Below are 57671 nucleotides of genomic sequence, written 5' to 3' on the forward strand. Positions count from 1 at the left end.
GCGGGACGGAAGGGTGGTGATTCGCAATGATAATTAAAAACCTACCCTTGTAACACTAGGGGGTGAGGGCATACCAATCTCCGTTCCCTCACCCCAACCCCTCTCCCACGGCGGCGGGCGAGGGGCATTCATCCTTCATGATCATCGGTTCCCCCTCACTCGCTGGGCGGGAGCGGGGGTCAGGGGGTGAGGGCGTGCTCCTGTTTAGCGCAACACAAAGACCTTCCCACCTGAGCCAGGCACTTCGATTGTGGCCATACCTTCAGGGGTTTCACGATCGTAGTTATAGACCCATTCGTGCCATAAACCACCAACCGGGAAATGCACATCAAGGTATTGCAGGGTGATGCCAAAATTCACCACAACAATCACATGTTCGCTGCCATCGTCGGCCCAGCGATAGTAGGCCAACAATTTGCGCTCAGCATCCATGGCGACAGGCCGGATATTATTGCCAACCAAGGCCTTCGATGAGGTACGTAATTGAATCATGCCACGATAGAAGGCGTGCAAATCAGTGCCCTCAGCTGTTTGCAATAACTCCCATTTCAGCATATTTTTGTCGATTGTACGTTCGGTATCCATGCCAAATTCTTGGCCATGATATAGCATGGGCACACCAGCAGCGGTAAATAGCACAATCGCGCCCAGTCGCGATTTCAAATAAGCGGTTTCGCGGCTGATATTTTCGTTGGTTTGGGCCTCGTAAACAATCCGCTGCTCATCGTGCGATTCAAGATAATTGATCGCTTGGGCATTATCGTTGTAGCCAGCATTGCGAAAATCGATAATCCCCAGCGTGGCCTCAACATTGCCATACTGATTGCCCTCGAAATCACCTTCGCGCAAGTTGGCAAACATTTGCGAATGAAACGAACGATGCCACGACGAATCCATATCAGTTTGATCAACCATGGTGGTGTAATCTTTGAGATTTTCGGCAATCAAATAGACATGCGGTTTGATTTGGCGAGCCTGCCAGCCCAAGAACGAAACCCCATTCTCGCCATCAAAGCCAATTCCCTCGGCGTGATCGTAGCGAAAGCCATCGATGTGCATATCGCTGAGCCAATAGGTTTGCACATCGCTGATTAATTGTTTGACTGCTTCATTCCAATGGTTCAAATCGGGGAAGCCCCACGGGTTGCCGTCGCTGCTAAAGAAAGGGCTTTGATCGTAGGGATACAAATAGTTAATCGGGCTAGAGTGATCGACATGATTAAACACTACATCCAAAATCACCCCAATGCCATGTTGGTGGGCCGTATCGATCAACTCGCGCAAATCGGCAGGCGTGCCATAGGTCGATTCGGGAGCAAAGAAATAGGCCGGATTATAGCCCCACGAACGATCGCCAGGAAACTCAAACAACGGCATTAATTCAAGCGCATTCACCCCTAAATCTTGAAGATAAGGAATTCGTTCAGTGACGGCTTTGAAGGTGCCAGCCTCGCTAAAATCGCCAACATGCAATTCATAAATCACCAATTCATTCAGCGGACGAATGCCAAAACCATCGTCGTGCCACTCGTAGGCTGGCTCGCCAACATGAATAATCGCCTGTGGCTGATCGCCACCAGCCCAACGCAATTCACGGGCATAGGGGTCGCCGATGATCGTCTCGCCGTCAATCACAAATTGATAAGCATATTCGCCAGCTGCTAAACCTTCTTTGATAATCCACCAAATCCCGCGATCCGAAATATTTAATGGATCAGCGGTTTGGTTCCAATCGTTAAACGAGCCAATTAAATGAACACTCTGCTTCCATGGTGCATAAAGGCCAAACGCCACCGCGCCATTGCCTAAATCGCGTGCACCCATCCAAACCCCATCGGGCAAACTAGCCACCGTTGGCGAAGCATCAGGATTGGCATCATTTTGCATATATGTGAACCTCATCGACTAACTAAATCACTAGCTACCACTCTAGATTAATAATTTCCAAACCCCACATAGCAGAGTCTATGCCACAAATGGAGGCTTTGGCAAACCAATTAAGCCCAATTTAGGCACCAAAGATCAGGTCACGACCTGATGTCAAGCCCTTTTGAGGTGATTAAACTAGCTATACGCCCGTCACAGCATCGATTTATAGGAGTGAGCCAATGATGTTGCACGCCAGCAACGAACCAGCCCTTGATGATGGGCTGCAACGTTATCTTAATGAAATTGCTGAAACTCCACTCCTGGCAGCAGAAGAGGAGCAAAAGCTAACCCAAATTGTCCATGTAGCGCGTCAAGCTCAGCCAACCCCAGCCTGTCGAATTGAACGTTGCCCAAGTTGTGCCCTATTTGAGCAATGTGTAACCAAACTCAAAGAGCCAGCCCACGAGCAACTGGTGCGGGCTAATTTACGCTTGGTCGTCAGCATCGCCAAGCGCTATCGTGGCTTTGGCCTGCCCTTCCAAGATTTAATTCAAGAGGGCAACATTGGCCTGATGAATGCGATCGAGCGCTTTGATGCCACCAAAGGCGTGCGCTTCTCAACCTATGCTACCTGGTGGATTCGCCAAGCGATCACACGTTCGCTGGCCAATCAAGGTCGCTTAATTCGCTTGCCAGTCCATCGCTGGGAGCTGTTGATTAAAGTGCGGCGGATCGAAACCAAATTACTGCAAGCGCTAGGCCGTGAACCAAGCGCCAACGAAATTAGCACTGCCTTGGGTGTCCCTGAAGAAAAAATTTGCGATTTACTGAGCATCGCCCAAGTGCCAATCTCGCTGGCAACCCCTAAAAATGAAGAAACTGATATGTTGCTCGGCGATAGCTTGCCCGACGAAGATTGGGAAGACGAACTCGAATGTCTGCTGACCAGCATTGATGCTCAATATACCCGTGCCATGCTCAACCAACTTTCTGAGCAAGAGCAAGAAGTGTTGACGCTGCGCTATGGCTTAAAAGATGGTAAAAGCCGTTCACTCTCGGAAGTTGGCGCAGTGGTGGGCCGCACGCGCCAGCGGATTCAACAAATCGAAGCGGGTGCATTGCAAGTCTTGCGCACGCAGTTATCGCAATAGCCGAGCTTGAACGATGCATAGCTATTTGATGGTCGCAGGATTACTCACGGTGCTCATGGCGTTAGCCCATAGCATTTTTGGTGAACAATTGATCTTGCGGCCATTAGCGCGTCAAATCCAAACTACGCCCAACCGCTTGCTGCAATCGCGGCTGCCAACCTTGCGGTTTACATGGCATATCACCAGCGTACTCGGCTTAGGCATGGCCTGGCTTTTTTTCGATTGTGCCCAACAATCCCAACTCAATCCGAGCCAAATTTTGCTGCTACGCACCAGTTCAATCACCTTCATTGTTTGCTTTGGCATTGCCCTGATTGGCTCGCGGGCCAAACATCCCTCGTGGCTCATCTTCTTAATCATTGCTGGGTTGACATGGCTCAGTACCATCGCCTAAAATCAGTTATACTATTCGCACAAATGAGCTGTTTATTAGGTGAGCGTTTATGTCAAAAATTCTGAGCGCTGAATTTCATCAACGGCATTCGTTGGTGGTTGCCCGCGAGCTTTTAGGATGTAGCCTTGTGCGCCGCTTAGCAACTGGCGAAGAATTACGCGGGCGGATCGTTGAAACCGAAGCCTATACCCCTGATGATCCTTCGTGCCATGCCCATCGCCGCAATACTCCTCGTGCTCGATCAATGTTTGCGCTTGGTGGCATTAGTTACGTCTACATTATCTATGGCATCTATCATTGTTTAAATGTAGTAACTCAAGGCCTTGGCGAAGGCGCAGCCGTACTAATTCGGGCAATTGAGCCGTTGAGCGGCAATGCAACCATGGCCCAGCTTGTCCAAAAAGATCCAGCTAACCCCATGCGAATTGCCAGCGGGCCAGGCATGGTTTGTCGGGCCTTAGCGGTTGATAAAAGCCTTGATGGCGTTGATCTGAGTTCCCAACAAGCTGGCTTATGGTTCGAGCAAGGCCCAAGTTTACCGGATCAAGCAATTTTGCAAACTCCCCGAATTGGGATTAATAGCGATCCGCATACTGTGGCAGCCCCATGGCGTTTAATCGTGGCTGATTCAAAAGCATTGAGTGGCACACGTCGCCAAAATCAAGGGCAAGCATATCAAGCACAGCCTGATTGGTTCCAAAAACAAGCTATCTAGCTATTTTAAAAGCCATTTGACACAAATCCACCTTTTATGTCATTATTACGCTGTTCGTGGTATAACAACCAACACACTACCATGACTCCCCAGAGCAGGATACGGTTAAGATTTTGGCAATAGCCTACCGTCGAGGGCTATTACCACCCTTTTAGCACGCTAGTGTTGGAGGATTCATGGCCGCACCAATCGTTCAAGCTGATTTTGAAGTAATGGATCAAGTTGCCCAGCGCCTTAGCAAAAATGCTGAGAGTGTTACGGCAATGCAAAATACGCTCAAACAAACTATTGAAGACTTACGCTCAACATGGTTGGGTGATGCTGCGGTTGCATTTCAAAAAGAAATGCAGGCTGATATTTTGCCTGCAGTGCAACGGCTGATCAACGCTTTCCAAACCGCCCAAAGTACAACCTTAGAAATTAAGAAAGTTTTACAAGAAGCCGAGCAAGAGGCCGCCAATCTATTTAAAGGCGATCCAACTGGTGGCTCAGCCAGCACCCAAAGCGCTAGTTCAAGCGCTGGTGGCGGTGGAGCCTCAAGTGCTGGTGGCGATACTGCGGCAGCCAGTGCTAGCCCAAGTAATGTTGGCGTAATGGCTGGTGGCACCAGCAGCGCTTCTGCCAGTGGCAGTGGCGGCGGCGGTGGTGGCGGTGGCGGTGCAGCCTCGGCTCAAGCAAGTGGCGGCGGCGGTGGTGGTGGTGGCGGAGCAGCCTCAGCTCAACCAACTGGCCAACAACCCAAGGCTACCAGTGGTGGCGGCGGTGGCGGTGGTGGTGGTGGCGGAACAGCCTCAGCCCAACCAACTGGTGGTAATGCAGCCGCTGCAGGTAATGCAAGCCTTGGTAAACTCTCTGAAAAATACGAAACTGGTGGCCGTGGCCCAGGCACGGTTTCATCAGGCAAAGGCGACCTTGGCGGCGCTTCATATGGCTCATACCAAATGACCAGCCAAACTGCCATCAAAAAAGATGGCAAAATTGTCTTTGTTAATGGCGGACGGGTCGCTGAATTTTTACGCAACCCTGCTGGTGCACAATATGCTGAAGAATTTAAGGGCTTGAAACCAGGGAGCGCTGAATTTACCGCCAAGTGGAAGCAAATTGCTGCTCGCGATCCACAAGGCTTTGCTGCTGCCCAACATCAGTATATTGAAAACACCCACTATCAGCCTCAAGTCAACAAGCTCAAGGCAGCTGGCTTTGATGTAAACAACTATTCGCCAGCAATGCGCGATGTTGTTTGGTCAACCTCAGTTCAACATGGCCCAGGCGCAAGCGTGATCACCAATGCGCTCCGTGGCAAAGATCTTAGCCAAATGAGCGAATCGCAAATTATCAATGCGATTTACACCGAACGTAGCAAAACCCTCGATAATGGGCGCTTGGCCTATTTCAAAAATACCAGCGATGCTGGGGTTATTCAAGGCTTGAAAAACCGCTTCGTCAACGAACGCAAAGATGCCTTGAACATGTCGGCAAATCACTAGATCCCGGTCTTTTTTTACAAACGCCCCGCACGATCAAACGATCGGCGGGGCGTTTGCTTGGTTAAGCTGGTTGCTTATGGAATGATATACCAAACATTATCAACTTTTTTCATTTTTGAGGTGCTGCTACCCGATGAGCCAAAGCCTTCGGTCGCCATATCGGTTTTTTGTTCTTGACCCAGCACCGACATGCTCATCGTACCACTGGCGATTTTGATTTCAGCATCATCGCCGCTTTCTGAAACTTTTTCAACTTTGAGGTTTTCGACCTTGACGTTTAATTCAGCGCCAAGCGAACCCAATTGTTGCAATGAAGTTAAGATTTCGGTTTTTTGGGCAGCTTGTTGCTCAGGCACGAAATATTTTGAAAGGGTATCGGCCCATTTTTCTTGGGTTGCAGCTTCGCTTAGCTTGGGATCATTGAAGGCAGCCGCAAAATCGCTGAAGAATTTTTCGGCCCGAACTTCGGGGGCTTCGGCGGCTGAACCACCACAAGCAGCCAAAACACCCATCACCATCAACAACATCAAGCCTGATGCCAAACGACGAACCAGTTTCATAATGCGTTTCCTCACAGACCCTATTGATAGGGTAAAATTTCCACAGTCGCAAGCATAGCAGTACTGTCAAGGGGTTAGTAAGCTGATTGGATTGGCTGGTGCATCAAGGGTCGCCACTACCAGCCCCGCATACGCTGACAACCCAAGGCTAGGGTAGCCAACCATTGCAGCAATTTGATCGCCATAAAATGCCGCAAATTGGATTGGCTGATGTGTCGATTGGTGATGTTCTGCGATAAGTTCGCGAATATAGTTGAGTTCTTCTGGGTCGTAGTTGGGCAAAGCTTGGCCTGCAAAGCGTGTAACTGCCCCTTCTTGCCGCAACATTTCGGACAAGTTTCGGGCCCCGTGGATCAAACAATAGGCAGCACGATAAAGCACAGCACGGACTGATTGTGCAATCAAGGCTGGAGTAGGGATGCTCTTGTCCAGCTATAGATGGGCAACCATGTATTTTTTGGATTGGGCATAAGATTAAAGCGATAAGCCCAATCGGTAAAATGCTGCTGCGTCCAACCGCCCATAAGATCGTCAACGACCACCAAGGTCATGCGTAACGCGAAATCCATCGGCGGAAAATCGGCCTGAATCTCGGCAAGGGTTTGTTGGGCAATAGCTTCAGCATCAAACGCCAACAGTGCCTCATAATGGGCTGGTACATGCTGCTTGCCCATTGGGTTAAGTGCTACAAAAGGCCAGTCGATGCCATCACGTTGGGCATTGAGCATGCTCGTGGTGTAGGCCTCGAAGCGGGCAGGCCCACGCGGAGGATCATACAATACCCGTTGGCGCAACAAACTTGGTACATATTCAACCTGCATTCAATCTCCTTAATTTGGTTATGCTTCAAGCCGCATGTTCAAGAAGTTGTTCAAGTTGGGTTGAAATTACTTAATAATTACTTAATGATTTTTATGCTGTGCTTAATTTCGCTAGTGCGTCTGATGGAATTCGTAAGGCTGTCGTAACCAAGCTAGTTGTACTTTTTTCAAGTGTGGCATACAATAGAGTGAGATCGCTACGCCATTATCGCGCTCCATGTACCACAGAAAGGATGCAGCGATGCCCCCAATTCAAAAAGCGTTTGTTATGGTTGTCGAAGATAACGCCGATAACATGTGGATTATTACCGAAATGCTGAATGATGACCCGCGCGTGCGTTATTGCAATGTGCGACCATCAGGCAAGCAACTTTTCGCATTTATGGCAAAAAATGACGTTCCACCAATTAATTTAGTCTTACTTGATTTAAATTTGCCTGGTGATGACGGATATAGCATTCTCGAAAAGATTCGGGTTCATCCAAAATTAAGCAATGCCATCGTGGTTGCAGTCAGTGCTGATAATACCGCTGAAGATGTTGCTAAAGTTCGCGCTTCGGGGTTCGATGGGTTTATTGGTAAACCTTTACGCCATGATCGGTTTCCAGAACAATTACAACGGGTAATGGATGGCGAGGCAGTCTGGGAGCCAGATTAGGCAACGGTAGGCCGAGGGACGCAAAATGGGTGCGCTCAGTGGGTTGAGTTCACCCATTAATTATTTAAGCAACCATGTGATGATCACGCGATCCAGCTAGTTGGAAGGCTAAACGTAGGGCATGTTGTAAATCGTTGGTGGTGCGGGTGCAGGCCAAATTCATGCCCAACGAGACCAAAATTTGGGCGACATCGGGCGAAATGCCACACAAGATAATTTGAGTTCCCAGCAAACGCGCCGATTGCGCCAACTGCAACAAACTATTGGCTGCCACATAATCCAGCGCGGCAATCCCCGTAATGTCAATAATACAGACTGTCGCATGATTTTGGCTGATCGTCATCAGCACATTGGCGGTGATTTGGCTGGCTCGTTCTTCGTCAACTGTACCAATTAAGGGCAGTAACATCACAGCATCGGCAATTTGCAATAACGGAGCCGAAAGCTCGCGAATGGTTTGCAATAGTTGTTCTTGTTGCTGATAAACATCGGTCAAGCGGGTTAGGGTTTGCTCAAGTTGGGCATTGGCTTGAGCTAAATCGCGCTGTTGCTGCTGATCGCGCAAGCGCCCAAGCGTAATCGCCAAGGCGCTGCCAATCCGGTTGGCAAAAATATTAAATAACGAGACTTCGACGGTGCTGAATGTTTGGCCCTTCAAACGCCCAGCATAGATCCAACCCAGCAACGTGCCTTCGTTCCAAATTGGCAGGCCAATTGCTGCTTGCATCGGGTACTGGCTTTGTAAGGGGTCGGCGGGCCATGGCAAGGGTTCGCCAGCCTGCCAAGCATGGCTATAATCGCCAAGTTGCTGGGGTTGCTCAAGCTCGATGCTTGGCAAAACACGCTTGAGCCGCACCCCACGACAGGCCTTTGCCACCAAGGTTAATGGTGATTCAAGCACATAGCAGACCGCAACTTCGCAGGCAAACAACCTGGTTACTTTATCCAGCGCAACATCCAAGGTTGCCTCAATCGTTGTGAGCGTTAAAGGCAGCGATGAAATTTCATAGAGGATGGCAAGTTCGATTTCACGATTGAGCATACAAGGTTCATCCGTTCAATGGTCAGGCCTGACCAATAGCGTACACAACAACGGTTTTGTTATGAAACAGCGCTCCGCCTGTTTCCGCAGCAGCAATTTCGCCAAAGCTAAACATACCGACAACTGGCACATCCAAGCCAGCAACTTCGCGAATGCGTTGCACTTCGGTGGCGGCTGCATCGCCCAACATTGCCAGACGCGAAACACAATCGAAAATAATTAATGCTGCTGGTGGCCCATTTAGCGCAGCCAAGGCCCGTTTCGTGGCCAGTTGAGCAGCGTTGAACAAGGTTTCATGCGAGCCATGCATAATATGCGCGACCACATTTTTGGGCACGCTGGCAATGCATTCGATCGAGCCATCAGGATGGGTGCGCAACGGGTCGCGAATCAAAAATTCGCCATTAATTTGGGGCAAGCCAATCGGATGATCGATCACAAAGCGCCCGAAATTTTCCACTGTCAAATCGGGGAAAAGCTCTTGATAGACTGCAAAGGCAGGCCGTCCATCAAGCTCGTAAATAATTGTGCCTTCGCTGCGTGTAACCACCAAACCTCTTGCAGCAGGCTCCCAGCCATGTTGTACCCCAATGCCCATCGGAGTTGGCGATTGCAATAGGCCGACTGCCGCACCATCGCTAATGACCTGATCGTTGACAAATTGATAGGTTTGTTTGAATTGGAAGCTATCGCCAGCGCCGCCACCAACCAGCGGGCATAACGGGCCAAAAGCAGCGGTGGCATGCTGCACAAAATCGGTCAAGGTGCCAGCCAAACCATCGACCAAGATCAAGGCAGCTTGTTGACTAGTGGGGTTATCTAAAACAGCCTCTAATTGATCAGCCAACTGATCGGCAACCTTGCCCGGATCGGCTTTGACCCCTGCGACAAGGCTCAAATCCAGCTTGAGATCATCGGAAGCCAGTGCGAGTAGCACCACACCATGGGTAAAAGTGCCGGCATTGCTAATAATGCCGCCAGCACAACAGCCGATTAATGGCGCTTGTTGGCTTGCTGCACGAATGCCTTGAACAACGGCGGCCTGATCATAGGCATCAGTGGTAAAGGCGATCAGACAGGTTGGCGAATGGGGGGCAAGCTGCGTACAGGCTTGCTGGGCGGCGGCGAAACCAGCATCATAGCTGTGCTCAATCTGCGATGCACCGGTAGCTGCGTGTGTCGTCATTGTGGAATACCTCACAACACAAAAGATGCAGTGACTGCTTTGTCGCAAGTGCGGATTAGCTAGGCCTAGGATACGATGGCAACTAGAATATAGGCAATAAACCGAAGGATTAACATGGGCTGGCTTAGCGGGTGAAAGTGGTTGAAAACGAGGCTCGGTAGTTGTTGAGATTGACTACCGAGCCTGGTTAAAATGGCAATTAACCCTCAAGCTCGTCGGCTAATTCGCGCACGGCTCGTTTGGCATAGAGCCAGACCGTACCAAGTTTGGGGGCAGCGATGGTTTTATCAAAGACCATGACCAGCAAAAATTGCCTGCCAACGTCAAAAATATAGAAATCGTAAATATCGCCTTCGTGCATATACAGGCCGCTGCCTGGGTCGTTATGCAATTGACGGGTATAATCGACCATTGTTGAGAAACTAGTGGCCAACAAAGGCAAAAATGGCGGCAAGGGTAACGAAGTATGGCCTTCTTCAACCAAGGGCACGCCCCAACGGTCGGTCAAAATCGTTGATTGCGCCCCAAGCTGAACGCCGAGATCCTTGAGTTTTGCTACCAAAGGAGCCAAAGTTTCGGCAGTGAGCACCAAAGAACCACCACTACGCAGTTTCGAGCCAAACGAATCATCAAAATTCGTGGTTGGCGCAGGTGGTGGCGCTTGTTGCGCAGGTGGCGGGGTTTGTTGGGCGGGCGCGGTTGGCCGCGCTGGCGCAGGTGCTTGGCGGTTTGGTTGTTGGGTCGCAGGCCGTGGACTAACCGGCGGTGGCGCGGAACGTGAAACCGGAGTTGGGCGGGCGCTGACTGGCGGCGGCGCGGTGCGCGTTCGCTGAGGTGGCGCAGTTGGCCGCGGGCTAACTGGCGGCGGCGCTTTGCTCACGCTGGCGGGCGCAGTCGAACGTGCTACAGGGGTTGGTGCTTTGGAAACTGGCGGTGGCCCACCCATTCGCGCTGGCGCAGGTGCTTTGGAAACGCTTGGCGGCGGGGCAAAGCGAGCAGGAGCTTCAGGCTGTGGTTCTGGCTCAGGTTCTGGTTCATAAACAGGCTCTGGCTCGACCGGACGCGGTGGCGGGACGGCTTGCAAGGCTTCATCTAAAGCATCAAGCACTAACACCGCAGTTAAATTACGGTCGATGAAGCGAAATACTCCACGTTGCGCCGCTTGTTCAGCAACCTCAGGATTGGCCGAACGTGCCACCAGAATCACCCGCGTGTCGGGCGCAAAATTTGGCACAAGATCAGCCAAATCCAGGCCGCTAAACCCGGGCAAATCATAATCGGCAATCAAGACATCGGGCGCAATTTGCTGCAACTCCCACAACGCCTCGTTGGAAGATTGCAACATAGAAAGCTCAATTTCGCCTGTGACAGCCGTACTCAGCGATTGAAGCACCGGATTATCACCAGCTACCACAAAGACCCTATAGCCCATACAAACTCCTACCTGTGAGGCTAAAGCCCCCGCTGTGGCAGTGCAACCGTAAACGTACTGCCGCGACCTTCTTCGCTTTGAACCCAAACATGACCATTATGCAATGCAACGAGTCCTTGCACAAGGGCTAAACCTACCCCAGTACCCCCATACTCTCGGGTGAGTGATTGGGCTACTTGGTAAAAACGCTCGAATATCCGTTGCAGATGGGACTCAGGAATGCCAATGCCTGAATCGCTGACGCTGACAAAGACCCATGGGCCAGGTTGCAGCGTGCCTTTGAAATAGGCATGTTCATAGGGCACTGATTGAACCGTCTCACACCATGCCCGTACCGTAATCATCCCCTCAGCAGGGGTGAATTTCATGGCATTCGAAAGCAAACTCATCAGCACCAAGGCAATTTTGGCCCGATCGGCATACAAGGTGCACAAGGCATCAGGTGGGGTTGCCAATGAAAGTGTTTGCGATTTCTTTTGGGCCAGCCCATGCATTTGATCGATCACTTCGTAGAGCAATTCATCGAGCACAATTGGCTCCAGCTGCAGCTCGGTTTGGCGGGTATCCAACCGCCGCAGATGGGTCATATCGTCGATAATTTCTTTCATGCGCTGAGCGCTCTCGACCAAGCGATCAAGATAGGTACGAATTGGCGGCTCGCTACGCTCTTGAATCACGATGCCATAGCCTAAAACCACGGCCAGCGGCGTGCGCAACTCATGCGACGTAATCGAAATAAATTCACTCTTTAGCCGATCAAGCTCTTGCAAGCGGCTATTGGCTTCTTGCACACGGGTGAAGAGTTGGGCATTATTCAGAGCTGCTGCCGCTTGATTGAGCAACAGCATCATGCCTTCGATCTGAGCACTGGGCAAGGCCTCAGTATAATCAAACAAGGCACTGCCGATCATCGCTCCACCAACTCGCAGCGGAAAGGTGATCACGTTGTGGTCAGCCTCGGCTAGCTTGAGCGTGGTTTGAATTGGCTGTTGCTGTTGATAGGTTTCTTGCAAAAGCTGCCAGCCAGCCTCATTTAATTGAGGATGGCTCGCCTGTCCCATCAACAAACGCGGCGATTCATCGGGTTGTTGCAACAGAAAATAGCCAAATTGACAGCCAATTTCGCTATTGGTGACCCGTACAATCTCGCCACACAATTCGCTGAGCGACAATGTGCGATTAAAGGCGCTGCTTAATTCAAGTTGATGCACAATCGCTTCAAGCTTGACCTTTTGCAACACCATTGCCCGTTGATGCAGCACTTGAGCTACTGTCAAGCGCATTTCTTCAATTTCGAAAGGCTTGCTAAGATAACTGGTTACGCCCTGTTGAACGGCCTCGCGCAAGGTTTCCAAGGTGGTTTGGCCAGTCATGATGATGACCGCCAAGCCTGGATTCAACGCCCGCGCCTGCCGAGCCAACTCAAGTCCACTCATCTCAGGCATTTTAATATCAGTCAACAACAAATCAAACGCTTGATGGCGCAAATGATCAAGCGCGACTAAACCCGATGTGGTGTCAACAACCTGATAGCCAACATTGCGAAGTGCTTTCGAGCAATAGCGGCAAATCGACGTATCATCATCAACAACAAGGATAGCCGGAGCGCGGCTATACTCAGAGGCTTCGTTGGGTTGGCGTTCGGTCATGGCCAACTACACTCCTCGATCAACCTAGATTGGTAGGATCAGGGTGATAGGGGTTCAAGAGCTGCTGCCGGTAGCAGCGTTTGCTTCCCATCACTAAGGGTTATTTCAACGACATGCGAACGAACACCAGAGGGCAAGAGTTGTGGCAATGCCGGAAAACTGCGCACAGTGCCAACTGTGCCACGATGTGGGCCGGCCACAATTCGCGCTGGGCTACCAACTGCTAAGCTGGCTTTTACCACAGCAGCTTGCTCGATGTTGCGTACCCGTGAGAGTGGAATCACCACCCGAGGGCGGCGTTGAGGGCTACGAAGTTGGGTAACGCCTTCGATCAAGGCTTCTTGTTGATCATACGAAGCTAAAACTTTGAATAGCGCTTCGTTCATGGGCTGCACCCCAAAGCCTTCGGTGATCATCAGAGTCAAACCAGGATCACGGTTGTAGGGCGGGGCTGGCAAGCGCCATGTATTATAGCCTGTGCGCCAAGCATCAAAGCCATCATCGCCAAGGAAATCGCGCAGTTCATGTTCTTCGATTCCGCCGACGATCACACCGCGCACTTGTTCATCAATCGCTCGCCGGAGCGCCGCTGCGGTGATGCTGGCTCCGCCAATCAAAATCGCGTAGGCTGAACGAGCATCGATCGAGCTAATATCAACTTGTTCCTTGGGATCAGTCACCAGCAAGCGCAGCACGCCAAACCGCTCGCCACCAAGGCCAAAAATGCCCTGAACATATGATGCAGGCGTTTCAATAATGACTGTGCGCGAATCTGGCACTTCCATCACGATCCCACGAACTTGCGCTTTAAGTTCGATTGGCAACGCATTGGGTGTTAATGTCACATAGCCCGTGCTACGATCGATTGTTGTTATTGTACCAGCAACTGGAGCCACCACCGTCGAGCCAGCAATTAACCCCGCCCGCGCCAAAACTTCGCCCTTGGCGACTTTATTGCCCTCTTCTTTTTTCATTTTCGAATAAACTTGGGTTGGCAAAACTCCCAGATCACGGGCAATATTAATAATTTGGGGATCAAGTGGGTATTGCGCCCGCAACACGATATCATCTGGCTCCACCCGACTACCAACGCGCACCAGCACTTCTCCTTCAACTGGTAGTTGGCGTTCGATGCGTGCAACCGTATGCATGACGACCGGGGCAGCACCATCAGGGTAGTAGTGCGTCATTGGTTGGGTCTCCTACAGGCAGTGGCAACAGGCTGCATTATAGCATAGCCCGGCCCTCTCGACATAGTGGTTTTTTGGTGCTTGGCAGAGCCTAATTCAGTGCATTCCCTCGCCCACGCTGCGGGCGAGGGGCTTTCATTTGGGTAGTTCATTCATAGCGGGTTGAACTGTAGGTATGCTAGCGATCACTAAATCAAAATTTAGGGGGTGCAGGGGGATTAAAGCCCCTTACATTAAGCATCGTTGGGTGGGATATGCCGTCGATTGGCATTCCCTCACCCCCTAACCCCCTCTCCCGCACACGAAGCGAGGGAGAACCCATTCATCATGAACGGTGGAACGCCCCTCGCCCGCCGCAGTGGGAGAGGGGTTGGGGGTGAGGGATCGAAGATTACTTAAAACCTACCAACCTAAAGACGCAGTTTAGCGATTATTCAGTTCGACGCTACAACGCAGTAATTCTGCCACGCTCCAAGCTTGCCATGGGCAGCCGCGCGGGGTGATCGGCGCATCGCCATCGAAAATTTCGCTCACCGAGCCAATTCCAGCATCGCGCAGGTGATCGGCGAATGGTTGCAGATAACTACGCGCCTGCTCAACCCCATAGACTTTGCTGATCGCACTGATAAATGGCCCAATCAACCAGCCCCACGTGATGCCTTGATGATACGAGGCATCGCGGGTTTTCAAATCGCCACCATAGCGACCAAGGTATTGTGGGTCGTGGGGGGCTAACGAGCGCAAACCATATGAGGTTAAGAGATGGCGGGCGCAGCTATCAACCACAGCTTTGGCGGTGGCATCATCAAGCGGCGAGTGTGCCACCGAAACTGCAAATAGTTGGTTGGGTCGCAACACCGGATCATCGCCGTGCGGGCCGTCGATTACGTCGTAGAGGTAGCCATGCTCAGCCGACCAAAAGCGGCGATAAGCAGTCGCCACTCGTTCAGCAGCACAGCGAAAGCGCTCAACATCCTGATCATTGCCCAATAAAGTGGCAAATTCGCCCAAAGTTCGTAGGGCACTATACCACAAGGCATTAATTTCAACCGCTTTGCCCTCGCGGGGTGTGACCACCCAATCCTCAAACTTGGCATCCATCCAGGTTAATTGAATATGGGGTTCGCCAGCAGTCAAGAGATAATCATCGGCAACTTTGATTGAGTAGCGGGTACCACGTTCATGCCAATCAATAATTTCGACCAATTTTGGGTATAAATCGGCAACCAATTGAATATCGCCAGTTGCTTGATAAACCGTGCGCAGCGCTTGAAAAAACCATAGGGTCGCATCGACAGTGTTGTATTCTGGCTCAGCGCCAACATCAGGGAAGCGGTTGGGCAACATGCCTTGGCTTAAAAAATGGCTCCATGTGCGCAACACATCAGCCGCCAACGTAGCCCGCCCAGTTGCCATCAACAAACCAGGCAAGGAAATCATGGTGTCGCGGCCCCAATCGCTAAACCATGGATAGCCAGCAATCACGCTCCAGCCTTGCCATGTGCTGCCATCGGGCAATTGTACCGCCCGCCGCACCATAAATTGATCGGCGGCATACACCAGTTGCTTGATAAAATCGGGAGCTTTGTGCAAAAGCCGAGCCTGCTCGAGCAATTGGGCTTGGCGTGCTTGTTCACGCGCCAGCGCTGCTAAGCCATCAGTGCTTGGTTCAGTTTCAGTTGAAAATACCAAGGTCAGGCTTTGACCAGGCTGTAAGCTTGCGCTAAATCGGCCTGCTTGTAACAATCGTGCGGTATCAGGGTAGCCACGCTCTAATTCTTCACGATAATAAATATCTTCAACCCATGTTGCTGACTCGGTTTGCCATGTCGCGTGGTCGCTGAGCATACGCAACTGCGTACCAGCAGGCGTGGTCATCAATACGCCATTGGTCAAGGCGGCAAAATTGGGCTGCCAATCGGTTTCAACGGTTGTATCGTGATGATCGCGCTCGCTCAATAAGGGGCGTAATTCAAGCTTAATCGGGTCGTTGCCACGCTCATGAGTCAGCAGCAGATAGGTGGTATTAGCTCCATCTTCCATCCAAATCCGTTGGCTGAGCACTGCCTCGGCCAAGGCATACCGCGCAGTTGGAATCGCGCCATCCAATTGCCATGTTTCAAGGTTGCAATGGCCCGCACTTAAACGGCCATCGCTATATTCAAAGCTACTCAGCTCATAGGTTTCTGAGCCATATTCAGCGCTGGCTTGCAAGCCACCAACCAACAAGGTACGACCAAGCGGCGGCTCTAAGGCAGCAATCAACAAGCCATGATATTTGCGAATTGGAGCATTGGCCAAGAGCGAACCCATTGCATATGCCCCAGCCCCATTGGTTACAATCCATTCGCGGCGTAATGCAGCAGCGGGATGCCCAAGAATTTCACGTCCAAACATAGTGTTATGTCCTGCTAAAATGGTCGGCTATGCCTGCGATTATAGCAGAGCCGCCGCTTGAATTTGAATTTGCTCAGGCCGATAGCTCAAACGAGCTTGTGCGCCATAGCTGATCGTCGAAATCCATGGTAGCAATAATTCCACCATGCTCGGCGATTGAAAATGCTGAATTTTGGTCGCAGGATGGGGATAGTAAATATAGCCAGCATAGGCTTGATCTTGCCACAACAATTGACAACTGATAAACGAAAAATCCTCAGGCGGGTGCAATTCAGTCCAACATACTGCTGGAAAGTGATAATCGGCTTGGAGCAAACGCCACTGCGCAGGCTGAATATCGAAATTAATCGTTGCCAAATGCAAGCCGGTTAAATCCAAGCCTAATGCTGCAAAATAGGGCTGTTGCATGGCGATTGTGCCCGCAGGATAGGGCGATGCATTCGATTGCCCTGAAGCCACACCATGGCCACGAATAACGGTTCCATCAACCCAGATTTGGCGCATAAACCCACCGATCGCTGAATGTTGGGCTCAGTTTAAACCAAAACCTAAAAAATCCAAACAGCACCATGAATTCATGGTGCTGTGAAAAATCAAACCGCTTAATCGCACTTATTGGGGTGGAGCAGCGTTCATATCCATATAAAAGAATTCCCAAATATGGCCATCGAAGTCTTGAATGCTGCGACTATACATAGCACCCATTTCAATTGGCTCAGCAAAACTGGTAGCACCAAGCGACAGTGCTTTATCAAACATGTGGTCAACAGCCTCGCGGCTTTCCATCGTTAATGAAACCAGCACCTCAGTTGCACTACGGGCATCGCTAATCGCCGCAGCTTTAGGAATAAATTCTTTGAATTTGGGATGGGTCAGCAACATCACATAAATTGTATCGCTAATCACAATGCTGGCAGCAGTTTCATCGCTAAATTGCAGATTTTGTTGATAGCCCAAGGCTTTGAAAAATTCAATTGATTTGGGGAGATCTTGCACTGCCAGATTAATAAAAACTTGAGTATTCACGTAGCAACTCCTTACCTACAAACACAATTCACTGTACTCAATCCGTTGATGCTGTTTCATCGGCAAAAGCTAAACCCTTGGCTGCCAACGCTTCGCGCAACTGACGAATGCCCTTTGGCCCCATACCATGCAGTTTGCCAAGCTCGCGGGCGCTGACTTGGGTCAATTGCCCCAAACTGTGATAGCCAGCATTGTGCAAGGCTCGCAGTGCTGGTTGGCTTAGTTTGGGAGGAAAATCCTCAGTTGATTGTTCAGCTGCGTTCATCAGTCAAGTGCCTTTGTCAGTAAAACAAATGTTCTAATACTAAGCAGTATAGCTGTTATACTTCAAAAAGTCAAGTAGTAATTTTATAAATACAAGTTTTTGAATTTAGCAATTTGGCACGCAAATTAAACCGTGGTTAAATGCTCTCAGGGTTAAATAATCAATGCGAACAGCTTCTTCCACATTGACGAATAATCTATCTATTGCTAAGATACACCCCATCAATAGAGAGCATTGATGGAACCCTGAGAGTCAGCACATACAACAATCATAACACCTGTTCTAAATCATCCAATGGATAGAAATATAAACTAATAAGTCTATGTATTTAATGATTTAGCGGTATTAATTGTGGTATTTACGCATGAGAGAGTGAGTTATGAAGGTATATTCTCTTAACATTAAGTTTTTTATCTATTAATAGCAATTACAACAATTATATTTATTCGCAACAAAAATGCCTTGCTTTATCCAGGATTAGTTGTAGAAGACAGCTATTTCTTTAGTCGTATGCTTAATAATCACAATATTAAGCAAATTGGGTTTACATACTCAGGATATCGATCGATTATCCCCAATTCAATTATTTATCTATCACTTTTTGCACCATTTCTACCTTTATCCCCATATATAATGATAATTTTTTGTTTCTTGAATAGCATTGCTGCCTATAGCATTTTTGCTTTACGTCGTTTTCGCTATTTCATAGATAATGATAATATTCGCTATTTAATATGCTTAACTATCACATTAGTACCATTTGGTGATTATATTTTGCAAACGAATACTGTTTATTCAATATGGAATAGCCTCTTTATCCTAATTTTACTTATTAGTGTTCCTGTAAGTTCGTCAAAATTAGTCACAATTTTTCAAACAATCATATCATTATTGATGATCGCATCCCATGGTATGTCCTTCATAATTATACCATTCTGTGCTTATTTTCTATTTACTCGTCCAAAGCTACTTGATAAAATATATAATGGCATATTACTACTTGGCGTTCTATCATATATCATTACAAGTGTTCATCCAATTAAATCGCAAATGAATTTATCGCCTAAAAGTTTTATTTTCAGCCTTCAATTATTATTCGAAAGAGTATTTTTTGAGGGGTTTTTTGGAAATATTTTACGAATTGATTTAGTTAAGCATTATCCTTATATTCCTATATCAATTGGGATAATCATTGGTCTAACTTTAACAGGATTAATCTATCGCTGGCGAGGCTATCTTCCTAAACCTATAGTAGAACAATTTATAGTAATCGGATTTCTTATTATTGGATTAACAATTATCCCAACTATTACGCGTAATTTAATTTCCCAAAAAGAACTAATTATGCTTGAACCATGGTCATCAAATCGCTATTTCTATATCCAACATATGTTATTTATTATATTAATCTTAGAGTTATTTTACTTTCGCTTAATGAAATCGTCATTTACAACCCAAAATCATTCAAATCACACGGTTATCGTCAAGATTACAATAAGTATATGCGTATTTTGGATCATATTTCTCAATATTAATCATCAAAAAATCTTTTTTGGAACTCCAATCTATAATGGTCGTGAGGTCATTTACTTTCTCAGCTCACTTGATAAACATATGCACAATCCAGAGAAGGCTCCGCAGCCGATTAAATTAGAGCGAGGCGTATGGTCAATTGTTTATACAGGTTACTCTGCCCTACCAAATTAACACCCGCTTAGGCTTGCTCATCGTTGCTCTGATCGCTAAAATTGGGCAGATCGCGGCGCGGCTTATGTTCATCGAGGGCATCCCACACATTTGGGATGCGGCGGCGACGCTCGCTGCGGGCTTGTTGCTGCTCATCGCCGGGAGTGCTTTGCAGGGCATCCCAAATTGGGCGACGCAGGCTGCTGGTATGTTTGGGGCGTAAATTGACTTTATAGCGGCGTGGCTCGCCCTCAAGAATCAAGACATGCTGCTGTTCAAGCAACTGGGCGATCGCCTGCTCCATTTCGGCAACGCTCAATTGCTCCGCATCGGGTAAATCAGCTAGTGCCTCAATTAATTTGGCTTCATCAACCTCGCGCTGGCGCAAAATCGCCCGAATCACGGTGCGCTCGGCCAACGATAAATGCTCAAAATCTAAGGAACTAAGGCCGCCACTTGGTTCGGCTGAACTATCCATAAACCAACTCCACAGCTAAAATTGTGCCTTGAGCAACTTAATCGGGGTGCTAAGAAATGCCCGAACATAGCGTTGAGTGGTAACGAGGGCTTCAAAATGGGGCCAATGCCCAGCGTTGGGAATAATCCGCAAATCGGCATCGGGCAATTCGGCGACGACGCTGCTGGCATCGCGCAAGGGCACTGTGTTATCTTCCATGCCCCATAAATAGAGCGAAGGATGGCTAATTTTTTGCAATTGCCCACGCAAATCGTTTTCGCGCATGGCACGGTAGCATTCAGCGCGAATTTGGCCTTGACCTGGCCGCCGCACATCGGCCTTGATACGTTCATGGGCTTCGCTACTAATGGCGCTGCGCTCGGCATACGAGGCTGGTTTCATCACGCGGTCGGTAATTCGCCAGATACGCGTTTCAATCAGCGAAGTTACTCGATCGGCAAAAGGCACGCGCTCCAACACTACCAACGGCCCAAGAAACATATTGATAAACATCGATAAACGCCCGCTGATCGTTGGGCAAATTAAGACCATGCGCTCGATTAGCTCAGGGTGACGCAAACTCATGGTCAAGCTAATCATGCCACCCATCGAATGGCCAATCAACACTGCCGGTTGATCGGTGACTTGGCGCAAAAGGTCGGCCAACAGATCGGTATAGGCCACAATGCTGACCGGATCATCACCCTTAGGCGATTGGCCGTAGCCTGGCAAATCGACCGCCAAACAGCGATAGCGCGACAAAATGGGAAACAACGGCGACATGGCAAACCATGAGCTTGACCAGCCATGAATTAACAAGGCTACTTGTTTATCGCTTGCACCCTCTTCCCACACATGAATCGATTGATCGTTGACGGTATAGATTGGCATAGCTGGAGCCTCCGCTGGTGGTTAGCTGGTTTGGTCAGGCGGGCGGCGATCACGGCGTTGACGGGCTTCACGGGCTTTTTCTTGCAAATTACGAAAGAATTCGCTATCAACAATTTCATCGACTTGCTGTTTGCGTTTGCCTTCATCAACGATAATTTGCAATTCAGCCACTTGCTGGCGCAATTTATGTTCACGTTCACGGACTTTATCGACCATCATAGCAAAAACGCTGGCGAGGGTGGCAACTTCATCACGCAAACGGCTGGTGCTTTCGGGCACTTCTGAGCTATAGTCGCCATTACTAATTTGCTTGGCAACAGCGGTCAAGCCAATAATTGGCTTGGTTAGACGATGGGCAATCAGATAAATTGCAATCGCCAAGAGCACCGTCACAATCAAAAAGCCTGGAATCAAGGTTTGGCTAATCCGATTGCGCACAGCGGTAACTTCGGCCACGCACATATCAACCCCAACTGCGCCAACCGTTTCGCCTTTGGCATTGTAAATTGGCGCAGCCCCAGCAATCCACTCACCCCATTGATCAACCGAGGGCTTGGGATCGATGCTTGGTTCACGCAAACCACGCGCCATAGCTGCCGAAAAGCCACCAGCTGATGTAAAATTAGCGTTCATCAAAGGGCGGGTAGTGCGGTTAATCGTACAGCCATAGGTCGATTCGGTCAGTAATTCTTTCTCGCGGGCAGTTTCCGACTGGCCTGGCGGAATCGCCGCACTCACCACAAAACGCGCTTGATCTGGCTCATTGGGCAGTTGGACAAAGGTATAAATGCCCGAAGCCTTGGGATTGGTGGTTTTGACCTCACGCAAGTAGGCATTGATTTTGAGATAGGTTGGGTCATCAATTTGGCCTTGGCTATACAAGGCGCTATGTTCATCGCCATCGATTCCAGCGGCAGCCGTTTTGGCAATCGCCATCAGATCGGCTTCGAGGTCAGCTTGGGCATTATCGGTGGCATAATTCAAAAACCAGACAAACACCCCAGTCAAAACAATGAAAAACAGCAGGGTAAAAATGGCCAACAAACGCCAACGCAGGCTTAAAAAACGGCTTTTGGGTGCTACGGCTGTCATAGGTGTTGTTCCTTACCGCAACGACGCGAGGGCGTGCTGCACAAAAGGATTGTCGGATTCCAAATAGTAGACATCATGGTAAATCGCTTCAACGATCGTTCGCATAGTTGCGACATTTAATGGGCTAGGCTGGCTTGGGTAAAACACCAAGTGCATAGGTTGTGAGGCAATCGTTAGTTGCCGTGCCGCTTGATCATCGCTATTTTTGATCACTGGCGGTTCAATATACTCAACTGGCAGCAGTACTGCCCCATTATTAAGATGAAAGCGCAGGCGAGCCTCACGTTCTTGGCGTTCAAGCTCATGCTGAGCATCCTCAACCCGCGTTACTTCGGCACTATAACCCAAAACTGCCTCATTGCCACTATACAAGGCATCAAGTGCCAATTGTTGATGGGTAGCTTGTACCAGCCAACGCCCAATACCCGTGCCACGTGCCCGTTGATCGATGCCAATAAATGCCCCGTGCCCAAAATTGCGCCGATAGAGATAGCTGAACATGCGCACCCCGACTGGCTTGCCGTGTTGCTCAATCAACCACAAATGGTCGAGGGTGGCGGGGTGGCTGCGCGAAAATGGCTCAGCATACATCGCCAAAAAAGGCTCATAATGGGCCAAATGTGGGAAAATCGTGGCAAATAGCTCTTGTACCAGCCCAATTTCACTCGCTTCGGCCCCCAAAATTGCCCGCAATTGCATGCCCTTGGGCGCATCACGATTGGCAAGCGGCGGAATCATCGGCCAACGCACACTATCTTGCAACTTATTCCACAACGGTTCTAATTCACCAAACTGAGCTAATCGCGCCTCAGAACTCGATGCCATCGAGAACGCTCCTTCGTCGAGAGCGCGACAGTCGCCAGTTCAGCAGACTTTTATCGTAAACATGGCGGATACGCCAAGCGGCCCAAAGGCCGACAGCAGTTGCCACCGCTGCAAAGCCAAGATAAATCAGGGTACTAACCGAAGCCGCTAGCTCTCCCAGCCAGCTTGGCAACAATAGCACACTAATCACCCCACACCCAACGATTGTCGCGAATGAATAACAATAGCTATCAAGAAAAACGCTTACGCGCCCGCGCCGCTCGTCGGGAATAATACTCTGAACTGATTTGCGTAATGGTTCATCCCAGCCGCTTTGGGCTAAACGTGCCCCAAATCGACCAATTAACCCGCCGATCAGTGGCTGAACCAGTGCCCCCAGAATACAAAGTAGTAAGACGATAGGTAGGGCGATAAAACCTTGTTTGGGGCTGGTTGTGCTGAGCAAACGCCCAGCCAACAGCCATTGAAATGCCAAAAGCATCACTACAAAGGCTAACTTATATGAACCATAGACTTGTTGAAAGCGCAACGGATCGGCTGCCGCTATTTGATCAATGCTGCGCAAAAAGTGAAATTCGACTACTGTTAAAGCCAAGCCAGTGGTAAACAACACCAGCGCCAACAAACTAAATAGCGGCACATGGCGAATCACATCGGCTCCCACTTTAAAGGTCTCGCGAATTGATTCCCGTTCAGTTTTGCTTTGCCGTGCCCGAACTGGGTGTTTATGAAACATCAACCAAACTTGGCCAATGCCCAAAAAGCATAAAACTGCGCACAAACCCAGCACCAAACTAGTATTTTGCTGATCGCTGCCAACTAACCAAGTGGCGATCAGCGCGGCCAAGCCGTTGCCCAGCAGGCTGCCGATGGTTGCGCCAGCGCCCAGCAAGGGAAACAACCGCTTGGCCTCAGAAGTGGCATAAATATCATTGGCTAAGGCCCAAAAGGCCAACGGGAAAATTGCATATTGCTGTTCGTTCAAAATCGACAAGGCTGGGTAGATCAGCCACGCGGGTGCGCTGAGCCAAAATAAGCCTAAAATAGCCAGATAACATGCCCCAAAGCCTGCCAACAGCCGTTGAATTAATCTGACTCGCTCGGTGCGATCAACGATTAAGGCATAGCTACCAGCAGCTACAATCGTGAGCAGCATGCCGACTGGCCAGAGCCACAGCAATTGTTCAGTGCCAAGGCTGCTAATAAAGCCCGCCATGGCGACCACATCGGCAAGTTCAAGCACCAAGGTATTCAGCGCCAATAAGCCCATGAGCGTGAGCACCAAACGCCATTCATTTGGACGTAACTTTAAGCCTTGTTCCAGCCGTTTCAACATGCAGCCAGCATCCTTTACGCAAATACAACAATGTCCGAGTTCGATTAAGCGGTCAAGGTTGCAGCCACATTGGTCAAAAGTAGGGAGATTGGATGGTCGGGATGTTCTACCACAAAAATATTCGATGAAGTTCGTTCAAGCAACAAACTTGCCTGATTGTAATCGGCGAGCAATTCATCGTAGGGCAAGGCAGCCAAGACGGGGCGTTGATAAATTTGCTCGATTTTTTGCTGGACTTCGCGCAAATTATAATGCTCAGGAATTTGATTGACAATCAGCACCATTTCGCTAATGCCAAGTTGCTCGGAAATATCGATCACCACGCCTGTGCCTTGGAGATCTTGCTCGCGCAGCTGCAACACCAACACCTGAATATCCGAAAAGGCGATTGATGGTAGCGCCGCGAATTGCACCCCAGGCTGCGTATCGATCAGCAGCACATCAAGCCGCAAGGTATTGATCAACAACTCAAAACTATCGCTGAGTAGGCTAATATCATAATCAATTGTGCTATTGCGAGTGGCAAATGGCACTAAATAGACTTGGCCCTTGAGTGGATGGCGAACCGTTGGATTGAGATTAACGGCGGTTGATTCGATGCCACATTTGCCCCACAGAAAATCATTCAGGCTATGGGTAATTGCGCCCTCAGGCAAACCAAACAGCCACTGGATTGAGGGCGAGTGGACATCGCTATCAATAATTGCCACCCGTTGGCCGGCGGCTGCCAAAATTGTTGCAATATTGGCAGTTAATTGCGATTTACCGGTACCTGGGCGAAACGAATGGATGGAAACAATCTTCGGCATGGTTGCCTCGCCCTCATTCCACAAATTACACTAACCGATTGGCGACTCCACGCAGCGATTGGCTTAATGGATGGTCGGGATATTGCAAGACGAAAATGCCAGCACTGGCCAGCGTCATCATCTCATCGGAATGAGGCAGAACCGCCGCAACTTCGCTATTGTAGGTTTTTTCGACGCGGGCCTTGACTTCGGCAAAATTGAATGAGGTTGGCACTTTATTGACCAACAAAAACAGCTGCGGCACATCCAACTTATGGGCAACATCGACCGTGACCCCAGTTCCTTGATAATCTTGCGAATCGGGGCGCAAAATGATTATCAACGAATCGGAGATCGCAATCGAGAGCAAAGTTTCTTCATTCAAGCCTGGGTGAGTATCGATCAACAACACATCGAGGTTTAATTCCTCGACCAAGCGATGAAAACCATCATTGAGCAAACCCACATCGTAGCCTTCACGTAGCACGCGGGCAATTTCGCCTGCCTTGATACTCGAAGGGATGAGGAAAATGCGACCTGAGGTCAAGCCTTTGACGGTTGAACTGACATCATAGGCTGCTTGTTTGATTTCGCATTTGCCCCACAGATAGTCGTTGAGCGAATATTTCATGTCATCTTCATTCATACCAAATAGTACGTGAATACCAGGCGACATGATATCGGTATCAATTACGCCAACACGGCGACCAGTTGCCGCGATTAAGCTGGCAAGGTTAGCGGTCGTATTCGATTTACCCGTGCCACCCCGAAATGAGTGGATTGAAATTATCTTCGACATGCAGGTGCTCCTGTAAAAATGGCAAGTGCTGGTGTACACGGAGGGTAACGTGGTTCATCATAGCGCATCATAGCTCAATAATCAACGCTACAAACAGGCAAAGGTCAAGCAGCTAGGCAGTTCTTGCAGCCCTAGAATCACCCTTCAAGTGTACCTTTGGTTACATCCGATAGTAGCCATTGAGGCTTACAATAAGCATAGAACTATTGAGTGATAGAAAGAAAGGCTTGTATGATCGAGCTTCCTGATCCACTTGATCAAGCCCCAACCCGCGACATACTCCATCATTATGTTGATGAAGGAATTTTTAATCGGCCAACGATGAAACGCGCCTTACAACTAAGCGGGTTTACGCCAACGGCCCAAGCTTGGGTGCGCTTTTTCAACCTTATCTTGCTGGTGCTGGGCGCTGGCTTGGCGGTTTGTGGGGTCTATTTCTTCTTTGCATTCAATTGGGCCAGCATGCATCGCTTCGCCAAATTGGGCCTAGTTGAAGGCGCATTGCTTATTTCGATCGTGGCAGCCTTGTGGTATGGCTTGGAACGAATTCAAGGCAAGATTTTATTAATGGTCAGTGCATGTTTGGTTGGGGCACTCATGGCCCTGTTTGGCCAAATTTATCAAACTGGCGCTGATGCCTACACCCTGTTCTTGAATTGGGCTTTAGTGATCACCGGCTTGGCAATTGCTGGCAATTTTGCGCCGTTATGGCTGCTGTGGTGGGGGCTTTGGAACCTTACGATTGTGCTTTACTACGATCAAACGAGTGATTTTCGCAACACCAACGATTTATTCGTCTTATTGCTCTTCAATGCCCTGATTTTTGCGCTTGCTGAAGGCCTACGCCAACGCAAATTAGCTTGGCTCCAAACCAATTGGCTCCATCGGGTACTTGGTTTAGGCCTCCTTTGGGTGCTCAGCTTAATCAGCAATAACTTCGTCGATACGGTATTCAGCTATGGATCGGACAAACCGAGTATCGCATTATTCTTGCTGTATAGCTTAGCGCTTGTGATGCTAGGATTAATGGGTGCTTACCATTATTTTGTAACGTTTGATGGGCTATTAGCCTTAGCAAGCCTTGGTACAATTTGTTTTTTTGTCGATTGTTGGCTCTTCGAATGGCTTTCATATGATTCTGGAGCGACATTCCTATTTGGTGGCATGATCATTTTGGGTCAAACAGTGGTCTCAATTCTCTGGGTTCGCCAACGCCAACAACTGCTAGGAGGCCATGCATGAGCACTGCACGTTATAGCTTACGCCAATTGTTCGCCGACCTTGAGCTTGAGCCACCAACATTTGTGCTTACGGCCCAACCACCGAGCGAAGATCCATGGTATATGCGAATTTTTGCTGGAATTGGGGCATGGTTCGCAGCATTCATGTTCCTTGGTTTTTTGGCCATTACCAACATTATTACCAATGAATTTGGCGCATTGGTTGTTGGATTAGGTTTATGCGCCGTTGCAATAGGGATCAATCGCACCAATCAAGCATCAACCTTTTTACGCCAACTCGCTTTAGCAATTAGTATCACCGGACAGGCATTAGTTCTATTTGGCTGGACAATAATTGTTGAATCTGTGATAGTTGCTGCGCTTGGGATGATCGTCTTAGAAATAGCCCTCTTTGTCGCCCATCGCGACTTCAGCCAACGCTTAATCTCGACGTTGGGCGTTATTACCGCTATTCATGTAATTGCAGGTGATCTGAACAATTGGGTCGAGAGTTTCAATTATATGTATCTGCTGTTGAGCGTTATGATCATTAGCTTTTCGCTCCTGATGTGGTTTGAAGCAAAAATTCACGAAGATCAGCGTTGGTCAAGCGCTTCGCCAATAGCCTATGGCATGCTGCTGTTTATGGCCATCTCCAGCCTGCTAATCAACTTTAATTGGGCTGAATTCTTCTCGCGCGGCAGTTTCTTTATTTTGCCAGCGCTAGTCGGAATCATCTGCTTGGGCACAACTATTTGGATGATTATCAATGAATTTGAGTATAAATTGGGGTTCATTGAGCTTGGTTGTATTGCATTTGGCTTATTATTTATCGCCTTTGCAGGTATTAACACACCTGCGATCATTATTGCCCTATTAATTATTTTACTCAGCTATTGGCGCGGCTATCCGGTAATGTTTGGGTTTGGTTGCTTGGCATTAATTGGAGCATTGAGTTTGTATTACTACAATCTTAATATTTCATTGCTCTACAAATCAATCATCTTATTTGGCACTGGAATGATGTTGCTGGCAATTCGGGCATTGGTGCTGAAATTGAATCAAAAGGAAGCTGTATGAGTATTCGTTATGGCTTAATTATCCTCAGTTTGGTGGCTTGTTTGGGCTTGGTTAATTTCAGCGTGGTACAACGCGAAGCAATAATCAATACAGGGCGGGTGGTCTACCTCGAATTAATGCCAGTTGATCCACGCTCGTTGCTGCAAGGCGATTATATGGAGTTATATTACAATACCTTTCCACGGGGCTATAATCGCAACATTCCATCGCGTGGCACCGTGGTTCTGACAATTGATCAGCAGAATATTGGTACATTTTCGCATTTTGAAACAAGTGAACAAGCCTTGGCAGCAAATCAACAACGGCTTAAATATCGCTCGCGAGGTTATGATGTGCAGCTTGCAGCAAACACATTCTTCTTCCAAGAGGGCACGGGTGAGCGTTTTAATCAGGCTCGTTATGCCGAGTTGCATATCAACGAAGCAGGCGAGATGGCCTTGGTTGGCTTGCGCGATAAGGATTTGAACTTGATTAAGTAGCCAATAACCTTGCCGCATCCCTGCTTTCAAGGGTCGGTTTTTAACCATGATTAATGGAAATTCACCGTCGATTGGCATGCCCTCACCCCCTAGCCCTCCTCTCCCGCCCAGCGAGCGAGGGGAATTACCAAACCAAAAGCCCCTCTCCCACCGCCGTGGGAGAGGGGTTGGGGTGAGGGAGCTAACATCCGATCCCTTATTTTACCTATAACGCTTCGGCTTGGCTTAGGCTTGCCTCGACGATTGGTGGTTCAGCCTCGTGCGATTGGCTTTCCATAGTCATAACTGAGCGCAAACCAAACCCCAACACGCCCATTGCTATCGTCACCACACCACCAAGAATGTACCAAACCCGCAGACCAAAACTATCAGCAATCGGGCCAGCTAATAAGAGGCCCAATGGAGCCATGGCCGTGGCAAAGCTGGCAACCAACGAGAATACCCGCCCTTGCAATTCGGGCGCAATCACACCTTGAATCATCGCCCCAAACGAGCCATTAACGATTGGCAAACTCAGGCCAACCAAACCGTTCATGGCAATCGCGGCCCAAATCAATGAACTAGGCATGATTCCCATCAACAAGGTGAAACTGCCCAGCAGCACCAAGCCAAACAAGGCTGTAACAATCCGCCGCTTGAAGCCGCCCCAAACGCTCAGCAAAACCCCGCCGAGGATAATCCCAATCGAGAGCGCAGCTTCCATCCAGCCCAATTCGCTGGCTCCGCCACCAAAAATTTTGGTCACGAGCAAAGGCAACAATGAGCCAATCGGAGTCATCACCAAATTGATCATGCTCACCATAATCAAGCTTATCAACAAGCCACGCCAGCCAATTACATAGTTAAAACCTTCGCGCATATCTTGCCAAAAGGTAACTTTGCGGTCGGCATCACGCTGTGGCTGGGGAATACGCACAAAAAGCAAGGGCAAAATTGCCAACAAGGCTGTAACTACATCAATTGATAAAACAACTTGCAAGGGAAATTTGGCAATCAGCCATGCGCCCAGTGGCGCGGCAACAATATTCATACCGCCATTCAAGGCTTGGTTGAGGCCTTGAACCCGGGCCAAATGGGTTTTGGGCACAAGTAACACAGTCGAAGCACCCATAGCTGTGGCATGGAATCGCTCACAAATCGAACGTAATAACAACGCCGCGTAAATATGCCACACTGCATCAGCCCCACGCCAAAAGAGCAAGGCCAAGCCAATCGTCACCAACATCGAACATGCATCAGCAACCAACATAATCACTTGGCGATTCATGCGATCAACCCAAGTGCCGATAAACGGTGAAAGCAACACCGCTGGCAACATCGCCATTAATGTGGCAAAAGCTAAGGTTGTGGCCGAACCAGTGCGCAGGGTTAAATTCCAAATAATCGCAAATTGAACTAATTGGCTTCCGACTAATGAGAAAACTTGGCCCAGCCAAATACTCAGAAACCGACCCAACCAAGCCGTTGAAGAAGGATTTTGCATTGCTAGCTCCTTTGGTTGAAACTAGCCAAACTATAGCTGGCTCAGCCTACAATCGGCAGCCTGCAAAAGATGTATCTTGGATGTGTAGCTGTTTGGAGCTGAATTGAGGCTGAACCAATCAGCTCTACACCTTTTGGCGCAGCATAAACAAATGCCCTTTGATGGTGGCGATCAAAGGGCGTTGATACTATTCCTCACCCCCTAGCCCCCTCCTTTCAAGGGTAGGTTTTAATAATGGTCGGGTAGGATCTGGAGTCGATGTTCATGCCCTCACCCCCTAGCCCCCTCGCCTCGCCTGCGGGAGAGGGGGAACCACCATGACCATTGGAACTCCCCTCGCCTGCCGCAGTAGGCGAGGGGTTGGGGGGGGTGAGAGAACAATAATTTACTTGCGCACAACTGGCAAATAGAGCTGATAGGGGATAAATTCTTCGTAGACCGCGGTGTAAGTCGTAGCGCTGGCAGGTGTCGTAAAGGTGCGCGGATTGCTGGTGTTGTTATCGCTCCAACGCACAAAACGCCACCAACGATTGCTATCAGCATAGGCTGGTGCAGTCACGCGTAGGCTGTAGTTTTCCCACGAAATAAACGGATCATCAGCTTCGATCGGGTCGTTGTTGACCACAAAGTTGGCGTTAGCATTCGGGGTTGAGGCCAAGGTCACATTGACTTTATGGGGCTGGATAGTTTGGGTAACAACATGGCTCAAGCCACTATCGTCAGTCGCAGTCAGCTCAAGCTCCAAATAGCTGTTGCTGGCCGCCAATAAATCTTCGGGGGCTGGCGCAGTAAAGCTAAAACTATTGGTGGTTGGTTGGGTCAAATAGGGGTGGGTATGGGTATCGTGATGCAAAATTACTTTCCACGATAAACCGCTGGCTGGCAATTGGCCTTGTTCGGCATCGCTGGCCTGCCCCCGCACTTGGATTGTTTGGCCAACCGCAAATTGGGCACTTGAGTTTGGTTGGGTGATGCTGGCGTTCGGCGCAGTTGCGCCAACCCGCACAATCGCCTGGCTCACATTCGATAAATCGCCATTGCTGCCGCGCAAATACAGGGTTGCAGTGTAGGTGCCATTGTTGGCGTAAGTGTAGGATGTGCTGGCCGTGCTAGTTTCGCGGCTCGTGCCATTGCCAAAATTCCACAAATAGCTTGCGCCGCTGCTTGGATTGCTAGCGGTAAAGGTTACGGCCAAGGGAGCCGCGCCAAAACTGGGGTTGGCTGTAAACGAAGAATTCAAGCTGGTGCTACCATCATAGCTAATTCGGCGAATCTCGCCACCATTAGCATAGGTCGCATAGAATAACGCTTGGCGACCGCCATTCGGGCCAAACGCCATATGCGTGACTGATCCAGGATCATCTGAGAAAGTTAGAACCGAATTGTAGGGCGCTTGGGCTGAAATCATAAAAATCTTGCCGCAAACATAATCGCCAAACATATAACCACTGTAATTGCTAGGAAAAGTATTGGCAGGCACAAACGCGCCACCAGTGATCGAATTACAGTTGGTAAATGGTGCGCCAGCGTTGCCATGGCTATATTCATAAATTGGGTCAACCATATTGGCGGGCGTTGGCGAACATGGCCCCGTTGAATTATTGACCCGCGTACCTTCGCGACAATTCCAGCCATAATCCTTGCCCGCCACAACTTCGTCGATTTCTTCGCGCACATTTTGGCCAACATCGTTGACAAACAGGCGCACGCCGCTAGCATTGGGATCGAAGGTTATACGGTAGGGATTGCGAAAACCCCAAGCCCAAGTTTCTTGGCAAATCGTGCCGCTAGCCACTGAGCCAGTATTACAACGGGCCGTGCCGCTGCCAGTAAACGGATTATCGCTAGGAATCGTACCATCAGCATTGATGCGTAAAATTTTGCCAAGCAAGGTGTGCTGTTCGCGCGAGGCATCGTTTGCGCCACCACAGCCACTATCGAGATAATCGCAACCGCCATCGCCAACGCTGATATACAACTTGCCATCTTTGCCAAAGCCAAGATCGCCAGCATTGTGATTGCCGTTATATGAGCCAATATTGTCGATCAAGACCGATTCCGAGTTGATATCGAGCACATTATTACTCCAAGTAAAGCGTGAAACTCGATTGACCGGATTGGTGCTGGGGCTTTGGCGAGGGCAATTGTTCGAAGTTTGGTTAAATTTATTAAAGGTATAGTAGACATAGACATATGGACGACCACTGGTAAATTGGGGATCAACCGCGATGCCCAGCAAACCACGCTCAAAATCGTAACAAACTCGATTGCCAAGGCTCATTACGGTGCGCGTGCTTGTGCCATTCCAACCCAACAACTGACCATTTTGCTGAGTAATCAACATCTCACCAGAGGGCAACCAAGTAAAGGCAGTTGGAGCATCAAGGCTATTCGAGGGTACAACCACAGTTTGGGTGAAGCCAGCAGGAACAGCAGCAGGGGAAAGCTCAGGGTTCGATTGTTGAACAAATTGGGCAGAAAAACCTGAAAAGATCAGAACAACGATAATAATCCAACGCGACATACTTCCTCCTTAAAAACACGACCACCGCGAACAAGCTCAAAAAACCTTGCTCGCGGTGGTGTTCGCTCCGACAGCCAAGGCTGTTTAGGCGTTCCAAGCCTCTTCATCGTAGGCTGGTAGCTCACAGCGCAAAGGCTTGTTTTCTCGCTCTGAGAGCGCAAAATCCGCTTGTAACAGTTCTTGCAACTCGCGGGTTCCTTCGTAAATTACCGCGCCACGGCTATTGCGCAAATAGCGTTCGACTGGATACTCGTCGCTAAAGCCATAGGCTCCGTGAATTTGAATTGCATCGTTGGCACAGTTGAAGCTTTCGACAGTAGCATGCCATTTGGCCAAGGTAGTTTCGCGGGTGTTGCGAATACCTTGGTTTTTGAGCCAGCCAGCGCGATAGCACAACAAACGAGCGGTTTCCAACTTCAGCACCATATGGCTGATCATACGCTTGACCAATTGGTGTTGACCAATCGGCACACCAAAGGTTTCACGCTCTTTGGCATACTTGACCGATGCTTCCAAGGCAGCTTGGATCAAGCCAGTTGCCCCAGTTGCCACGGTGTAGCGGCCATTATCGAGCGCCGTCATAGCAATTTTGAAGCCTTCGCCTTCTTCGCCCAAGCGATTGGCAACGGGTACGCGTACATTTTCGAATACGACGCTACCAGTGTTACCAGCCCGCACGCCCAACTTACCATGAATTGGCATCGTTGAAACGCCCTCAAAGCTGCGTTCGACGATAAACGCGGTCATGCCACGTTGCTTTTTGCTCTTATCGGTGTAGGCTACCACCAAGAAATGGTCGGCCAAATCCGAGAGGCTGATCCAGGTTTTTTCGCCGTTGAGAATATAGTGATCGCCTTCGAGCACAGCGGTCGATTGCATCCCAGCAACGTCGGTGCCAGCATTTGGCTCAGTCAGACAATAGGCGGCAATTTTTGCGCCAGTCGCTTGGGGTACAAGATATTTTTGCTTTTGTTCTTCAGTGCCCCATTGGAACACGGCCAACGAGTTGAGGCCAGTATGCACACTGAGAATCACCCGCAGCGATGTATCAACCCGCTCTAATTCTTCACAAACGACTGCTAGCCCCAAATAATCGAAGCCTGCACCGCCATATTTTTGTGGTAGACACACCCCGAGAAAACCGAGTTCACCCATGCGTTTGATAATTGGCAACATATGCTCGGCAGTTCCGGCATGCTCACCAGCGCCCTTACGATCCCATTCTTGGATGTAGGGAGCGACTTCTTTTTCAGCAAAATCGCGCACAGTTTTACGCAGCATATCGTGCTGTTCATTCAGCAAAAACCCGTAATTTTCGGTCCAATCAATCATGGCTTGTTCTACCTCGTGTGTGCTGTATAGCTCGTTGTTTGCCCCATTGCAAACAACATTGTAGCTTCTAGCATAGCATATCTTGGCAATTTGCGGGTAAGCAGCTAGGGGTCAGGATTCAGGGGCTAGGGGTCAGGATTTTAACGCAGAGGGATGAGGGATGAAGGTTTTAGGGACATGCAAACACAATGGGATGAGAAGCCTTCGTGCTCTTCGTGGATCAATAATTTGAACCCATGAAGAGCACAAAGCTGATTATTGACAGATATTTTTGCCTTTTGACTTCTGCCTTTTGCCTTTCTATCTGGCTCCCATCAACAACTCGAAGGTTAGTTGATCAAGCTTTTCGTAGCCGAGGCCGCGTTCGCCAAGTGCTTGACGATCAAATTGATAGGCTTTGAGCGCAGCGGCACGTTCTGGCGTGTAGCCACCACGGAATTGCTCAACATCGGCATTTGGGGCGTTGATTTGAGCTAACAAGGCTTGAATTTCAGCATCAGCATTGAAGCGCTGAACTTTTTCGGCCAAAATTTGGTAGGTACGCATACAACCACGGGCAAAATCTTTAACTCCCTCAAGATCTTCGCTGCGGTAAGCGTGAGCATCGAAGTGCAATGGGCCATCGTAGCCAGCATCTTGCAGCAATTTCACCAAGAAAAAGCTTTGTTTGTAGTTTTGTGCTCCAAAGCGATAATCTTGGTCGTAGCGACCACTATTTTGATCGTTGAGGTCGATATGGAACAGTTTGCCAGCATCAAGCGCTTGGGCCACGGCATGGGTAAAATTCAAGCCTGCCATGGTTTCATGGGCAACTTCGGGATTTACCCCCACCATCTCGGGCTGATCGAGGGTCTGAATAAAGCCCAACATGGCTCCGGTGGTAGGCAAGAAGATATCGCCGCGTGGTTCGTTGGGCTTGGCTTCCAAGGCAAAACGATAGCCATAGCCTTGGGCATTGCTATAGTCGCACAAGAAGTTGAGCGCTTCGCGGAACCACTTCAAGCCTTCGAGCAGATTTTTCGAGGCATCGGTTTCGCTGCCTTCACGGCCACCCCAAAACACATAGGTTTTCGCGCCAAATTCAGCGCCCAAATCCATGGCTGCCATGGTTTTTTGCAAGGCATAAGCCCGCACAGCCGGATCGTTGCTGGTAAATGCGCCATCTTTAAAGGCTGGGTGACCGAATAAATTGGTGGTTGCCATCGGCACAACCAAGCCGGTATCCTTGAGTGCTTGTTTGAAATCGGCAATAATTTGGGCTTTTTGGCTGGCACTAGCATCAATCGGCACTAAATCGTTATCGTGAAAATTTACGCCCCATGCTCCAACTTCAGCCAACAAATGCACAATCTCAACTGGCGAGAGGGTTTTGCGCACTGGTTCACCAAATGGGTCACGCCCAACATTGCCAACTGTCCATAATCCAAAGCTAAATTTATGCTGTGTCATGATTTAATTCCTTATGTTAATCCATGATTCTCCACCCTTCCGTCCCTCCGCTGGAGGGAGACGCAGGGGGCTTTAATCTCCCTGCACCCCCTAAAATCGAGTAACTGGAGAACTAATACAGCTTGGATCTACCCAAAAGCCATAAAAGCGCTCCTGATCCCCGACCTCCAACAACTGATCCCCAACAACCTACTTCAACTTGACCACCAACTTGGTGGCTTGATCAAGTGCGGTGAGTTGGACACCGAGCGGATGTTGCTCGACTAAAGCGCCATCGGCGCTGGCAACTTGTTGCACGCCAACCAACACCACTTGCCAATCGTTAGCTTGGCCTTCTTGCACGATTCTGATCGTGTCGCCATCGCGGCGGGCACTCCACGAGGCGGCAATATCGCCATTGGTTGCCGGAACCATGGTGTAGGCCGCTTGACCATCGCCCAATTGGTATAAATTCAGGGTCACACCGCTGCTATAGTCGTAATCGGGGCGCTCGCTGTTGTTACCAATCGCAATCAAGCTGTTGGGGCGAGCCAATAATGGCAAACTCAGCATGTCGTGGGTTTCAGTGACCCAACGTGGGCCTTCAACCACCGCACCAGTCGTAATGTGCGTCCAGCGGCCAGCAGGCACATAGTAGGTCACCGTGTTGTCGTAGGCGAATACTGGCGCAACCAACAACGAATCGCCCAACATATATTGACGATCAAGGAAATCACAGGTCGGATCGTTGGGGAATTCTAGCAACATGGCCCGCATCACTGGAATGCCACTGGTGGAAGCGGTCACAGCAGCCCCATAGAGATAGGGCATCAAACGTGATTTAAGTTTGGTGAAGTAGCGCAGCACATCGACGGCTTCTTCATCGTAAATCCATGGCACGCGATAAGTATGGTTGCCATGCAAACGACTGTGCGATGAAAGCATGCCAAAGGCAATCCAGCGTTTGTAAATTTCAACTGGTGGCATGCCCTCGAAGCCGCCAATATCGTGGCTCCAGAAGCCAAAACCTGAAAGCCCTAACGATAAACCGCCGCGTAAACTTTCAGCCATCGATTCGAAGGTCGATTCGCAGTCGCCGCCCCAGTGCACTGGGAATTGTTGGCCGCCAGCAGTTGCCGATCGGGCAAACACCACTGCATCGTTTTCGCCGCGCTCAGTTTTCAACAAATCAAACACGGTTTTGTTGTAAAGATGGGTGTAGTAGTTGTGCATCCGCTGGGGGTCGGAACCGTCGAAATAGGCTACATCGGTGGGAATGCGTTCGCCAAAGTCGGTTTTGAAGCAATCTACGCCCATATCGAGCAGGCCTTTGAGTTTGGCTGCATACCAAGCGCAAGCAGCGGGGTTGGTGAAATCGACCAAGCCCATGCCCGATTGCCACATATCCGATTGCCAGACATCGCCGTTGGGCTTCTTGACCAAGTAGCCATGCTCCATACCTTCGCGGAACATCGCCGAACGCTGGGCAATATATGGATTGATCCAAACACAAATTTTCAAGCCGCGATCTTTGAGCCGCTTGAGCATGCCCTCAGGATCGGGGAAGGTGCGTGAATCCCATTCAAGATCGCACCAGTGAAATTCGCGCATCCAAAAACAATCGAAATGGAAGACATGCAACGGTAAATCGCGGTCGGCCATGCCTTGGATAAAGCTGGTAACAGTTTGCTCATCATACGAGGTGGTAAACGAGGTGGTGAGCCATAAACCAAACGACCATGCTGGCGGCAAAGCTGGGCGGCCTGTCAAAGCAGTCAGTTTTTCCAGAATTTCCTTGGGCGTTGGGCCATAGATCACAAAATATTCGAGGCTTTGGCCTGGCACACTAAATTGCACCCGCGAAACTTTTTCCGAGGCAATTTCAAAGGCCACGTTTTCGGGCTGATTGACGAACACGCCATAGCCACGATTGGTCAGATAGAATGGTACGTTTTTGTAGGCTTGCTCGCTGCCCGTGCCACCATCTTGATTCCAAACATCGACTGATTGGCCATTTTTGACGAAGGCGGTAAAGCGTTCGCCCAAGCCATACACTTGCTCGCCAACGCCAAGCGATAATTGCTCGTGCATAAATTCGCCAGCATCGGCCATGCTAATGTAGCCAATGCCTTTGCGGCCACTGCTGGTAATGCGGCGATTCTCAGCCCAAAAATTGATACTCCAATCGCCAGTTTTGGGGATTTGCACGCTCAATTTGCCGCTGGTCAAGCGAAATTCTTGCTCATCTTCGCTGGTGCTCACGCTCTCATTGGCTGATTCAGCAATTGCAAAATTGGGGCCAAGTGAACGTTGGCCTTCAAAATGGGTAAGTTTGACCCGCACCACATCGGGCATGGGCGAGGAAAAACGGGCGGTAATTGTGCCTAGGTTCAGTGTATCGCCTCGATGATTGATCCGCTTGCCTGGCGCATAGACCGTCAGAGTTGTGTCGTTTATTTGGCCATCGTAGGCCTGTGATGCAAAGAGCGCATTAACGCCCTCACGCATCATCCAATATCCATCAGTAAATTTCATTGGTCAATCCTTATGTTGATCCACAAAGGACACGAAGGACACGAAGAATGGAACCGCGAAGGTTGTTTTGGCCACAGATTGGCACAGATTTGGAGGATTATATTCCTGTGATCAATGGCTCACAGCCTGATCCCCAACCCCCGCCAACCGATTCCCAACTCCTATGCTCTGATCACTTCACACTACCTGCGGCGATGCCTTTGGTTAGGGTGCGTTGGAAGATTAGGAAGAAGATAAAGCAGGGCAGAATCCCCAACAAAGCTGAAGCACTGGATAGGGTGGCTTCCATGTTGCGTTGGCCTTGCAGCACGCCCACCGCAATCGGCACCGTTTGGCGATCGTTGCTAATCAACAAAATCAAGGGCAAGAAAAATTCGTTCCATGTCCAGATGAAAAAGAAGGTAAAGAGCACCGAGAGGGTTGGACGGCTGACCGGAACAATAATCTTAAACAAGAGTTGCAGTTTGTTGCAGCCATCCAACATTGCCGCTTCGAGCATCTCTTTGGGAAACGTACTGAACACCGATGAGAGCAAATAGGTGCCAAAGGCGCTCTGAATCACTGAGAAAATCAAAATCACGACAAAGCGTGTGTTGTAGAGATCGAATTCTTTGGAGAGGTAGTACAACGGATAAACCAGTGATTCTTGGGGCAGGGTGTTGGCAACCATAAATAGAATCAACAGCCAAACGCGGCCTTTGATGCGGCCAATCCCAAGCGCAAAGGCATTCAGCAACGACAACAGCACGCCGATCACCGCCACGCTCGCGCTAATCAGCAAGCTATTGAGCAACTTCTGGCTATAATCGACCCGCTGCCAAAACTCAACGATCCCATCGATCGACCATGCGCTTGGCCAACTGAGCGGGCCGTTGCTGGCATAATCAGTCGGGGTTTTGAAGGCATTGATCACCACAATTGCAAAGGGCAGCAGCACCACCAGCACTGCAATAATCAGTGCAGCCAAGACCAAGTAGCGGCCAAAACCAGCCTGATGTGGTTTTTTGAGGGTAGATTTAATTGGTAGGCTGGTCATCTTAAAGCTCCTCGGCAGATTGGCGACGAATAAAAATGATCGTCAGCACAATGATGATCAAAGTCATGACGGTGGCAATCGCTGCGCCATAGCCAACATTGGCCTTCTCGAAGAAGTTTTGATAAGCAAAATAGGAAGGAACCAAGGTGGCATTACCTGGGCCGCCACGGGTCAGCACATAAATTTGGCCAAAAACTTTGAGTGAGGCAATCGTGGTGGTTAACAGCACGACGAAAATCTCAGGCCGAATGAGGTGAATCGTGATAAAACGAAAGCGATCAAACCAACTTGCGCCATCGAGCACCGCTGCCTCATAAATTTCAGGGTCGATGCGTTGCAAACCAGCCATGAAAATTACCAGCGGATAGCCTAGTTGAAACCAAACCATAATCATCATTACACTGGGCAAGGCAGTTTGGCGATTGCCAAGCCAGTTGCGGGTCAAATTCTCGAGGCCAAGCGTTTCGAGAAAGCCATTCAGCGCCCCATAGTTGGGGTGCAAAATCCAAGCCCACACCACGCCAGCAATCGCCACGGGCAAAATTTGCGGCAGATAAAAGGCTGCGCGAAAAAAGCTGGCCGTGCCAGAGCCAAATTTATTGCCAATGTAATCGTAGAGCACCGCTGCCAGCAACAAACCCAGCAAGGTTGGCACAATCGTCATGGCAATCAGCATCGCCAAGTTGTTACGGAATGATGCCCAAAAGGTGCTATCACGGAACAAGCGGGCATAGTTATCAAACCCAGCCCATTTTGGCGTGCCGACACCCTGCCAGTTGGTAAAACTTGTGCCAATATTCATCAAGAAGGGAATGGCGATAACCATCACAAACAGAATCAAGCCAGGTAGCAAAAACCACCAGTAGCCGCTGTTTGTTGAACGTTTAAGCATCATTGCCGTAACCTTTCGATTGGAAGCTAGAACGTTGATCAGGGGTCAGGGGCTAGGGGTCGGGGGTCAGAATCGATATGATTTTAGATTGGATGATCCCTAAATCCTAGCCATAAGACCCTATGTATTAGCTGTAATAGTTCATTAGATTGGCAATGAACTGCATGCCCTCACCCCCTAACCCCCTCTCCCGCCCGCGAGGTGAGGGGGAATCGCGCTGCCAGTGCTCCCCTCGCCCGCCGCAGTGGGAGAGGGGTTGGGGGTGAGGGCACGTTACAAATGAACCATTACAGCTACAGCCTATAGTCATACCTTATTTGCCTAACGTTGCCCGATTTTCTTGATATGGAATAGCGATTGCATCGAGCATTTCGCTGGGAGTTTTGGTTCCATCAATCAACTCTTGAACGTTGGCAACCAAAACATCGTAGTAGCCTGGGGCTGGCCAGTCGGGGTAGAAGGCTAAGCCATCGGCCTTGGAAATTGCATCGAAGTTTTGGATCAATTCTTTGTTCTTTTCGTTGGTGATTTTGCTCACGTCGGCGTTAACTGGCACGCCACCAGAATTACCCAACAAGGTCTGAATATCTTGGCTCATCGTGATATCGATGAAATCGTAGACCAGATCTTTGTTTTTGGCATTGGTTGGCACGGCCCAGATGTTGCCGCTTGAGCCAGGGTGCAATTTATTGCCTGGGAACAAGAAGGTGCCCCATTCAAAGCCCTTGATTTCGTCGGTGAAGCGACCGTACCACCAACTGCCCGAAATCATGATTGGGAATGTGCCATTGGTGAAGGCCACGCCCATATCTTCGGCTTTGATGCCGGTGGCATCTTTGCTGATATAGCCTTTGCTGACCCATTCGGCCATTTTTTCAGCGCCATAGGTAAACTCAGGGCCACGGAAATCGACATCGCCTTGATAGAGTTGGAAGGCATTGACGAATTCGCGATCAGCTTGGCTCAGCACCAATTCATAGAAAATCTGTTGGGCGGGATATTCAGCAGCGCCGACCGAGAGCGGCGTGACCCCTTGTTGCACAAAGGCATCCATGACGGCTTCAAATTCGGCCAAGGTAGTTGGCACTTGCAAGTTGGCTTTGGCGAACATGTCTTTGTTGTAATAAACCATCACATATTCGGCATAGTTGGGCACACCAAACCATTTGCCAGCACCCATCACGCCTTTTTCATCGTAGCGGGCGGTGGTTTGCAAGCTGGAGCTGAGCAATTTATCCCAACCGCGTTGGGTCGCCACCTCGGAAAGATCAGTCAGCAAGCCTTGGGTTGAAAGCAAACCAGCGGTTGCATTCCCTTTGTTGTATTCCAAAATATCGGGAGTTTCATCGGAGTTGAGCACCATACCAGCGGTTTGGCGAATTTGCTCGAAGCCTTTTTCTTCAAACTGAATCGTTACGCCAGGGTGTGATGCTTGAAATTGTTTGATTGACTCGGCCCAAGCAATACCCATGGCGCTGTTAGCACCTTCGTAGTGCCAAAGTTTGATGGTGCGTGGCTCGTTGCTAGTGGTGGTGCTCCCGCTTGGCGCAGTGGTAGCGGTCTCAGAGCCGCAAGCCGCCAAGATGCTGGTGAGCAAAACCAAGAGTAGCATAAAAGAGAGTCGGAACGTTGACTTCGATGTGGACATCTGTGTCCTCCTTGGGAGCGTTACCATAGTCATTGTTAATTTCAGCCGACGAGTGAGCGGTGGTGAACTATCGTTCTGTGCGCCGTGCTTGACCGGTACTGCCGCGCACAACTAGTTGACATGGCAAGAGTGCTTGGGGCAACTCGCGATCTTGGGCTTCGAGTTGTTGGATGAGTAAATCGACCCCCAACGCCCCAAGCTCGGCGATTGGTGGTTCTAGAGTCGTCAGGGTTGGCAAGGTCATTTCGGCAACCCGCGCCGAAGAAACCAGCGAAATCAGCGAAATATCGTCGGGAATTGACCAGCCACGTTCGCTGACAGCTTGAATAATGCCTGGAATTGCCCGTTCATTCATCACAATCAAGCCACTTAAAGCTGGATGATCGGTTAAAAGTTGGTTAAAGGTTTCGTAGCCTGCGGCAACTGAATCGTGGCAAAAGCTGCTCACACCGTGTAATTGAGCGGCAGCAATCGCCTCATTGAAGCGTTGCGCCACCCGCACGGTCGGTCCGTAGCCAGCCTCAAACGCTTCGTGTGAATGATTGATAAAGCCAATTTGGCGGTGGCCAAGCTCAGCGAGGCAATTGACTGCGAGTTGGGTCGTGCGATCAAAATCGATATCAACATAGCTCATGCCAGTGCTTTCGGCACAACGCCCAATCATGCTGAAGGGAAATTCAAGCTCGCGCAGTAATTCAATCCGTGGATCATTGAGGTGGACTTCCATCACCAACACGCCATCGACAAGGCCTTGTTGCAAGAGTTGGCGTAGCTCGCTGGAATCGGTGGGCAACGACCATAAAACCAGGTGGTAGCCTTTATTGCGGGCCGCTTCCGCCGCACTGGTGACAAACTCAAGCTCAGTTAAGCCTAAGCCACGTTCAGGCGTGGGGAAAAGCAGGGCAATAATTTTGCTGCGCTTACTGGCCAAACCGCGAGCTAAGGCATGCGGTTTGTAACCCAGCTCCTCCATCGCGGCATAAATCCGCTGGCGGGTTTCTTCAGAGATCGGCCTCGTTCCATTGAGTGCATATGAGACGGTGCTGAGCGCAACTCCGGCTCGTTTCGCGACATCGACCATCGTTGGCACAATGCCCCCCGTTCTCGCTTGTGGCGGTTAGCTTAGTTTATCGAAGCGTGTAGTCGAAACGCATAGTCGAAACGCTTCGATGAATACTATACAAAACCTCAGCGTGATTGTCAAGCAACGAAATGGGGATCGGGGATCGGTTGTTGGGGACTGGGGATCTGATTTTAACCCAGAGGCACAGAGCGTTGATAAGGATGAAGGATGAAGGCTGAGGGATGAAGGCTGAAGGCTAATAACACTGAGAATTCATCATCCTTCGCGTTCTTCGTGCGCTTCGCGGTTCCGTTCTTCGTGTCCTTCGTGCTCTTTGTGGATCATAATTGGTCGGGTTAAATGCTCAAAAGTGGTGCTTAACCAAGCCACTTGAGTTTTCTATGCTCAAGCTAGTTCTGAATTAATTGAGGTAGCCCAATGCATCCAGTTTTAGCCCACGATGCCGCTCAAATCGACCACATTTTAGCGCAGACCCTTGCCACAGCCAAACAATTTCTCCACGATTTGCCACAGCGTCCGGTTGGAGTTGCGCCGCAAAGCCACCAACCAAGCCAATTACCAAGCGCTGGATTAGGAGCCGAACAAACGCTTGAGCATTTTTTGGCCCGCTACAGCGATACATTAACTGGTAGCACTGGTCCGCGCTATTGGGGCTTCGTCACTGGCGGCGCAACTCCGGCAGCACTGGCAGGCGATTGGCTGGTCAGCACCTTCGATCAGAATCCAAGTGGCACAACCGAAACCGCCGCGATTCGGGTTGAAAACGAAGCCATCAGCATGTTGCGCGAACTCTTTGGCTTGCCCACAAGCTTTAGCGGCGCATTCGTTTCTGGGGCAACGATGGCCAATTTTGTCGGCTTGGCGATTGGGCGGCAATGGGCGGCTCAACAACTCAACCATGATGTTGCCCGCATGGGTTTATATGGGCTTGCGCCAATTCCAGTTTTGAGCGGAGCACCGCACTCAAGCATTTACAAGGCCATGTCAATGTTGGGCATGGGTCGTCAACAGCTGCAAACAATCGCCTTACAGCCCGAACGCGAGGCGGTTGACATCGCAGCATTACGTCAAGCACTTCAAGCCTTGTCAGCGAACCAACCTGCGATCGTTGTTGCCAATGCAGGCACGGTCAATAGTGTCGATTTTGACGATCTTATGGCAATTGCCGCGCTCAAGCAGGAATTCAATTTCTGGTTGCATGTTGATGCGGCTTTTGGTGGTTTTGCCGCCTGTTCGCCGCGCTTTGCTCATTTAGTGCATGGGCTTGAACAAGCCGATTCGCTGACGATTGATGCCCACAAATGGCTCAATGTGCCGTATGATTCAGCTATGCAATTCACCCGCCATAGTGCCTTGCAAGTTGAGGTGTTTCATAATAGCGCGGCCTACCTCAGCCCAATTGGCGAGAATCCAGGCTTTTTTCATCGCACGCCCGAAAATTCACGCCGTTGGCGAGCACTGCCAGCATGGTTCACGCTTATGGCCTATGGCTCGGCTGGCTATCAAGAAATGGTTGAGCGCGATTGCGATTTAGCCCAACTGCTGGCTAGCCATATCAGCGATTCACCGTTGTTTCGCTTGGTCGCGCCTGTGCGCATGAACGTCGTTTGTTTCACTTTGGCGGGCAATCCTGATAGCACTACAATTCAGGCTTATCTTGATGCAGTACGGGCTAGCGGAGCAGTTTTTATGACCGCGACTGTCTATGCTGGACAACCAGCGATTCGCGCGGCCTTCTCAAATTGGCGCACCACCACCGCCGATGTTGGGCTGGCTTGGCAGGCAATGGAGCGAGTCGCCATAGAACATAGAGCATAGAGCATAGAACATAGAGCATAGAAGTTGGGGATCGGTTGGCGGGGGTTGGGGATCAGGCTGTTGGCCATTGATCACAGGAATATAATCCTCCAAATCTGTGCCAATCTGTGGCCAAAACAACCTTCGCGTTCTTCGCGTCCTTCGTGGTTCCGTCCTTCGTGAACTTCGTGAACTTCGTGGATCAAAAAAGGATTTTGAATGCTGGCAATTCCGCTCAACCCCAACTTAACTCGCCCGTTGTATTTGCAAATTGCCGACCATATTACGGCGTTGGCGCGGGCTGGTCAGTTGCAAGCCGATCAACGCCTGCCATCATCGCGTCAATTGGCCGAGCAACTAAATCTGCATCGTTCAACAGTGGTTACTGCATTCGATGAACTCCGAGCACGCGGCATCATTCAAACGCTGCACGGCAGCGGCAGTTATATTTGCTCAGGTCTGTTTGATCAAGCACTCCAAGCACCCAAACCACAAGCATTAACCACACCTGTGCTGGCCAACGATCAGCTAATTGCTGAGTTGTGGCGTTTAAATCATGCCGAGGGGATGATTTCGCTGGCCTTGGGTGTGCCCGCTCCAGATATGTTTCCGAGCCAACGCTTCGGCCAATTGCAACAGCGGATCGCCCGCCGCAACCCGCAAACTGCTTGGAATTACACTCATCCCCAAGGCTTTTATCCATTACGTCAAGCGATTGCCAATGATCTCGCCCGCCATGGCATTCAAACTAGTGCTGAACAATTGATTATCACCAACGGCGCGAACGAAGCGATTAATTTGGTAACTCAAGCGCTGGCAGTAACAGGCGATAGCGGTTTGATCGAAGAACCCTCGTTTCATACAACGTTGCTTAATTTGCAACAAGCGGGCATTCGGCTCAATGGCTTTGCAGTTACCCATAATGGGCCAGATTGGGCAAGTTTAAATGCGGCTTTACGCACGGGCTCAAGCCATCCACGCTTTATTTTAGTTGTGCCCGATTATCATAATCCAACAGGCATGCGCTGGGCCAGCGACCAACGCTATCAATTGTTAAATTGGGCCAATCAGCAGGCCATTCCAATCATTGAAGATGCCACCTATAGCGATTTAGGTCTAACTGGCCCAAGTCAGCCAGCCCTGCGGGCCTTTGATCCGAATGTGATTTACATTGGCTCATATTCTAAATCGTTGATGCCTGGCCTACGCATTGGCTTTATTGTCGCTAATGGTCTGCTTCAGCAACAACTTGTCAGCTTGAAAACCATTACCAGCGGTAGCAACGAATCGTTTAGCCAACAAATTCTGGCCGAATATCTGCATGCTGGCGAATATCACGAACAATTGGCATGGGTTACCAGCATCTACCAACAACGCCGCGATGCCCTGCTTGAGGCAATTCAATGCTATTTACCAACCGAAGTTCATGCGACAATCGCCGATGGTGGGTTTTATAGCTGGCTGCATTTGCCAGCCGATCAGTCGATCATGCGCTTGTTTCAACGCGCCTTACAGCGTGGCATAGTGATTTTTCCGGGCCAAGCTTTTTACCTTAATCAGGCCAATCAAACGCATAATGCTATTCGACTGTGTTTTGCCCGTTACCCTGAGGACGTATTGACCCACGCCGTGCGGTTGCTCGGCAGTTGCTTTTAATAGCCCGATTCCTAATCCAATATAGGCTGATTCGAGACCCCTAGCAACTGCGCACTCATTAGTTGACAACTACCCCGCTATCATCCACAATGCAGCGACTATTGACGACAATTCAGGCATTCCAATGATAGAAAGGTTCCAAGGTTTTTATGCGCATTGCAGTTACCGGCGGGGCAGGCTTTATTGGCTCCAACTTTGTGCGATATTGGATGGATACAAATCCTGCTGATGAGGTTGTGGTGATTGATGCCTTGACCTATGCTGGCCATCTGAGTAATTTGGCAGGCTACCACGAACGCGCCAATTGCCAATTTGTGCAGGCTGATATTTGCGATTACCCAACCATGCTCAAGGTATTGGCGGGGGTCAATTTGGTAGTACACTTTGCCGCCGAAACCCACGTTGATCGCTCGTTGGGTGAGTTTGAAATGGAGCGTCAATTTTATCGCTCGAATATCGAAGGTACTGCCAGCTTACTACGAGCTTCCCGCGAGGCTGGAGTTGGGCATTTTCACCATGTTTCGACCGATGAAGTGTTTGGCGATTTAGACTTTGATGATCCGCAAAAATTCCACGAAACCTATCCCTATAATCCCAGCAGCCCTTATGCGGTCAGCAAAGCAGCCTCGGATCATGTGGTGCGAGCCTTTGCCCACACCCACAAATACCCAATCACCATCACCAACTGCACCAACAATTATGGCCCATTCCAAACTCCTGAAAAGCTGATTCCCCGTTCAATTGCCTTGTTACTGGCCGGCCAAAAAGTGAAGCTCTATACTGATGCCGAGGGCATTCCAGGCCGTAACATCCGCGATTGGTTGCATGTGCAAGATCACTGTGAAGCGATTGCTTTGGTGATTCAAAAAGGTCGGATTGGTGAAACCTATGGGATTGGCGGCGAGGCCGAGCTTTCCAACTATCACTTGGTCGAAACCATGCTCGATATTATGAGCGAATATTTAGATCGCACGTTGACAATTGAAAATAGCGTCGAATTTGTGGCTGATCGCCCAGGCCACGACCGCCGTTATGCCATGGATTTGAGCAAAATCAAGCGTGAGTTGGGCTGGCAGCCACGTTATTCGTTCCAACAAGGCTTTTTAGAAACCGTGCAATGGTACACATCGCCCGAAGGTCAAGCATGGCTGGCAAGCTTGAACGATCGTACCAGCGATGTCCGCGCCAACCAAGAGCAAGTCGTTGCTGTGCGCGAAAACTGGCAAGCTGAGCATCAATCCTAATTAGGGCATGTCCTCACCCCCAACCCCTCTCTTTGAAGGGTCGGTTATTAACAATGGCTAGATGGAATTCAACGTTGATTAGCATACCCTCACCCCTAGCCCCCTCTCCCGCCGAGCGAGCGAGGGGGAACCCACCAGTCATGACCATTAGAACTCCCCTCGCTCACCGCAGTGGGAGAGGGGTCGGGGGTGAGGGAACGCAAACTATGCAAGTGACCAAGCCATCACTCGTCATCCATTCGCCGTGGGTAAGGGCATGCAATCGATAGATCATCAACTGTTAAGAATTTAGCCTCAATCTTTAAGCTACGATAGCTTCGATCGTTACAAGGAGCTATAGGCGATGGTCGATCAGTTTTTACGCCAACCCAAAGAGCAATTATTAGCCCCAATCGCCCAACGGCTCCAGCGTGTACACCCAACTACTATCACTTTGGCAGCCTTTGGTTGCGGCTTAGCAGCAGCAATCTGCGCTTGGCAACAAGCGTATTGGGTCAGCTTTGGCTGTTGGCTACTCAATCGGCTACTCGATGGGCTTGATGGCACAGTGGCGCGGCTGAGCAACCAGCAAAGCGATTTAGGTGGCTACATCGATATTCTGCTTGATGTGATTATTTATGCGTTGCTACCAATTGGCTTGGTGGCGGGACAACCAACGCTTGGCAACGCCTTGGCCGCTGTTGGCCTGATCAGCAGCTTTTATGTCAATGCAATTTCGTGGGCCTATTTGGCAGCAATTTTAGAAAAACGCCAACAAGGCGCTAAAGCCCAAGCCGCCATGACCAGCATTGCCATGCCCAGTGGCTTGATCGAAGGCACTGAAACAGTATTGTTCTTCAGTTTGTTTATTGCGCTCCCCAACCACCTGAGCCGCTTATTTCAGCTGATGACGGCCTTAGTTGTCGTTACGATTGGCCAGCGCTTGCTTTGGGCCAAACGCTATCTTCGCGAGGAACCACGCCATGACCACTAGCACATCAACATCGACCAAATCGTTTTGGCAACGCCATTGGCAAAAATTGCTCGCTGCGGGGTTTTGGGTGTTGCTGGTGGGCGGCTATCTCTGGTATTCATGGCGCAATCAGCTTTCACCAGCGGCGGCAGTTGGTCAATTAATCGAGCTGCTCAAAAGCGATGTGGGTGTATTGATTTATATTGGCGTGTACCTATTGCGCCCGTTGATTTTCTTCCCAGCGACATTTTTGACGCTTGCTGGCGGCAGTGTCTTTGGCAGTGTTTGGGGTTTGATTTACACCGTGATTGGGGCCAATGGCTCGGCGCTGGTGGCCTATACGATTGGGCGGTTTTTCGGCCAGCCCGAACAAAACCAAAATCAAACCGGCCTCGTAAATGGCTATATCGAGCGTTTACGCCGCAACAGCTTTGAAACAATTATGTTGATGCGCTTGATCTTTTTGCCCTACGATTTAGTAAATTATCTGGCGGGTATTTTACGGATCAACTGGAAGCAATTTTTGTTGGCAACCATGCTTGGATCGTTTCCTGGCACGCTAACCTTTGTGCTGTTTGGGGCATCGTTCGAGGGCGATTTTGCCAAAGCTGAGTTTTCGTTCAATCCATGGGCCTTTGCTGGCTCGATCGTTATTTTTATCATCAGTATCGCGATTTCGCGCTGGCTTAAGCGCCGTGAAGCCGCTAAACCAGCGGCCTAGCCGAGGGTAAACACACACTTATGCAAGCAACAGCACGCAAACGGATTTGGAATTTGGGTTTGTTAATTGGCCTTCTGAGCCTGATTATCGCCAGTTGTGGTAGCAATACGGCTACGCCAACCAGTGCTCCCAGCAGCACCAGCCTTGATCTGAGCAATTGGACCAGTATTGAGCAAGCCGCCAACGGCCAAACGGTCAATTGGTATATGTGGGGTGGCTCGGATAGCATCAATCGTTTTGTTGATGAATTTTATGGCAAAGCGCTCAAAGAACGCTACAATATTACGCTCAATCGCGTGCCAGTCGCTGATACTGTCGATGTGGTCAATCAGTTGCTCAGCGAAAAAGAGGCAGGCAAAACCAGCGGTGCTGTCGATTTGATTTGGATCAATGGCGAGAATTTTGCTTCGTTGAAACAAGCCAAACTCTTACGCGGCGATTGGGGCCAAAGCCTGCCCAACAGCCAATATGTCAACTGGAACAATCCAGCGGTTAATCTTGATTTTGGCGAGCCAGTCGAAAGCCTCGAAAGCCCATGGTCATCGGCCCAATTTCAGTTGATTTACGATTCGGCTAAACTTCAAGCCAGCGATTTGCCCCGTTCGTATGCTGCGCTCAAGGAGTATGCCTGCGCCAATCCGGGCAAAGTCAGCTATATCGCACCTGGGCCAGGCGCATTTCAAGGCACCCGCTTTGTTAAACAAGCCTTATTTGAGATCAGCGGCGGCGCTGAACAATGGCTCGGAGCCTTCAATCAGCAATTATGGGATCAATGGTCGCCCAAGTTGTGGGAATATTTCAATGATTTAGAAGGCTGTTTGTGGCGCGAAGGCAGCACCTACCCCAAAACCGAGAACGAATTACATAGCTTGTTTGCCAATGGCGAAGTTGATTTTTCAATCACCCAAGCGATCGCCGGAGCTGGCTCGTTGATCAAGGAAAATTTAGTGCCAGCGAGTGCGCGAGCATTTGTATTCGATGATAATATGATCGGCGATTTCAACTATGTCGCCATCCCCAGCACCGCACCAAATCCAGCGGCAGCTTTGGTATTAGCCAATTTGATTCTCGACCCTCAACTACAAGCAGCCCAAATTTTGCCAGAAAATGGCTTTGGCTTGGGCTATGGCATCGACCCAACCAAGGTCAGTGATCCAGCTTTGGCAGCTAAATTGGCGAGTGCCGCCCAACAACTGGGCGACCCAGCAACGCCTGCCAGCGATTTGGCAAAATCGTTGCGCAGCGATATTGCCGCTGAATATCAAAGCTTGATCGAACAGGGCTGGGATGCCAATGTGTTGCGTAAGTAGTTGCAATGGCTAAATGGCGCAGCTGGCTTGGATTAGCGCCAGCAAGCATCATTATGCTTGGTTTATTTGGTAGTAGCCTTGGCTATGGCATCGCCCAGAGCCTTGGTTGGCTACCATTTTTAGATCAACGCGAGCTAAGTTTGGCGGCCTATCGCAATGTTTTGGTCGGCCAACAGCTTGGCGGCCAATGGTGGTCAGCCCTGCTTTTTTCGTTGTGGGTCAGTTGTGCCGCCACGTTTGGCTCGGCATGCATTTGCTTGGGACTGCTCAGCAGTATCGCCGAGCGCCAACAGCACTATCGCGGGCTAAGCATTGTTAGCAATTTGCACTTGGCGATTCCGCATAGCGTTTGGGCTATGGCCTTGTTGTTAATGCTGAGCCAAAGTGGCATCTTGGCTCGCATCGGCTTTGCCGTTGGTTGGCTCGACCAGCCCAAGGATTTTCCGGTGCTGGTGCGCGATCGCTGGGGCATCGGGATTATTCTGGCATATATCACCAAGGAAGTGCCATTTTTGCTGCTGATCGGTTTGGCAACCTTACGTCAACAAGGGCGAGCTTATCTGTTGGTGGCTCAAAGTTTGGGGGCCAATCGTTGGCAGCGTTTGCGCTTAGTGCTTTGGCCACTCTTGGCTCCGAGCCTGATCAGCGGGAGCTTCTTGGTGTTTAGTTTTATTTTTGGAGCTTACGAAGTGCCAGCCTTGGTTGGGGTGCGCTACCCTGAAATGCTGGCAACAATGGCTTTGGAGCTATTTCTCAATCCCGATTTGCAAGCGCGAGCTGAGGGTATGGCCGTAAGCATGCTGATGAGTTTAATTATTCTGGCAGTGGTGGGCTTGGCTTGGCGTTGGCGGGAGCAGCGCTGATGAGTTATCGCAAACTGGTGTTGCTTTTAGCGTTCCTATTAATTGTGCCAATCGCAATTTTTTTGGTGTATGCCTTTGCCCAAGGCTGGTTTTTTCCGGCGCTATGGCCCGAACGCTGGGATAGCGAGCTATTTCTGCGGCAATTGCGCGATCCACAGGTACGGCGTGGGTTTGAACAAAGCTTGGTCGTCGCGACAGGCGTGAGTGGTTTAGCGCTACTGCTAGGCTATCCAGCGGCACGCGTGTTGGAATTGCAGCAATTTCGCGGGCGTGGCCTGATCTATGGCTTGTTTTTTCTGCCGACGGTCGTGCCCAGCGTTGCTACAGGCATCGGCTTGAACATTGTATTTTTGCGGCTGGACTTGGCTGGCACGCTATTTGGGGTGATGTTGGTGCATTTGATCCCAGTTTTGCCGTATGTGGTGCTGACCTTGGGCAGTAGTTTGGCCCATTATGATCGCAATTATGAACATCAAGCAGCGGTTTTGGGCGCTAGCCCCTGGCTGGTATTTTGGCGAGTCAGCCTGCCTTTGCTCTTGCCAAGTTTGGTGGTGGCTGGTGTATTGGCATTTTTGATTTCGTGGAGCCAATATGTGCTGAGTTTGCTAATCGGCGGCGGCAAGATTATCACCCTGCCAATGCTGTTATTTTCGGCAGCCAGCGGCGGCAACTATAGCCTGATCGCCAGTTTAAGCCTGATTTTTATTGCGCCGCTCTTGCTGTTGCTCGGCTTGGTGGCTCGCTACTTGGGTTCGCCAGCAACAGGAGCAACGCCACGGCCATGAGTTATTTGCAACTTGATCAATTAACTAAATCGTATGCTCAGCAGACCATTCTCCAAAATATCAATTTAAATTTAAACCAAGGTGAATTTTTGGCCTTGCTTGGGCCTTCTGGCTCAGGCAAATCGACGATTCTAAAACTATTGGCAGGCATTGAAGCAGCCGATGCTGGCGAGATGCGGCTGGCGGAGCGTTTGCTTAATCCTGTGCCGGCCCATCAACGTGAGATTGTTTTACTGTTTCAACAGCCCTATTTATTTCCGTTTCTCTCGGTAGCCGAAAACATTGGCTTTGGCTTGAAGGCCCGCAAAGAACCCAAAAAGTTAATTCAACAAAAAGTGGCTGAACTTTTAGAATTAGTTGAGTTGGGCGGCATGCAGCAACGTAAGCCGCAGCAACTTTCAGGCGGGCAGCAACAGCGCGTGGCACTTGCGCGAGCTTTGGCAGTTCAGCCCAAAGTATTGTTGCTCGACGAACCATTGAGCAGCCTTGATCCTGAAATTCGAGTTAATTTGCAAGGCGTGATTGCGCGGCTGCATCGCGAATTACATATGACCACCATCATCGTGACTCACGATTTGAGCGAGGCCTTGGCGTTGGCGCAACGCACAGCCTTATTGATCAATGGTGAAATTATTGCCGATTTGAACTCGATCGAACTATTCGAGCGACCACCCAACCGCGCCGCCGCCCAATTCGTGGGGGTTGGGGCAATTATTGTGGGGCACATGCAAGGCCCAACGTTTTGCAGCAGCCTTGGTCAATTTAACGGTAACTTCGCCCCAAATACTCGGCATGTCGCGATTCGGCCTGAACATATTCAGATTAACGATCAGCCGCAACCTCAAACCATTGCAGCCCAGATTATCGAGCGGCGCTACCTTGGCGAACGCTGGGAATATCGCTTGCAAACCAACGAGCAAATCGTTGTGGCACGAGAAACAGTCCAAGCAATCCGCGAAATTGGCCAAACGGTGTATCTCCATTTCCCTCAGCAATCGATATTTGCGCTCAACGATTAAACAAAAACATCCGGCGGAGCATAACACGCCACCGGATGCAGAACCTCAGTGATTAGTTGCCTTTCGCTGTGTAGGGCAAGAAGACCACATAGGTTGCTGTGCCAGTCGTTGCGGTTGGCGTAACCGAAGCAGTCGCGGTTGGTGTAGCTGTTTCAGTTGGCGTTGGCGTAATCGTTGGCGTATTGGTAATCGTTGGCGTAATACCTGGCTCCAAGGTCGCCGTATTGGTTGGCGTGTTGCTTGGCGTTGGCGTATTGGTGTTGGTTGGTGTATTAGTTGGCGTTTCGGTTGCTGTCGCCGTAGCCGTATTGGTTGGCGTATCAGTTGCCGTCGCCGTAGCCGTATTGGTTGGTGTATTGGTAGCCGTGGCCGTGGCCGTATTGGTTGGCGTAGCGGTTGCCAATGAACCAAACCAATTAATATCTAAGTAGTTAATCTTAGTATTAGTGCCGCCAACCGGATCAACCGTCAATTTGCCGTCGCTAACCGTGACCCGCACGGTGTTGGTTTGATGCAAGCTGGCCGCGCCATTCGAGGCATTGGCTGGCGGCACGAATTGGTTGATCGCCACAACACCTTCAATTGTAACGTTGTGCGACATTGCCGAACCACCAGCTTGAGCATCGCCGACCGCCACGGTTACATCGTAGACCCCGTTTGGAATCGAGGCTTCCCACTTACCGCCACCAGTCGTCAATTGCATGTGCATCAAGGTATCCAAGCGGATATCGCTATTGAAATTGCGGCGACGTGGATCAGCGATCAAGCTCTTGGGCTGGCCAGCACTATCAACCCAGCCATAGGTTAAACCAGAGCCTTGGCCTGGATCGACGCGCAAGCCATAGCCTTGGCCATAATCCTTGACATAGCCATTGGGCACAGCACCAGCATCGTTGGGCTGGAAGTTGACCTTCAAGAAGAAGGTACCTTCAGGCGTTGGCGTGAAGGTGCCAATTGGGGTATTGGTTGGCGATGGCAAGGCGGTTGGAGTAGCAAAGGTCATGTTTTGCGCCCCAAAGACCTCGATTGCGCTCACGGTTGGGCGGCTGGCTTCAGGTGCAAACTTGATATTCAACACCCCATCGGTCACGTTGACCGTGAACAAGCGCGTATCAGCAGCTTTAGCGCCAACTGCAAGAGTTGGGTCGTAGTCGTTGAGTACGCGAGTTCCTTCGAGATTAACATCGAAGACCCGTTTGCCAGTGCCGCCAGCCACGCCGCTCGTCACGCCAAAGAAAATTTCGGCAAAGTGCAAGCGCACGGTGTATTGGCCACTGGTTGGCACGGGAATCGCATAATCCAAGGTTGCAGTAGTTGCGCCCGTGGCAAAGCGATCATCGTAATACAACACGTCATTATCAGTATTGGCGACATCGCCCAAACTACCTGGGTTCGAGGTGCTACCGTTTTGCGAGTAGCTATCGGCAGCCCAGCGCACAGCATCAGGCGTGGTTACACTGCTAAACCCACCAGCATTGAAGCGGGTCAACAATGGCAAGACTTGCACTTGCAACGAGGTTGCAACGCTGCTTGAGCCATTGCTAGCAGTAACAGTTACGTTGTAGGTTCCTTTGGTTGCAAAAGCGTGGCGCACCTTGCCAGTGCTTTCGTTGACCACTGGAGTGCCATCGCCAAAGTTCCAAGCAAAGTTGACGTTGCTACCACAAGCCACCACCGCTTGGAAGGTAATTGCATCGTTGGGTGATGATGGACCGTTCGAGACCGCCACGACTTGTTCGATTGGCTTATCGCCAACTAAAATCGTCACGGTGTCACTGGTGCTTGCGCCGCCAGCATCGGTTGCAGTAAAACGGAAAACCAAGGTACTAGCGCTAGCCGGAGCAGTAAAACTACGGTTGTTGCCGCTACCCGACAGGCTTACGGCTGTGCCTTCAAGCTGAGTCCAAGCCCCAGTCAGCGTAGTGTTCTCATAATCGCTGCTTATGCCAGCCAAATTCACGCTAGCATTCACAGCGACTTGCTGATCAGCTCCAGCATTGGCGGTTGGTGGTACATTGCCATTAACCGTGCTGGCAAAGACCTCAATTGCTGAGATTGAAGCAAAATCCATTTCAGCATCAAAAGCCAGTTGCAATTGACCATCGACGACTGTAATCCCATCGATTGGCACAATCACGGCAGCGCGAGCAGCCCCAACCGAGCCAGTGATATCGAAGTTATCGAGGATAGTTTCGCCTTCAGCGCGAACATCAAACACCCGTTTGCCTGGGCCAGCAGCCCCACCACCAGGCGCACCCCAGAAGAGTTCGGCAAAGTGCAAGCGCACATCAACTTTTTGCACCGTGGCAGGCACGCTCAAGTTGTAGGTAATCGTGCGAGTGGCATTACCAACATTGCCACGATAGGTTTGATAGAGCGTGTCATCGAGGGTATTGTCGATTGCTGGCGTGCCCGTGCCTTCAGCAGCTGCGTTGCTAGGCTCAAATAAACCAGTATCGCCCTGCCAAACGTTGCTGGCACTATCAGTGAAGCTATTGGCGCTACCAACATCAACCCGCGCCAAGACTGGCCGCGCGGCGGTGGTTTCGTCAAGGCCAATCACAAATTTATCGAAAACCGTGTTGAAGGTTGTATCGGTTTTGTGAGTGGTTACAATCCCCGCATTAACCTTGCGATCAAAGAAACGTTGATAGCGGCCACCGGCCAGCGTCACTTGGCCCAGCGTCGTAAAGCTTGGGTTTGGATTAGCTGCCGTGATAATCCGATAGGCAGCGGTCGCAATCCCAGTTTTGGGATCGCCACTCAAGCGCAATTCGGTTGCCACAACATTGGCGGGGCTAGCAATCGCTGGGCTGGTTGCCACGGTTGCGCTCGTGCCATTCGTTTCGTTGGTAAAGACAATCACTGGTTGGGTGCTGGCCGAGCTAATCATCAATTTCAGATAATTATCTTGTTCCATGCCCCAGAAGATGCCTGATTGACGATTGGCACTGGTAAAGCCCACCACACTGCCATTGATCCGCGTGGTAATTGCAAAGCGCGAGGCTTGCGCGTTGAATGGCAGTTGCAAGGCATTAACTTGGGTATTGGTTGTGCCATCCTGCGTGCCCGCAGGCGAAACCAAGGTCAGCGTGCCGGCTCCTGTCGTGTTCATCGTCAAGAGGGTTGGGTCATATGACGATCCAACGCTGATCTGCTTGTTATCGTTTTTATTGCGTTGGTTGATTGGGAAGCCCGTGCCAACGCTGGTGTTATCAATCAAGGTATTGGGATAATTTTGATTGAACTCCAAGTTCAGGCTTGGTGTACCTGGCATTGCCGCCACAGTTGAATCATCAACTTCGACAAACTCAGGTCGAATGTTATTCACAATATAAACATTATCGTTGTAGTCGTAGTTGATCCCGTTGAAGTCCATCGAGAGCACATAACTATTGGGAACCAAAGCCCCGTTGCGATCGCGCAATGGCCAAGCTCGCAAATAGTGCTTGCCAACTGGATTGTTGTATTGAGGATCACCCCAAGCGGTTTGCGAGATAATAAATTGGAACGTCCCAGTTGGGTTAAAATTAATATCAAACAAATCACTGCCATCATACAAGCGTGGCAAATAGGTTTGGCCATCGGATGGATGGTGGGTGCTGGATTCTTGCAGGGTCGTGCTGCCTTTGGCCGCCCAAGCAATATCGCTGGCGGTGCTGGTGGTACAGCACTGGTGTAAGCCAGCCAATTGCACCACCCGCACTGGTTTGCTCGAATCGAAGCGCGTCCAGTAAGGTGAAATCACTTCTTCGCCAATTTGGGTCAATGCCCCTGAATCAGCATTCCACGATTGACCTGGATAGACGATTCGCATGTCGTAACCAAAGAAATCCATAATTTGCTGGATGTTTGGTTCGTCGTCGCCCTCGTTTTGGGCTTGCCACCAGCCACGAAGCTCAATAATTTTATTCGGCTCAGCCGCATCATTGGTTTTCAGCAACATTTGACCCGAATAGGCAATCCCTGGTGGGTTGCTACGTGGGTCATTTGGTGGCGTGAAATCCAAGCGAATATCGCGGAAAGTATTTGGCTGCAAAATCGTTGGCAAGCTCAACGTGCCGCTCAACGTCCATGAGCCAGTAATGGTCATGCTGCTCAGAATCAACGGGCCAGTGCCAGTATTACGCACCCGCACCACTCCTGTATTGCGGAAGTAGTTGCGTGTGCCACTGCGAGCAGCTGGATTTTGAATCTTGCTAAACATCAACCAATCGTTGTACGGCACGTTATGCGATTCAACATTTTCGATTTCCAGCTGACCAGCGCCAAAACATGCTCCAGCTAGCACTTGCAGCGTCATCATCGTTTGGAGCTGACGCACGGCGCTTTCGATAGCTGAGCTAAAGTTTTGGTCATTATACTGACGGGTACTGACAGCACCGTCACTTGCTGGCCGATACATACCTTTGAAACCAAAGGTTACACCACCAGAGCCACCCTGTGGCCCACCCAAAATCACCATTGGGATATAGAAACGATTGGTTGCTGGCGGCACAGTCACCGTTGGAGTCACCGTCACGGTTGGAGTACCAGGCGTGACCGTAATCGTTGGGGTAACCGTGGCCGTTGGCGTACCTGGTGTTACGCTTGGGCCAACAGTTGGGCTTGGCGTAAAGGTATTGGTTGGTTGGGTAGTACCAGGCGTGGTTGGCACTGGCGTGGTTGGCACTGGCGTGGTCGATGGCGTGGCGGTGTTGGTTGCCGTCGCCGTGCTGGTTGATGTTGGTGTATTCGTCACCGTCGGCGTGTTAGTTGCCGTTGGTGTGTTGGTTGGCGTATGAGTTGGAGTTGGGGTTGGTGGCTCCACATAAGGAGTGATCGTCACAAAGTTGATCTTGGTGTTGATCCCACCGTTAGCGTCGAT

Annotated in this window: 48 protein-coding genes (1 of these 48 only partly in view); 18 read left to right on the plus strand and 30 right to left on the minus strand. The window is 50.0% G+C overall.

Annotation, left to right across the window (positions count from 1 at the left end; all coding sequences use genetic code 11):
* Positions 1-204: 204 nt before the first annotated feature.
* On the minus strand, positions 205-1887 hold the full coding sequence (locus tag DEF47_RS10215) for an alpha-amylase family glycosyl hydrolase (protein ID WP_012188833.1): 1683 nt from the start codon (positions 1885-1887) through the stop codon (positions 205-207).
* A 221-nt stretch (positions 1888-2108) separates the two neighbouring features.
* On the opposite strand from DEF47_RS10215, the gene DEF47_RS10220 reads away from it, so the two are divergent.
* The 4 genes from DEF47_RS10220 (at position 2109) to DEF47_RS10235 (ending at position 5616) form a co-directional block, all read left to right on the plus strand.
* Positions 2109-3020, plus strand: coding sequence for a sigma-70 family RNA polymerase sigma factor (locus DEF47_RS10220; RefSeq protein ID WP_012188832.1), 912 nt, complete (start codon positions 2109-2111; stop codon positions 3018-3020).
* 13 nt (positions 3021-3033) lie between these two features.
* Complete coding sequence (locus DEF47_RS10225) at positions 3034-3414, plus strand: hypothetical protein (protein ID WP_012188831.1); 381 nt, start codon at positions 3034-3036, stop codon at positions 3412-3414.
* Between the two features lie 49 nt (positions 3415-3463).
* The gene (locus tag DEF47_RS10230; RefSeq protein ID WP_012188830.1) at positions 3464-4129 is read left to right on the plus strand and encodes a DNA-3-methyladenine glycosylase; all 666 of its coding nucleotides are present in this window, start codon (positions 3464-3466) and stop codon (positions 4127-4129) included.
* A 176-nt stretch (positions 4130-4305) separates the two neighbouring features.
* The gene (locus DEF47_RS10235; RefSeq protein ID WP_012188829.1) at positions 4306-5616 is read left to right on the plus strand and encodes a WXG100 family type VII secretion target; all 1311 of its coding nucleotides are present in this window, start codon (positions 4306-4308) and stop codon (positions 5614-5616) included.
* A 74-nt stretch (positions 5617-5690) separates the two neighbouring features.
* Here the strand turns inward: DEF47_RS10235 and DEF47_RS10240 are convergent, their stop codons facing one another.
* From DEF47_RS10240 to DEF47_RS10250, 3 genes are all read right to left on the minus strand, one after another.
* Positions 5691-6176, minus strand: a complete 486-nt coding sequence (locus DEF47_RS10240; protein WP_012188828.1) for a hypothetical protein — start codon at positions 6174-6176, stop codon at positions 5691-5693.
* A gap of 66 nt (positions 6177-6242) precedes the next feature.
* A complete protein-coding gene (locus tag DEF47_RS10245) occupies positions 6243-6512 on the minus strand; it encodes a hypothetical protein (protein ID WP_287045119.1) in 270 nt (89 codons plus the stop codon).
* A gap of 65 nt (positions 6513-6577) precedes the next feature.
* The gene (locus tag DEF47_RS10250) at positions 6578-6997 is read right to left on the minus strand and encodes a hypothetical protein (RefSeq protein WP_012188826.1); all 420 of its coding nucleotides are present in this window, start codon (positions 6995-6997) and stop codon (positions 6578-6580) included.
* A gap of 241 nt (positions 6998-7238) precedes the next feature.
* Between DEF47_RS10250 and DEF47_RS10255 the strand changes: the two genes are divergently transcribed.
* Complete coding sequence (locus tag DEF47_RS10255) at positions 7239-7655, plus strand: response regulator (protein ID WP_012188825.1); 417 nt, start codon at positions 7239-7241, stop codon at positions 7653-7655.
* Between the two features lie 64 nt (positions 7656-7719).
* On the opposite strand, the gene DEF47_RS10260 is transcribed toward DEF47_RS10255, so the two are convergent.
* The 9 genes from DEF47_RS10260 to DEF47_RS10300 all read right to left on the minus strand — a co-directional run bounded on the left by DEF47_RS10260 (position 7720) and on the right by DEF47_RS10300 (position 17842).
* The gene (locus DEF47_RS10260; protein ID WP_012188824.1) at positions 7720-8697 is read right to left on the minus strand and encodes an STAS domain-containing protein; all 978 of its coding nucleotides are present in this window, start codon (positions 8695-8697) and stop codon (positions 7720-7722) included.
* 22 nt (positions 8698-8719) lie between these two features.
* Positions 8720-9883 carry an FIST signal transduction protein gene (locus tag DEF47_RS10265; RefSeq protein ID WP_012188823.1) on the minus strand — a complete coding sequence of 388 codons (1164 nt, stop codon included), beginning with the start codon at positions 9881-9883 and terminating at the stop codon, positions 8720-8722.
* 199 nt (positions 9884-10082) lie between these two features.
* On the minus strand, positions 10083-11315 hold the full coding sequence (locus DEF47_RS10270) for a response regulator (RefSeq protein ID WP_012188822.1): 1233 nt from the start codon (positions 11313-11315) through the stop codon (positions 10083-10085).
* A gap of 20 nt (positions 11316-11335) precedes the next feature.
* Positions 11336-12964: an ATP-binding response regulator gene (locus DEF47_RS10275; RefSeq protein ID WP_012188821.1), complete on the minus strand. Its 1629-nt coding sequence runs from the start codon at positions 12962-12964 to the stop codon at positions 11336-11338.
* A gap of 38 nt (positions 12965-13002) precedes the next feature.
* Entirely contained in the window at positions 13003-14154 is a 1152-nt protein-coding gene (locus DEF47_RS10280) for a hypothetical protein (RefSeq protein ID WP_012188820.1), read from the minus strand.
* Between the two features lie 423 nt (positions 14155-14577).
* Positions 14578-16551 carry an amylo-alpha-1,6-glucosidase gene (locus DEF47_RS10285; protein ID WP_012188819.1) on the minus strand — a complete coding sequence of 658 codons (1974 nt, stop codon included), beginning with the start codon at positions 16549-16551 and terminating at the stop codon, positions 14578-14580.
* 39 nt (positions 16552-16590) lie between these two features.
* Entirely contained in the window at positions 16591-17055 is a 465-nt protein-coding gene (locus DEF47_RS10290) for a hypothetical protein (RefSeq protein WP_012188818.1), read from the minus strand.
* A 108-nt stretch (positions 17056-17163) separates the two neighbouring features.
* A complete protein-coding gene (locus DEF47_RS10295; protein WP_012188817.1) occupies positions 17164-17577 on the minus strand; it encodes a VOC family protein in 414 nt (137 codons plus the stop codon).
* A 37-nt stretch (positions 17578-17614) separates the two neighbouring features.
* Positions 17615-17842 (minus strand): DNA-directed RNA polymerase subunit alpha C-terminal domain-containing protein, encoded by a 228-nt coding sequence (locus DEF47_RS10300; protein ID WP_012188816.1) that lies wholly within the window; start codon positions 17840-17842, stop codon positions 17615-17617.
* 651 nt (positions 17843-18493) lie between these two features.
* Here DEF47_RS10300 and DEF47_RS10305 point away from each other — a divergent pair.
* A complete protein-coding gene (locus DEF47_RS10305) occupies positions 18494-19549 on the plus strand; it encodes a hypothetical protein (protein WP_012188815.1) in 1056 nt (351 codons plus the stop codon).
* A 7-nt stretch (positions 19550-19556) separates the two neighbouring features.
* Here DEF47_RS10305 and DEF47_RS10310 read toward each other — a convergent pair whose 3' ends face one another.
* From DEF47_RS10310 to DEF47_RS10340, 7 genes are read right to left on the minus strand one after another with little or no spacing between them, the layout of a single operon-like run.
* Entirely contained in the window at positions 19557-20006 is a 450-nt protein-coding gene (locus DEF47_RS10310) for a hypothetical protein (protein ID WP_012188814.1), read from the minus strand.
* Positions 20007-20021: 15 nt separating this feature from the next.
* Complete coding sequence (locus tag DEF47_RS10315; protein WP_012188813.1) at positions 20022-20876, minus strand: alpha/beta fold hydrolase; 855 nt, start codon at positions 20874-20876, stop codon at positions 20022-20024.
* A 21-nt stretch (positions 20877-20897) separates the two neighbouring features.
* Positions 20898-21968 carry a HAMP domain-containing protein gene (locus DEF47_RS10320; RefSeq protein WP_012188812.1) on the minus strand — a complete coding sequence of 357 codons (1071 nt, stop codon included), beginning with the start codon at positions 21966-21968 and terminating at the stop codon, positions 20898-20900.
* A 12-nt stretch (positions 21969-21980) separates the two neighbouring features.
* On the minus strand, positions 21981-22793 hold the full coding sequence (locus DEF47_RS10325; protein ID WP_012188811.1) for a GNAT family N-acetyltransferase: 813 nt from the start codon (positions 22791-22793) through the stop codon (positions 21981-21983).
* On the minus strand, positions 22777-24129 hold the full coding sequence (locus DEF47_RS10330) for an Npt1/Npt2 family nucleotide transporter (protein WP_012188810.1): 1353 nt from the start codon (positions 24127-24129) through the stop codon (positions 22777-22779). Before DEF47_RS10330 ends, DEF47_RS10325 begins: the two co-directional genes overlap by 17 nt.
* Positions 24130-24173: 44 nt before the next feature.
* The gene (locus DEF47_RS10335; protein ID WP_012188809.1) at positions 24174-24938 is read right to left on the minus strand and encodes a MinD/ParA family ATP-binding protein; all 765 of its coding nucleotides are present in this window, start codon (positions 24936-24938) and stop codon (positions 24174-24176) included.
* 25 nt (positions 24939-24963) lie between these two features.
* Positions 24964-25716 (minus strand): MinD/ParA family ATP-binding protein, encoded by a 753-nt coding sequence (locus DEF47_RS10340; RefSeq protein WP_012188808.1) that lies wholly within the window; start codon positions 25714-25716, stop codon positions 24964-24966.
* A gap of 231 nt (positions 25717-25947) precedes the next feature.
* On the opposite strand from DEF47_RS10340, the gene DEF47_RS10345 reads away from it, so the two are divergent.
* Genes DEF47_RS10345 through DEF47_RS10355 form a run of 3 tightly spaced genes read left to right on the plus strand, consistent with a single transcriptional unit; the run spans position 25948 to position 28495 of the window.
* Positions 25948-26958, plus strand: a complete 1011-nt coding sequence (locus DEF47_RS10345; RefSeq protein WP_012188807.1) for a DUF2157 domain-containing protein — start codon at positions 25948-25950, stop codon at positions 26956-26958.
* On the plus strand, positions 26955-28016 hold the full coding sequence (locus DEF47_RS10350) for a DUF4401 domain-containing protein (RefSeq protein ID WP_012188806.1): 1062 nt from the start codon (positions 26955-26957) through the stop codon (positions 28014-28016). Before DEF47_RS10345 ends, DEF47_RS10350 begins: the two co-directional genes overlap by 4 nt.
* A complete protein-coding gene (locus DEF47_RS10355) occupies positions 28013-28495 on the plus strand; it encodes a GDYXXLXY domain-containing protein (protein ID WP_012188805.1) in 483 nt (160 codons plus the stop codon). Before DEF47_RS10350 ends, DEF47_RS10355 begins: the two co-directional genes overlap by 4 nt.
* Positions 28496-28700: 205 nt before the next feature.
* Here the strand turns inward: DEF47_RS10355 and DEF47_RS10360 are convergent, their stop codons facing one another.
* The 9 genes from DEF47_RS10360 to DEF47_RS10400 all read right to left on the minus strand — a co-directional run bounded on the left by DEF47_RS10360 (position 28701) and on the right by DEF47_RS10400 (position 42454).
* Complete coding sequence (locus DEF47_RS10360) at positions 28701-29978, minus strand: MFS transporter (protein WP_012188804.1); 1278 nt, start codon at positions 29976-29978, stop codon at positions 28701-28703.
* Between the two features lie 385 nt (positions 29979-30363).
* Positions 30364-32502 carry a PQQ-dependent sugar dehydrogenase gene (locus tag DEF47_RS10365; RefSeq protein ID WP_012188803.1) on the minus strand — a complete coding sequence of 713 codons (2139 nt, stop codon included), beginning with the start codon at positions 32500-32502 and terminating at the stop codon, positions 30364-30366.
* Between the two features lie 84 nt (positions 32503-32586).
* A complete protein-coding gene (locus DEF47_RS10370; protein WP_012188802.1) occupies positions 32587-33834 on the minus strand; it encodes an acyl-CoA dehydrogenase family protein in 1248 nt (415 codons plus the stop codon).
* A 300-nt stretch (positions 33835-34134) separates the two neighbouring features.
* Entirely contained in the window at positions 34135-35283 is a 1149-nt protein-coding gene (gene xylA / locus DEF47_RS10375) for a xylose isomerase (protein WP_012188801.1), read from the minus strand.
* 189 nt (positions 35284-35472) lie between these two features.
* The gene (yicI, locus tag DEF47_RS10380; RefSeq protein ID WP_012188800.1) at positions 35473-37797 is read right to left on the minus strand and encodes an alpha-xylosidase; all 2325 of its coding nucleotides are present in this window, start codon (positions 37795-37797) and stop codon (positions 35473-35475) included.
* 172 nt (positions 37798-37969) lie between these two features.
* Positions 37970-38833, minus strand: a complete 864-nt coding sequence (locus DEF47_RS10385) for a carbohydrate ABC transporter permease (protein WP_012188799.1) — start codon at positions 38831-38833, stop codon at positions 37970-37972.
* Between the two features lies 1 nt (position 38834).
* On the minus strand, positions 38835-39728 hold the full coding sequence (locus tag DEF47_RS10390) for a carbohydrate ABC transporter permease (protein WP_012188798.1): 894 nt from the start codon (positions 39726-39728) through the stop codon (positions 38835-38837).
* A gap of 310 nt (positions 39729-40038) precedes the next feature.
* Positions 40039-41373 carry an extracellular solute-binding protein gene (locus tag DEF47_RS10395; protein ID WP_012188797.1) on the minus strand — a complete coding sequence of 445 codons (1335 nt, stop codon included), beginning with the start codon at positions 41371-41373 and terminating at the stop codon, positions 40039-40041.
* 67 nt (positions 41374-41440) lie between these two features.
* The gene (locus tag DEF47_RS10400) at positions 41441-42454 is read right to left on the minus strand and encodes a LacI family DNA-binding transcriptional regulator (protein ID WP_041305616.1); all 1014 of its coding nucleotides are present in this window, start codon (positions 42452-42454) and stop codon (positions 41441-41443) included.
* 420 nt (positions 42455-42874) lie between these two features.
* Here DEF47_RS10400 and DEF47_RS10405 point away from each other — a divergent pair, with 420 nt between their 5' ends.
* The 9 genes from DEF47_RS10405 to DEF47_RS10445 all read left to right on the plus strand — a co-directional run bounded on the left by DEF47_RS10405 (position 42875) and on the right by DEF47_RS10445 (position 52804).
* The gene (locus tag DEF47_RS10405) at positions 42875-44275 is read left to right on the plus strand and encodes a pyridoxal phosphate-dependent decarboxylase family protein (protein ID WP_012188795.1); all 1401 of its coding nucleotides are present in this window, start codon (positions 42875-42877) and stop codon (positions 44273-44275) included.
* Positions 44276-44473: 198 nt separating this feature from the next.
* Positions 44474-45910: a MocR-like pyridoxine biosynthesis transcription factor PdxR gene (gene pdxR, locus DEF47_RS10410; RefSeq protein ID WP_012188794.1), complete on the plus strand. Its 1437-nt coding sequence runs from the start codon at positions 44474-44476 to the stop codon at positions 45908-45910.
* 149 nt (positions 45911-46059) lie between these two features.
* Complete coding sequence (rfbB, locus tag DEF47_RS10415; RefSeq protein WP_012188793.1) at positions 46060-47154, plus strand: dTDP-glucose 4,6-dehydratase; 1095 nt, start codon at positions 46060-46062, stop codon at positions 47152-47154.
* A 343-nt stretch (positions 47155-47497) separates the two neighbouring features.
* A complete protein-coding gene (locus DEF47_RS10420; protein WP_012188792.1) occupies positions 47498-48127 on the plus strand; it encodes a CDP-alcohol phosphatidyltransferase family protein in 630 nt (209 codons plus the stop codon).
* Positions 48117-48827 (plus strand): TVP38/TMEM64 family protein, encoded by a 711-nt coding sequence (locus tag DEF47_RS10425; protein ID WP_012188791.1) that lies wholly within the window; start codon positions 48117-48119, stop codon positions 48825-48827. The genes DEF47_RS10420 and DEF47_RS10425 overlap by 11 nt, the downstream gene beginning before the upstream one ends.
* Positions 48828-48847: 20 nt before the next feature.
* Positions 48848-50137, plus strand: coding sequence for an ABC transporter substrate-binding protein (locus DEF47_RS10430; protein WP_012188790.1), 1290 nt, complete (start codon positions 48848-48850; stop codon positions 50135-50137).
* Positions 50138-50142: 5 nt separating this feature from the next.
* On the plus strand, positions 50143-51000 hold the full coding sequence (locus tag DEF47_RS10435; RefSeq protein WP_012188789.1) for an ABC transporter permease: 858 nt from the start codon (positions 50143-50145) through the stop codon (positions 50998-51000).
* Positions 51000-51785 (plus strand): ABC transporter permease, encoded by a 786-nt coding sequence (locus DEF47_RS10440; RefSeq protein WP_012188788.1) that lies wholly within the window; start codon positions 51000-51002, stop codon positions 51783-51785. Before DEF47_RS10435 ends, DEF47_RS10440 begins: the two co-directional genes overlap by 1 nt.
* Positions 51782-52804 carry an ABC transporter ATP-binding protein gene (locus tag DEF47_RS10445; RefSeq protein WP_012188787.1) on the plus strand — a complete coding sequence of 341 codons (1023 nt, stop codon included), beginning with the start codon at positions 51782-51784 and terminating at the stop codon, positions 52802-52804. Before DEF47_RS10440 ends, DEF47_RS10445 begins: the two co-directional genes overlap by 4 nt.
* 52 nt (positions 52805-52856) lie before the next feature.
* Here the strand turns inward: DEF47_RS10445 and DEF47_RS10450 are convergent, their stop codons facing one another.
* A protein-coding gene (locus DEF47_RS10450) for a malectin domain-containing carbohydrate-binding protein (protein WP_287045121.1) crosses the window boundary here: on the minus strand, positions 52857-57671 show its 3' portion. Its footprint extends 3300 nt past the window's final position; the window shows 4815 of its 8115 coding nt (coding positions 3301-8115); its start codon lies off the right edge, out of view — the gene reads right to left on this strand; it ends in the stop codon at positions 52857-52859.

The sequence above is a fragment of the Herpetosiphon sp. genome (assembly GCF_003512625.1).
GTDB lineage: Bacteria > Chloroflexota > Chloroflexia > Chloroflexales > Herpetosiphonaceae > Herpetosiphon > Herpetosiphon aurantiacus.

Bases quoted from the DNA above. Each gene is read 5' to 3' on its own strand.
- DEF47_RS10370 (WP_012188802.1), bottom strand. From the start codon at position 33,834: ATGATTGATTGGACCGAAAATTACGGGTTTTTGCTGAATGAACAGCAC.
- DEF47_RS10335 (WP_012188809.1), bottom strand. From the start codon at position 24,938: ATGCCGAAGATTGTTTCCATCCATTCGTTTCGCCCAGGTACCGGTAAA.
- DEF47_RS10405 (WP_012188795.1), top strand. From the start codon at position 42,875: ATGCATCCAGTTTTAGCCCACGATGCCGCTCAAATCGACCACATTTTA.
- DEF47_RS10215 (WP_012188833.1), bottom strand. From the start codon at position 1,887: ATGCAAAATGATGCCAATCCTGATGCTTCGCCAACGGTGGCTAGTTTG.
- DEF47_RS10310 (WP_012188814.1), bottom strand. From the start codon at position 20,006: ATGGATAGTTCAGCCGAACCAAGTGGCGGCCTTAGTTCCTTAGATTTT.
- DEF47_RS10320 (WP_012188812.1), bottom strand. From the start codon at position 21,968: ATGACAGCCGTAGCACCCAAAAGCCGTTTTTTAAGCCTGCGTTGGCGT.
- DEF47_RS10225 (WP_012188831.1), top strand. From the start codon at position 3,034: ATGCATAGCTATTTGATGGTCGCAGGATTACTCACGGTGCTCATGGCG.
- DEF47_RS10255 (WP_012188825.1), top strand. From the start codon at position 7,239: ATGCCCCCAATTCAAAAAGCGTTTGTTATGGTTGTCGAAGATAACGCC.
- xylA (WP_012188801.1), bottom strand. From the start codon at position 35,283: ATGACACAGCATAAATTTAGCTTTGGATTATGGACAGTTGGCAATGTT.
- DEF47_RS10230 (WP_012188830.1), top strand. From the start codon at position 3,464: ATGTCAAAAATTCTGAGCGCTGAATTTCATCAACGGCATTCGTTGGTG.
- DEF47_RS10325 (WP_012188811.1), bottom strand. From the start codon at position 22,793: ATGGCATCGAGTTCTGAGGCGCGATTAGCTCAGTTTGGTGAATTAGAA.
- DEF47_RS10445 (WP_012188787.1), top strand. From the start codon at position 51,782: ATGAGTTATTTGCAACTTGATCAATTAACTAAATCGTATGCTCAGCAG.
- DEF47_RS10340 (WP_012188808.1), bottom strand. From the start codon at position 25,716: ATGTCGAAGATAATTTCAATCCACTCATTTCGGGGTGGCACGGGTAAA.
- DEF47_RS10330 (WP_012188810.1), bottom strand. From the start codon at position 24,129: ATGTTGAAACGGCTGGAACAAGGCTTAAAGTTACGTCCAAATGAATGG.
- yicI (WP_012188800.1), bottom strand. From the start codon at position 37,797: ATGAAATTTACTGATGGATATTGGATGATGCGTGAGGGCGTTAATGCG.
- DEF47_RS10285 (WP_012188819.1), bottom strand. From the start codon at position 16,551: ATGTTTGGACGTGAAATTCTTGGGCATCCCGCTGCTGCATTACGCCGC.
- DEF47_RS10240 (WP_012188828.1), bottom strand. From the start codon at position 6,176: ATGAAACTGGTTCGTCGTTTGGCATCAGGCTTGATGTTGTTGATGGTG.
- DEF47_RS10270 (WP_012188822.1), bottom strand. From the start codon at position 11,315: ATGGGCTATAGGGTCTTTGTGGTAGCTGGTGATAATCCGGTGCTTCAA.
- DEF47_RS10400 (WP_041305616.1), bottom strand. From the start codon at position 42,454: ATGGTCGATGTCGCGAAACGAGCCGGAGTTGCGCTCAGCACCGTCTCA.
- DEF47_RS10420 (WP_012188792.1), top strand. From the start codon at position 47,498: ATGGTCGATCAGTTTTTACGCCAACCCAAAGAGCAATTATTAGCCCCA.
- DEF47_RS10235 (WP_012188829.1), top strand. From the start codon at position 4,306: ATGGCCGCACCAATCGTTCAAGCTGATTTTGAAGTAATGGATCAAGTT.
- DEF47_RS10390 (WP_012188798.1), bottom strand. From the start codon at position 39,728: ATGATGCTTAAACGTTCAACAAACAGCGGCTACTGGTGGTTTTTGCTA.
- DEF47_RS10440 (WP_012188788.1), top strand. From the start codon at position 51,000: ATGAGTTATCGCAAACTGGTGTTGCTTTTAGCGTTCCTATTAATTGTG.
- DEF47_RS10365 (WP_012188803.1), bottom strand. From the start codon at position 32,502: ATGTCGCGTTGGATTATTATCGTTGTTCTGATCTTTTCAGGTTTTTCT.
- DEF47_RS10265 (WP_012188823.1), bottom strand. From the start codon at position 9,883: ATGACGACACACGCAGCTACCGGTGCATCGCAGATTGAGCACAGCTAT.
- DEF47_RS10300 (WP_012188816.1), bottom strand. From the start codon at position 17,842: ATGAACGCAGCTGAACAATCAACTGAGGATTTTCCTCCCAAACTAAGC.
- DEF47_RS10260 (WP_012188824.1), bottom strand. From the start codon at position 8,697: ATGCTCAATCGTGAAATCGAACTTGCCATCCTCTATGAAATTTCATCG.
- DEF47_RS10385 (WP_012188799.1), bottom strand. From the start codon at position 38,833: ATGACCAGCCTACCAATTAAATCTACCCTCAAAAAACCACATCAGGCT.
- pdxR (WP_012188794.1), top strand. From the start codon at position 44,474: ATGCTGGCAATTCCGCTCAACCCCAACTTAACTCGCCCGTTGTATTTG.
- DEF47_RS10345 (WP_012188807.1), top strand. From the start codon at position 25,948: ATGATCGAGCTTCCTGATCCACTTGATCAAGCCCCAACCCGCGACATA.
- DEF47_RS10275 (WP_012188821.1), bottom strand. From the start codon at position 12,964: ATGACCGAACGCCAACCCAACGAAGCCTCTGAGTATAGCCGCGCTCCG.
- DEF47_RS10425 (WP_012188791.1), top strand. From the start codon at position 48,117: ATGACCACTAGCACATCAACATCGACCAAATCGTTTTGGCAACGCCAT.
- DEF47_RS10395 (WP_012188797.1), bottom strand. From the start codon at position 41,373: ATGTCCACATCGAAGTCAACGTTCCGACTCTCTTTTATGCTACTCTTG.
- DEF47_RS10350 (WP_012188806.1), top strand. From the start codon at position 26,955: ATGAGCACTGCACGTTATAGCTTACGCCAATTGTTCGCCGACCTTGAG.
- DEF47_RS10430 (WP_012188790.1), top strand. From the start codon at position 48,848: ATGCAAGCAACAGCACGCAAACGGATTTGGAATTTGGGTTTGTTAATT.
- DEF47_RS10250 (WP_012188826.1), bottom strand. From the start codon at position 6,997: ATGCAGGTTGAATATGTACCAAGTTTGTTGCGCCAACGGGTATTGTAT.
- DEF47_RS10355 (WP_012188805.1), top strand. From the start codon at position 28,013: ATGAGTATTCGTTATGGCTTAATTATCCTCAGTTTGGTGGCTTGTTTG.
- DEF47_RS10290 (WP_012188818.1), bottom strand. From the start codon at position 17,055: ATGCGCCAAATCTGGGTTGATGGAACCGTTATTCGTGGCCATGGTGTG.
- rfbB (WP_012188793.1), top strand. From the start codon at position 46,060: ATGCGCATTGCAGTTACCGGCGGGGCAGGCTTTATTGGCTCCAACTTT.
- DEF47_RS10280 (WP_012188820.1), bottom strand. From the start codon at position 14,154: ATGACGCACTACTACCCTGATGGTGCTGCCCCGGTCGTCATGCATACG.
- DEF47_RS10220 (WP_012188832.1), top strand. From the start codon at position 2,109: ATGATGTTGCACGCCAGCAACGAACCAGCCCTTGATGATGGGCTGCAA.
- DEF47_RS10315 (WP_012188813.1), bottom strand. From the start codon at position 20,876: ATGCCAATCTATACCGTCAACGATCAATCGATTCATGTGTGGGAAGAG.
- DEF47_RS10435 (WP_012188789.1), top strand. From the start codon at position 50,143: ATGGCTAAATGGCGCAGCTGGCTTGGATTAGCGCCAGCAAGCATCATT.
- DEF47_RS10360 (WP_012188804.1), bottom strand. From the start codon at position 29,978: ATGCAAAATCCTTCTTCAACGGCTTGGTTGGGTCGGTTTCTGAGTATT.